Origin of the sequence: Microcoleus sp. D2_18a_D3 (genome assembly GCF_036702455.1) — a bacterium.
In the GTDB taxonomy this organism is placed as follows: Bacteria; Cyanobacteriota; Cyanobacteriia; order Cyanobacteriales; family Microcoleaceae; genus Microcoleus.
Genome location: NZ_JAUBTK010000038.1, coordinates 1 through 57671, shown reverse-complemented (window position 1 = coordinate 57671; position 57671 = coordinate 1). Strand labels below are relative to the sequence as shown.

The window sequence follows — 57671 nt, the reverse complement described above, 5'->3', positions numbered from 1 at the left end:
TATTGTTATAACGAAACAACAGCAACTTATACTGTTCGCAAAAACTGCTGCTATATACACTCATCATAGTTTGTGGAACCCACATTACAGGCAAAGCATCGATGCCGTTAATGTTATATTCTATGCTGAAATTTTGGAATTCATCAGTAGGGAAATAGCGGACATCTTCGATTGTCATAGTGACTGGTAGCTGACAGATAGCTGTTTCGTTGATGCTAGATTGTTCGACGGCGATATACTGAAGTGATTCTTTGGGATTTCGTTGCAGGACATCATTAAAAAATCGACCAGTAGTTAAAGTATTATCGATGTCTTCTAAAATACCTCTTTTGACGCTGATATGTCGCGGTTCTGTGCGACTTGGCAAAATTGTCTGCCTATCTATAAAGTTTTTTAATAATTGCTTGAGATGGTTTATTTTAACTTCAATATTATATTCATACAGCCCTCTTTTGAGACCTCTAAATATCGCCTTTTTCTTTTCTTCATCCGAACCTCGCAGTACAGAAATGACTGATTCAAACCTTTGTTTCGGATCGTAAGTTAGTTCAGAATCAGGGTTATAATCCGGTGCTAAAGGATTGCTGTGAGAAGCAAATACAAAATAGTACAGTAATGCTATTTTCAATACTTTGCGAATGAATGTTTCGCTAGTGTAACTATCCGCTAATTCTGCTTTGTGTTCATCGCTTTCAGGATTGAGCAAATTCAGGTTATAATCAAATACAGGTTCACCGCCGCGGGATTGAACTTCGTTACCAAATTTTAGTTTTAAACCGAAAATATATTTACGTTCGCTCAGAGGGGTGTCTGTGGTTTCTCCTAAATAACCTGCTACAATCGGAATGATGGGAAGCGCATCTAAAACTTCTGCTCTCGAAAACATATCTTGATAATTAACTGAGACACCGGCATAATTGACATTATAATATCCATCTTCTCTAGTGCCATCGCCAATGTATGCTTCGAGCAACCTAATCCGCCGGATCAAGTCTTCTAAGTAGATGATACCAACACTATCTGTGCTGTTAGTGCGGATGTGTTCTAGCAGGTACTCCAAGTAGGTAATTTTAGCTTCTTTTTTGAGCTTCCCTAGAGTTTCTTTGTCTACAAGTTTGAGCAATTTGTGGAAATCAGAATTTTTATCTTTAACCATCTCATCAAGACGATGATGCAGTTCTTGTTTATCACTTTCAGTGTCAGCATTTTCATTAATGTAATTCTCTAAACCCTCCTTCAGTTGTTGCTGAAAGATGTCTGAATCTCGCACAGCAATCGTCAATTTATGCAGCTTCAAAATTGCCAATGTCCCAACAGTATTGGGGCGGTGCAATGTTAGCTTCTTTTTTGCTAAGGTAGGAGAGGATTTGGCAAAATCGTATTTAAAACCTAAGTCGGTACCATTTCCCTGAAAACACTGTGATTCTAGTGGCTCAATTAAGCTACCTACGAAATTTTCAATAGCATCATTCCCTCCCACAACAGATGCTAAATGTTGTCGCAAATGTTCTCTAATTTGTCTAATTTGACTGCCAAATCGAGTTTCAACTTCCGCCGGAAAATTGACTGTAGCAGAATGTGCTTGACGTTCACAAGAACCCAAAGGCGGCAACACCTGCGAAGTGGCTATTTGAGCTGCTACCGCATCAATATCTATTAACAAACGACGGGAATCGCCCGAAACGCTAAACGGATTGTTTCCCTGCAAAACTTCTAAAATCTTGGCCAGCAAATCGCCATAGTCAACTGGAACTAAATCGCTGTTACCCAATGTTAAGCTGTTCACCCTGTTAACCCCTTCAAAAAGCTTGAATCCACTCTTTCACGTCGTACTCAGTCCAAACCCCATTTACCCAATAAGGATCGCCTTCCACCAATTGTCGCACCTGCGCCTCATCTTCAGCTTCGTAAATTGCAAAAACTTTTGTTAAATCTTTCGTTGGCCCGATCGTACTTAACACACCCGATTCTTTTTGTTTGGCAAGTCCGGCCAAATGAGCGTCTCGAAAGGGAGCGCGTTTTTCTAGAACGTCTTCGCAGTAACTTCCCCACATTACATATTTGGTCACGGTTTTGAGCCTTGGATGAATTTGTTTAAAAGTTATTGTACAATAAGAGTAGCAGGATTTAACAAAAGTTTTTAAGATAAAATTAGTGAACCGCAGAGGGCGCAGAGGTCGCTGAGGAAGAGAGGGGAAGAAGAGAGAGGTTTGTTAGAGAGAAGGAGGTTACTATGACTTTATTAGATATTCGGCTGCTGACTGTTCATGAATATGACCGGATGACGGAAATTGGTATTTTTGACGAAGATGAACGGGTGGAATTACTAGCAGGACAGATAGTAAATAGGGCAGCAAAGGGAACAGCTCACGGTGCGGCGATTGCGCGCACGAAGATATTACTGAATAACCGTTTAGGAGAGCGGGTTGTGGTGCGGCTGCAAGACCCGGTTCGGATGAATAATTACTCGCAACCTGAACCGGATATTTCTGTAGTTATACCAGATCCACTTTACTATGAAGACCACCATCCAATTCCTTCAGAAATTTATCTGATTATTGAAGTTGCGGATACTACGCTGAGAACGGATTGCGGGATTAAAGCGAAAATTTATGCTGAGTCGGGAATTACTGATTATTGGGTTTTGGATGTGAATAATCGGCAACTCCACGTTTTTCGAGAACCGAGTCAGAATGGTTATCAAAGTCGGGTGATTCTTGCGGATGGTGATAGTATTTCTCTTTTGCGGTTTCCTGATTGTTCTTTTTTTGTGCGGGAGATGTTGCGGCCGTTAACTTATTAACTTGTTCAACAAATTTAGGACTCGCTTGGCCGCAGAAACCAGGTTTCTCTGTTAATAGTTGGTTGATGGCGGTACATCTTGGAAGAAACCCGGTTTCTTAGTCTTTGCGTGTAAGAAGTCGAGAGAGGGCCGGCACTTTTAGCACCGCCCCTACAATTAGCTTCTTAGGCTGACGCCGAATTTTTCAACTAGGACATCGCGGACTTTTTGTTGGGCTGGTTCGACATCGGTTTCGCTCAAAGTTCGATCGCCCGCGCGGTAAACTAACCGAAAAGCCAAACTCCGCTGTCCCGCCGGCACGTTGTCGCCCCGATATTCGTCGAACAGTTCCACCGAATCCAGCAAACTACCCGCCGCCTTTTTCATCGCACTCTGCATATCTACAACCGGAACTTCAACCGGTGCGAAAAATGCAATGTCTCTGTCAGAAGCGGGGAAACTCGAATAACCAGCGAATTTGCGAGTTAAGTGGTTCGATCGCCCTAATTCACCCAACAGCACCGCTAAATCTAATTGAAACACGTAAACCTGCTCAGGCAAATCCTTTTCTTGCTGCAATTGCGGGTGCAACTGTCCGAAAACTCCTAAATGTTTCCCGTTTAACGATAACGCAGCGGTGCGGCCCGGATGCAAGCGTGTATTTGAGGAATCGCTTTGATATTCCACCGACAAACCCAACTCCTGAAACGCGCTTTCCAAGATACCTTTTGCCTCAAACCAACTCAAAGGTCGATCGCGCCCTCCCTGCTGCCATTTCCACACAGTCGGATCGCCGCCGATAATCCCCGCCACTGCATCGGCTTCCTTCATTGCATCCCCATCTTTCCAGAAAATGCGGCCGACTTCAAAACCGTTTAGCGCCCCATTTCCCTGTTCCAAATTGTACTGGAAAGCATCAATCAAACCCGACAGCATTTCTGTCCGCAAAGCCGAATACTCCACAAACAGCGGATTCGCCAGTACAACCTGATTGTCTCCCTCAGTTTTCACCAAAGAATAGTGCATCAACTCCGTCAACCCGGCCGCCCGAAAAGCCGATCGCACATTCCGAATTGCTGCGTATTCCGGCGACAGATAACCGGGTTCCGTTTTGCTGGGCAAAGTATCGCAGAAATTGTCATAACCGTGGAGTCTGGCAACTTCTTCAATTAAATCGATTTCCCTTTCTAAATCCCGGTAACGGTAAGGAGGCACAGTCACATTCCAAACCCGCTCTTTTTCCGTTGGAACAACTTCGCATCCCAAAGCTGTCAGAATATTTTTTACCTCTTCCGGTTCCAGATATTTAGAACCGCCCGTTTCTCCTCTTTTCAACTGCCCTAAAACCAGATTTACTCGGTCTAAACGCAATTCGAGCGATCGCGAAAAACTCAAATCCTCGCCCGAACTCGCCGTTTTCTGCACCGTCGCAGTGCCTCCAGCCAACTCCAAAATTAGGGATACAGCGCGGTTGCAGGCAGTGGTCAAAGCCGCCTGATTCACCCCCCGCTCGTAGCGGATAGATGCCTCGCTCCGCAAGCCTTGAGCGCGCGCAGAACGGCGAATCGTTGCCTGGTCAAAAATCGCGGCTTCCAAGACTAAATTTTGCGTTCCTGCGTGAACTTCCGTGTCTTCGCCACCCATTACCCCAGCCAAAGCTACAGGTTTGTCGCTAGCAGTAATTAACAGATTTTGAGCTTGCAAATTGCGGTTTTGTCCGTCCAAAGTTTTGAAGGACTCCCCTGTTTTGGCAAAGCGGACGCCGATGCTGATATCTTGAGTACCCGTGAAAGATTGCAGGCGATCGCGATCGAAAGCGTGCAGTGGCTGACCCCATTCCAATAAAATGTAATTAGTCACGTCAACCACATTATTGATCGGCCGCACTCCCGCCGCCTGCAACCGCTGCTGCAACCAAGCTGGAGAAGCAGCAATTTTCACACCTTCAATTGCCGTGCCGATGTAAATCGGGCATCCTTGCGGTTCCGATATTTCTACTGCCAAACCAGGACTTTCTTTGCCCTCAATCGCAACACCATTCGCTTCGGGAATTCTCAAACTTGCCCCAGTCAGCGCCGCCACTTCCCGCGCTACACCCACCATGCTCAAAGCGTCAGCACGGTTGGCAGTTGCTGTCAAGTCTAAAATCACATCGTCTAAACCCAAAAGTGGGCGAATATCGCTGCCCAATTCGGGATTTTCTAAGTCAAAAATGTGAATGCCGGCTGACTCTTTCGCCAGTCCCAATTCCGCCAGAGAGCAAATCATTCCTTCGGAAGGAACGCCCCGCAATTTAGCAGGTTTAATCTTTAAATCAATAGTCGGCAGAAAAGTTCCGACAACAGCGACAGGCACGTAAATGTCTGCCCTAGCGTTCGGTGCGCCGCAAACAATATTCAAAGCTTCTGAGGAGCCCACATCCACTTGACAAACTCTCAATTTGTCTGCATTCGGATGCTGTTCGCAGGCGATGATTTTGCCCAAAACTACACCGCTTGCCCAAGGGCGGCGGTCTTCGATTTCTTCAACTTCAAAGCCTGCCATTGTTAGGGTTTCGGCTAATTCTTCCGGGGAGATCGCCACATCCACCAATTCCTGCAGCCAGTTTAGAGAAATACGCATAATTTAGTCAGTAGTTAGTTGTCAGTGCTCTGTAGTTATTAGTCATTAGTCGGCGCCAATCGGCTACGATTTTTGAGTCCCAGAATTTATTGGGGAAAGCTTTTCATAGCATACTAATTTAAATTTGTCAATACTGTTAGGGTACACATCAGTAAAAACTAGGGACCTGCCCAAAGGTGGATGGCTACTAGGGATAAGTAGCATTCTCATTCCGATAATGAGGTATGCTAGAAACATCTAACAACGCAAAAAGCACCTAAGTTTAGAAAGACTTTACACAAAAAAGCACAACTTTAGCAAGTCTTTAAACTATCTTCAAGGATAATCAACGGAAAAAACTCACAGCAGCGAGATAATCAAAATAGGGAAAAGATATCGACCTAAAAGACTTAGGTGCAATTCCAATTCGCAATCGGACGCACGGCCAGCCGACAACTGATAGATTAGTATGTCTACCAGAAGCAGGAACAGGCAATTTGTGCAGTCGAGCGACGCTGACAAGATCAGAACCACATAGGCAAACTCAATCAATATGAGCTACTGCGTAAATCCGGGCTGTCCCCATCCTCAAAACCCTGCTGACTCTATTCTTCAGTGTCAGACTTGCGGTGCGCGGTTATTGCTGCGCGCTCGCTACCGAGTCATTGAACCGTTAGGACAAGGAGGTTTTGGAGCTACATTTCTGGCAAAAGACATCTCATTGCCCGGTCAACCGAGTTGCGTGGTCAAGCAACTGCGACCCAGTAGTTCGTCGCCGCGAGTTTTAGAAATGGCGCGGGAATTATTCAAGCGAGAGGCAAAAACCCTCGGCCAACTGGGCGACCACCCGCAAGTACCGAGGCTGCTAGACTATTTTGAAACGGAACAGCAATTTTACTTAGTTCAAGAGTATGTTAAAGGCTCGACTTTGAAACAAGAAGTCAAGCACTCAGGCCGTTTCAACGAATCGGATGTTAAAAATTTTCTATTAGAAATTCTGCCAGTAGTACAATATATCCACAGCCAAGGAGTAATTCACCGAGACATCAAACCGGCAAATATTATTCGCCGAGTTCAAGACGGGCACTTAGTTCTGATTGATTTCGGAGCGGTAAAAGACCAAGTTAGCCAAACAATATTATTAGACCCCGCCGACCAAAGCGCCAACACGAAATTTTCAGTCGGCACATTTAGTTTTGCTCCCCCGGAACAAATGGCGCTGCGGCCGATATTTGCCAGCGACATCTACGCGGTGGGGATGACTTGCTTGTACTTGCTGACAGGAAAATCACCCAAAGATTTAGATTTTGATGGAGTAACCGGCGAAATTGTTTGGCAGCCCCACGTTCAGGTGAGCCCAAATTTTGCGCGGATTCTAGAAAAAATGCTCAAGCCGATGGTTGGCCACCGCTTCCAATCAGCAGCAGATGTCCTCAGAGCTCTCTCTGGCGAATTTGAAGACCCAAGTCTTGTCGATGGCTTGGCAACTCAATTCAACGGCTCTTCTCGTGCAGTTGAAGAACCGACAATATTTAATGACGAGGGTTCTTCGTGGTCACGGCCTGAGAGCAAAATTAATCACGATTTACGATCGAACTACACCCGCACTGGTAGAACTTCCTTCGGCCAATCTGGGAACACAGGGATGCAACCCAGAGTTTCCCGGACTCTGGCTGAGTCCGGCAGAACTTTCGGAACGGTTGGACATTCTAGCGGCAATTTAGCAGCGTCAAAGGTATCGAAAGTTGCTCCTAAATGGGACACCAACAGCTTGCGAGCGGCATATTTTAAAGGCAAGCGCGATTTTGCTGACTGCGAACTGTCTGGCCTACAACTGCAAAAATTGCAGTTAGCGGGAAGTAATTTTTATCAGGCTAGGTTGGTGAAGGCAAATTTGCAAGGAGCGGATTTGTCGGGGGCTAATTTGGGTCACGCGCGGTTACTTCAGGCGAATTTGCGAGATGCGAATTTGACTGAGGCTTATTGCAGCACTGCTAATTTTGAGGGCGCGGATTTCCGAGGTGCTGACTTGACGGGGGCTTATTTGACTAAGGCGAATTTGCGGGGAGCAAATTTGTGCGGGGCGAATCTTACCAACGCTACAGTTTCTGAGGAACAACTGGCAATGGCAAAGACCAATTGGCTTACTGTTAAGCCGGATGGTAAGCGGAGTTTTGGATTTTAATAGAAGGAAGAAGGAAGAAGGAAGAAGGAAGAAGAAAAAATGCTCCCACTCTCCCACTCTCCCACTCTCCCTCTCTCCCCCTCTCCCACTCTCCCACTCCCCCAGTCAGGTGAGTCGTCAGGAGGAAGTTCGATCGCCCCAAAGCCGCCTAAATTAAAAACTAGGAATGGAGGATTCGATCGCACTCAACATGAAACTGCTCAACCGCCGCACTCGAACGCTTTTGTACACCGGCATCCTGGCGCTGGCCTACTTTGTTACCGGAAAACTCGCAGCGTCGATGCTGGGACTGGTGAAAGCAGAAGCCTCCCCCGTGTGGCCGCCCGCCGGTATTGCTCTAGCGGCACTGCTACTGCAAGGGCGACGGATGTGGCCGGGAATTGTCCTCGGTTCAGTGCTGTTAAACTCTACCGGCGGTGTACCGTCGGCTGTGATTGCCACATCTGCCTTTAGCGTCACCCTGCAAGCGCTGGCTGGAGAGGCTTTACTGACTTGGAGCGGATTTTCTACTAAACTCGATCGATTGCGAGATGTTCTGGCTTTAGTAGCGGGCGCTGTCATCGGGTCTACTTTCCTCGGCTCTATCCTCGGCAACTTGGGAACGTGCATTTTTGGTTGGGCTCAGTGGAGCAATTTCTCTGGCAACTGCTGGACTACGTGGCTCGGAGACGGCATGGGAATTTTGCTCGTGACGCCTGTGCTGCTGACTTTGAACCACGCCGTTAACAGTTTTAAATTTCCACTAAAACTGAGAGCTTTCACTATTCTCAATTACTTGTTTAGGAACAGGCAAGATGCCTGTTCCACAAGAGATGAATTTTCTTGTGAAACAGGCATCTTGCCTGTTCTTGATAATGGTGTAAGAGGTGAGAGACAATCTCGGATTATTTCAAGTTTAAAACCATTTTTTAAATGGCAAAATTCTCAATCACAAGTTACAAATTATCCCAGGAGATTTCCTGCACCTGAAAACCGCTATAATCTTCTATTTTTAATCATTAATTATTCAGAAATAGCGCTCTGGCTGACTCTCTTGCTGAGCGTGAGCTGGCTGTTTTTTTGCTCAAAAACACAAGCCGCGATCGCTCAGTATCCGCTGGAGTATCTGCCTTTTCCTCTGATCGTTTGGGCTGCCCTGCGGTTTCAACCGGCGGGAGCGATTTTTGCTTATTCGATCGTCTCTTACATCGCGATTTGGGGAGCAGTACAGGGAGGCGGCCCGTTTTTGGCCAAAAGCGATAATCTCAAACAGGCGGTTTTATTTTTACAAGCTTTTACCGGTACGATCGCCCTTGTGGCTCTGATGTTGGCCGCCGCCGTAGCAGAACGCCAGCAAGCGCTGGTGGAGGTGCGCCGCACGGCAGCCATGCTGCGCGATCGCGAAGCTAGTTTAGCCAACGCTCAGCGCATCGCTCACTTGGGAAATTGGGATTTAAATTGCGCCGCCCTCACAGCAACTGACAACTGCGAAGAATCCGCAGAACATCATATATCTAATATCGAATTGCGGTGGTCAAACGAACTTTACCGCCTCTTGGGTTTTGCTCCTGGAACTGTCAAACCGACACCAGAAGTTTTTTTGCAAGCTGTACATCCAGAAGACCGAGAATTGGTGGCGCGATCGCAGCGCCAAGCTATGTTGGAGCGCAAAGCCTATTGCATTAACTACCGAATTGTGCTGGCAGATGGCTCCGAACGCACTGTCTGCGAACAGTCGGCAATTGAGTCAGGGGCGATCGCCGCCACAGTCCAAGACGTTACCGAACGCCACCGCGCGGAAACCGCTTTGCGGGCGTCCTCCGATCGCGATCGCTTGCTCTCAGAAATCGCCCTGCGAATTCGCAACTCCCTCGACCTCGAAGAAATTCTCAACACTACTGTTGCCGAAGTCCGGCAATTTTTCAAGGCAGACCGCGCTTTCATCGGTATTGTGGAGGCGGACGGGGTAAATCTTCCTAGCCCGGTGTACGGTAAGGTTGTGGCCGAGTCTGTGGATGCCCAATGCCGTTCTCTTTTGGGGTGGGTACTCGCTGACGAGAATCATCTCGAAAGCCAGAAAACTTTTTATGCTAACAACCGCGTCCGATCTATCTCCGATTCTGCTAGCGTTCAACTCAGCGTTCCAATTGCCCAATTGTACAGCGACTATCAAATTCGCGCGACGTTAAATGTGCCGATCTTCCTGGGGGATGAATTGTTCGGGATCTTGGCCGTCAACCAGTGTTCGGGGCCCCGCCAGTGGCAGGAATTTGAAATTGATTTGTTGGAAAAACTCGCTACCCAAGTGGCGATCGCTCTACAGCAAGCCCAACTTTTGCAGCAGGTAAAAGCTCTCAATGCCAACTTGGAATCTCAAGTCGAGGAACGCACCCACCAACTACAGCAAAAAATGCACGAGTTGCAAGAAAGCAACCGCCTGAAAGACCTATTTTTGCACGCAGTTTCTCACAATCTCCGCACTCCAGTTATGGGAATGTTAATACTGCTGAAAAATTTGCTCAACAAATCGGCCTCTGATTCTCTACAAGATGTTCCGGTTTCTCGATCGATTTTGGAGCGGATCGTTCAGGGCAGCGAACACCAGTTGACTATGGTTAATTCCCTGCTCGACGCTCACGCTAGCGAGGTCAAAGGTATTGTTCTCAATACTGTACCGCTGCACTTACAGTCTTTAACTTCAGCAATTGTTGGCGATTTAGAACCGATGCTGGCCAAAAACCAAGCAACTTTGACTCAGGAAATACCGACGGATTTGCCGAGAGTCTATGGCGACAGCAAACACTTGCAGCGGGTGTTGGAAAATCTGTTGACTAATGCTATCAAACACAATCATCCGGGAGTCAATATCGCTTTTAAAGCCGAAGTAATAGAAGTTGAAAAAACGCTAAATTTTGAAGGAAACTCACAGGTTTTAACATCTCAAAATACTCAGCTCGCCCGCTGTATCGCTAACCGGATATCTTCTGGGGGCGATCGTCCTAGGATAGGCGAGACCACCCAGAAAAATCAGGAAACCCTGGCCAAATTTAACCTCGACTGCAGTGGCAAAATGCCTCGCTATCAGGGGCAAATTGCCAATATCGGCAGCAAATTGCCCGGAGTTACCGTAAAAATGGTTCGCTGTACTGTAACAGATAATGGAGTGGGAATCAGCGCCAAACAGCGGGAATCTCTGTTTGAACTTTACGTTCAAGACCCTAATAGCCGACAATTAACAGGGCTGGGTTTGGGATTGTACCTCTCCAAGCAAATTATCAAAGCTCACGGCGGGTCGATCGGCGTCGAAAGCACTCCCGGAGGTGGTTCGACTTTCTGGTTTTCGCTACCTGCTGTCAACTCGGACGATCGATCTTTGTCAATCTAAAATCTAAAATCTAAAATCTAAAATCTAAAATGGTATGAACTATTTGGGCAATGCAAAATCAGTTCAGGCATTAACGGTTTACGAGGTGTGGCGCGATCGCTTCCTCCGAGAGCGGCTGCGCCCTGCAGTCGGAATTGCAATCTTTTTTGCCTTCACAATAACGGTCTATTTTCTAGGCGAAAGATTCTTCGCTCGCCAGGAGTTTAAAAGTGTTTATTTGTACACGAGCGCTGCTGTAGAACTGGGTTTGTTGACCTGTTTTGTGTTGCAAAAAACCTCCTTCGGACAGCGCTATCCCGGTTTGCTATTTTTGGCTTTTTCGTGGTCGCTGACGGTGGTTGTACAGCTTGGGCTAGCTGTCGCACAAGCCGGGGAATTACCAATTTTTACCTGGAGTTTAGCGTTTCTGATCCAAGCTACGGTGATGCCCGTCCGCTGGCGTCTCCACCTGATTTCTCAACTCGGCGTTTTGTGTTGCCACGTCGGGATAAATTTGGTTTTAAATCTAAGTTTTGCTAAGTATACTCCTTTTAAGTTGACCGGGTTGTACTTATATTTGTTTTGGTTTTGTTTGATTTGCGACTTGTCTGTTTATTGGTACGAATGTCTGCAACGGAAAGAGTTTAGTACCAGGCGTGAGTTGGAATCTGCTTACCAGCAGTTGGAGGTGGCGGAAGCGAAGTACCGCAGCATTTTTGAGAATGCCGGCGAGGGAATTTTTCAAAGCACTCCCGACGGCCGCTACATTACTGCAAACCCAGCTTTAGCGCGGATTTACGGCTGCGATTCCCCGGAAGAAGTGACGGCAAAGTTTACGGATATTGAGCGGCAGTTGTACGTCGATCCGGCTCGCAGAAATGAGTTTTTGCGATCGATCGAGAAAAGCGGCACAGTATCGGATTTTGAATCTAAAATTTACCGTTCAGACGGCAGTATTGTCTGGATTTCTGAGAAGGCGCGGGCGGTACGGGACAGCAGCGGCGCTGTGCTTTATTATGAGGGTTTAATTGAGGATATCACGCAGCGCAAACAGGCACAAGAATCGCTGCGGCTGTTTATCCACGCTCTTTCTCACGACTTGCGAAACCCGGTAGCGGGAATGTTAATGGTGCTGAAAAATTGGCAGACGAAACCTGGGGATTCGATCGCAATTCCCCGTTCTGTTTTGGAGCGAATGATTCAAGGTAGCGAGCAGCAGTTGCGCTTGATAAATTCGCTGTTGGAAGTTCACGCCGGGGAATTGCGCGGTTTGGTTCTGCACTGCGAATCGGTTAACTTGAGGGCGATAGTTGAAGCTGCTGCAACCGATTTGGAGCCTTTAATGAATGAGGGTAAAGCTACTTTTAAAAATTTAGTGCCGGATGATTTGCCAGCCGTGAATGCTGACAAAACTCAGTTGTGGCGCGTGTTGTCGAATTTAATTGCTAATGCTTTGAAACACAATTTTCCGGGACTGAACTTAACAGTTTCGGCTCAAGTAATCAAGGCTGAAAAATTAACTATAAATCAAAGGAGAGCCAAACAAGACATCGACAAATTACCGATTACCAATCCACAATCCCCCATTACCAATCCCCAATCCCCAATCCCCAATCCCGGAAGTAGGATGATTTACTGTACCGTGGAAGATGACGGGGCGGGAATATTGCCGGAACAGTGCGAACATCTTTTTGACCTTTACGTTAGGGGTTATGAATCCCGACACTCCGTCGGTTTGGGTTTGGGTCTATATCTTTGTCGGCAAATTATTAATGCTCACGGCGGCCAAATAGGGGTAATTAGCACTCCCGGTGCTGGGGCAAGTTTTTGGTTTACTTTGCCGCTGGCTGAGAATTTTCGGTAATTTTTTGGTATTTTAAATTACATTTAATCTAGCAATCGTGTCATATATTAAGAACGTTCTTAATTGCGGAAACCCTTGCGAAATATGCTTCTGCCTTCTTCCTTCTTGCTGCGGCTATACTTGTGTTGTGCCGTCGCAGGTGCTTTTTGAGTGGTTCAAGCCAAATCAGTAGATCGGACTATTTCGAGCGGACTATTGATATTAACTTAAAACCGTGGTATATTTACCAAAATGTTTTCCAAGGAAAAATAAATTTCATATCTTCACATTTTCTTTAGAAACATCATTTAATCTAGAAAATCTCTAAAACTAGATAAAAAATATGCAATTTATGTTGGTCGAGCAAAGCTCAGAAAATACAGCTAAAGACGATGCAGCTAAATATAACGAGCGGTCGTTATCCACTTTAATTCGGACGCTCCGTCTTTCCCAAGGTTACTTTTCTTTCGTTTTAGTCAACTGCAACTCGCTGCCTTTGCGGCAGCAAATAGTCGATCGCCTGCAAGTAAATTGTCCCGTGAAACCGCGGCAACTGTTTTTGCCCAAATCGGCTACAACTCTCTACAGGACAATCGCAGCAGAAATAGACGGGGAACAGCCTCCAGCTTTAATGCTCCTCGGTTTGGAATCAGTAGAGACGATCGATAGATTGCTCGTTTCTACCAACCTATTATGCAGTGAATTCAGCAAAACATTTTCGTTTCCCCTCGTCTTTTGGGTGACTGATGATCTCCTGAGAAAAATCATTCGCACCGCCCCGGATTTATACAATCGGATGACGACAATTAGATTCATCAGTCCTTAGTAATCAGCCGATCGATTTTAGATTTTAGATTTTAGATTTTAGATTTTAGGTTCTTAACAGTCAACAGTCAACAGTCAACAGTCAACAGCCAACTGTCAACAGTCAACAGCCAACTGTCAACACTCATTAGTCAAGTGTTAAATTCCGCTTCCCAAATCAGGACTAATTCTCGCGCCGCCGCAGTTCCCTCCGCAGGAAAACTTGCCAAAAAGTCTTTATCAGCCCCCACGTCGTAAGGCCCTTCCTTAAACTCCAAAATCACAGTATCCGGTGTCAAAGCTACTAACGTGTGAATAGTGCCCTCTGGCAGTTCGACAGCGCGAGTCGGGCCGGCCGCGCTGACTCGCAACGATCGCAGGATTTGACCGTTTTCGTTCAAAATAACAATACCCACTTCTCCTTGAATCACTACGAAAAACTCAAAACCGTTAACTGCAGGCGGGCGCAGGTGTTGGTGAGGCCGGACATAAGTCCCCGGTTGCAGCACGTTGACAAACCGCTGCACTTTTTCAGACAAATCATGGAAATTGTAGTTTTGTCGCTGGCGGGGACTGCGGCGGGAGGAAGTGGCAACTTCGTCTAGCAATTCTTGCGTCAGCAATTTGATCGGAGGGGAGTGCACAACAGATATCCTGTATTTAATAGTTTGTGAACAAATGGGCTAGTCTGGGATCATCGTTATCAGCATCTCTTGACACATGGAAATCGCAACTCAGGTGCGTATCACTAAGGCAATGCGTTTGTCAAGTATCTTTAGAAAAAGTATTAGCCCGATCGCCCTTTTGACTATTCTAGTCTGCGCCAGTACCGTTTCTGCGACTGAACCGAGGGCGGCACTGTTGGTTCAGCAGCAATTCTCACAGCAGCAACTTAAAGAAGAAATTCGCGATCGAGTTCAAGAAGAAGTTGACATTGCTTTTGGGCGCACGGCGGTACTGCTGAACGGGCTGATATTTGCCCTAACTTTGTTTCCGACAGCAGCCGGAGTCGGGGTTTGGTTTCTGTTGAGTAAATTGTCCAAGCAGACAACAATTGCCCGCCAAGAAATTGAAAGTCTCCATTACGATACAATCTCTCAATTAAAACTATTAATTTCGGACGCTGAAAGTATCTTAGGCGAAATTCAACACCAAAGTCACGCGGCCGATGCAGAAACAGACTTGTTATTTCCCGACGCCCAAATTCAAGAATTTGCTCCGGTTAACTATGGCAATTACCAACAGCTATTGACGGCCAGCGACTATGCTAAACAGGGAGATGCTTGTTTCTTTGAAAACCGTTATCAAGATGCGATCGCGGCTTACGATCAGGCCCTGCAAATTCAGCCGGATTTAGCCGATACTTGGAATAACCGAGGAGTAGTGCTCACGAGAATGCAGCGGTATCCAGAGGCGATCGCGTCTTACGAACAAGCTACTACAATTCGTCCGAATTATCCCGATGCTTGGAACAATCGAGGCGTGGTATTGTTGGAGTTGCAGAAGTACCAGGAGGCGATCGACTGTTACGAACAAGCAATTCAAGCCAAACCCGATTATGCCGATGCTTGGAACAACCGAGGCGTTGCTTTTTCCAAAATGCAGGAGTACGAACAAGCAGTAATTTCTTACAATCAAGCCCTACAAGTTAAAAATGATTATACTGACGCTTGGAACAATCGAGGCGTGGCACTCTCCAAATTGCAAAAATACGAAGCTGCGATCGCTTCCTACGACAATGCTGCTAAAATTCGACCTGATTTTTACAGAATTTGGTACAACAAAGCCCGATGTTATGCCCTACAAGGTAAAATTGAATTAGCAATTGAAAATTTAAAGCGCGCCCTCAATCTCAACCCGAATGTGTGTAAAGAGTTGGCAAAAAGTGAAGCTGATTTAGAAAAAATTCGCGAACATGAGGCATTCAAGCAGTTGATTAATTGAGCGGAACTTAGTAGAGTGAGTGGGAAAATACCTACAGCCTATTCCACGTTTATGAAGTATAGGGACAAAGGTTTTCGCCTTTTCCCTACGGGGATAGAACGATAGGCGGGGGTACTTCATAAACGTGGAATCTGCTTTAAGTAGTCAAAAGCGAGTGAAACGAAGCTATTGGCTTTCGGTTCGGGCAGTTGTACATTCGGTTATACAGCAAGGTTTATTTGTGCCTACCTACTTATATCATTTCCCGTTACACCGGAATGATGTTGACGGTTGACGGTTGACGGTTGACGCCGTGAACAGTGAACCGTGAACAGTCAACCGTCAACAGTGAACTCGAATTTACTATTCCGATGCTAACGGATTTGATATTACTTCTGTTTGATTACTACCAAAGTAATGTCATCAAATACTTTTTGCTCCCCGATGTATCGCCGCACGTCGTCAATAACAGCTTGCTTGATTTCTGTGGCTGACTGTTCCCTGTTAAGGACAACAACTTCAATCAATTGCTCGATACCGTATTGATCTTTCTTCATATCAAAAGCTTCGGTAATTCCATCTGTGTAGAGTACGACAACATCCCCGGAATTTAACTGTATTTCAGTAGAAGCAATGAAATCGGCAATATCTGCTTCCAAGGCGATGGGAAAGCCTAACTCCATAGTATCAATTCGCTCTACTTCGCCGCGGTCACGCAAGACAATCACCTCTTCGTGCTGTCCGCTCAAACGCAGAGTGTTGTCCCGATATTCCAGCAAAGAAAGGCTCATATTTTTACCGGAATCCATGCGCTCTACGTTGTCAAAAAGCGTTTGGTTGACTGTCTGAAATAATTTAACTGGGTCGGTTTCATTGTGAACCAACAAAGTGCGAATTGCTGTTTGCGCCATAATCATTAACACGCCGCTTTCTAAACCGTGTCCTGTCACGTCGCCGATGCCAATTGTGGCTTTACCACCGTGATTTAGTACGTCGTAGTAGTCACCGCCAACTTCATCAGCCGGTTCCATGAATCCAGCAATTTCTAGCCCTTCAATTGACTCTAATTCCTGCTGTTTAGGCAAAATCATTTGTTGCAGGCGGCGGGTTACGTCTAGTTCGGCACTCATGCGAAGGTTTTCTACTTTTAGCCGTTCGTTCAAAAGCAATATTTCTCTATTAGCTTGGGCTAATTGTGCGGTGCGTTCTTCTACTTTTTGTTCTAGGGTTTGATAAAGTTGGGCATTTTCTAGAGAAATAGCAGCTTGGGCAGATAGGAGTTGTAAAACTTCTATTCGCGCTGGGGTGAATACTTTTTCTGCTAGGTTGTTTTCTAAGTAAACTACGCCCATGAAGCGACCTTGATTGATGATGGGCGTACAGAGTATGGATTTAGTTTTATGGGCAACAATATAGGGGTCTGCGGCAAACATTGCCTCGGTGGTAGCATTGTTTAAGACGGCAGGTTTTTTGGTTCTTTCTACATAGTTGATGACGCTCATGGGGAGGATTTCGGGGAGGGGCAGATGGGGGATTTGTGAGAGGGTGATGTGGTCGCCTTCGACTTGTCCGACGGCTTCTATGGTGAATGTGTTTGAGTGTTTGAGCAGCAAATACCCTGTTCGGGCTCCGGCATTTTCAATGGCGATTTTGATTAGTTTTGCCAGCAATTCACTGAGGACTATTTCACTGGAGAGGGCTTGGGCGGCTTTGAAGACGGAGGCTAGGTCAAATCCTTCGGAATTGCTGCTACTGGTGATGGTGGCTAAGGTGAGGCTGGTTTCTGCAGGTTTTTGAGCGTTGATTTTGGCGAAGAATTGCGGATATCGGGTTTCTAAGTCTTTGACTTTGGCTTTGGCTCCCCAGCGGATGTAGCAGTAGTATGCTTCTAGGAGGAAGAAGCGGGCCATGTTTTCTTGGCCGCGAGTTAGGTGAAATTCTCCGGTGAGTTCGTTGGCGAGGGCTTCTTCTTGGGTGTATTGTTGTTCTCTGGTCCCGGTGATGGCCGCATCGTAGAGGGTTATGGCTGCGGGGTAGTCTCCTAAAATTCTCGCTTTTTCGGCTTCTACTAACTCGTATTTGTGTTGGTAGTTGGCGGGGCAATTGTTGGCCCAATGTCTCATTGTTTGTTGATTGGTGGCTACTTGTTCGAGATATTCTCTCTGTTCGGTTTCGCTGACGTGGGGATATTGAGCGAGGAGGCTGAGGGAGTAGTAAAAGTTGAGTTGTGCTGTCACCAGCATCCCTCGAACAGGTGCTTTATATTTATCTGCTTGCCGAGCATTTTCAACGGCGGCTTCGCGTTCTTTAAATAAATATGAAAGTAAAGTTTTAAAAGTGTATATAAAAAATAAGTTATAATAATTATTCATTTGTAATGCCGCTTCAAGAGACTTTTTTTCATTATATTGATCGCCAGTTAAGTCAGTAGGTCGGTTTGACTGACCCAGTAAACTTAAGTAAAGTTGTCGATACATCTTAATAGCTTCAAAGGAATGAGATTGCTTGAGTTTGCCAATCAAAGATACATACTCTCTGGTTTTAACATCCAGCAAATCTAAGTCGTTACCCGCAAAGAATATATGAAGATTATTTATTAGAATTGCATAGCAGCCATACTCTAAATTTCCGGTTTCTAGCCCACTATTAACAGCCTCTTGCAAAGAGTCTATGGTTGCCCTAACATGGTCTTTCCAGTGTCGAATAGATGAGTTAAAGCAATATAAAACAATTGCTTTTATATTTTTGGCATTGAATTGCTCCAGCAATCTTAAAGATAACTGACCAAATCTATATCCTGAATCAATATCTCCAGAAGCAGTCAAAAAGATACCATAATGAACGTACACACCAGCAGCTAAAGGAGGATTGCCGTAAGTTAAGCAGAGATCCACCATTGCAAATAAAAGCCGCGACAGTAAAGCAGGATTCGTGATATAAGCAGCCGAAGTAACTGTTAAAAGAATCCGAATTGCGGCAAAGTGATAAGGATATGTCATTTCGGGAAGGTTGGCTAAATCCTCAATTTTTTTATTTTCTTCTGCCAGTTTTCTTGAAATTGCCTGAATCAAAATTCCGGGATCTTCCGACATTTCAGACAGCGATATCCCTAATTTTTCCAGAACCTCCAACCCTGTCTCTATTGCTTCTGAAAACCTGTATTGAGAAATATAAGACTGAATTTTAACTTCATAAACTTTCACCCGATCTAAAAGCGTTTTCGCTTCTTCCAGCACAACTTCTAAAAGCTGTTCCGCCCGTGCAAAATTAGCGTTTAAATATTCAGATTCTACGGTTTCCACATAAATAGGCAGTGTCAAGTCATAATCACTCTGCCAACAATCGGCAGCCAGCAGTCCCCAACTCAGATTAAAATAATTAACCGCCGCTTCAAAGGCTGCGGAGGATTTAGCTTTTTGACCTGCAATCAAGTTAAGTTCTGCTAACAGGTTTTTGTCTGACTGGGTGGCCAGTAGCGGTAATTCCTCTGTGGTTGTCTCTATGCCAAAATTCAATTGATTAACCAGGGCAAAAATATTGTTTTTGCGTTCTTCGGCTGTGGTATTTTGCAGCAGCAATTGACCGATTTGGAAGTGAGTTGATTTTTTCTCGGTTTCGGGAATCAGAGAATAGGCAGATTGCTGCACTCTGTCGTGCAAGAATTTGTAATCAACTTTCACATCTTGCAGCCGCACTGATTCAGATTCCGACTCGACAAATACCAACGGAATTTTGTAGGCTTCGGAGAGGGGCAAAATCAAACCCGCCTGAAGCGCTGGCCACAACTGCGCCCCCGTTACTAATTCTGATGCTTCGTTGACAATGGCTAACACATCTAAGTTGAAAGTGTTGCCAATGCAAGCGGCTAGTTTTAAGGCTTTCTGAGTAACCTCTGGTAGCTTTTGAATGTTTCTGGCAATCAGTTCGACCACGTTTAAATCGGTAATACCAATGGCTTGTATTGCCTTGATATCCCATTGCCATTTGTCGCTGCTGGCTTCATAATTCAGCAGGTTTTCCAAGGCGAGAGTTTTCAGGAGTTGGGTTAAAAAGAAAGGGTTGCCTTGGGTTTTGCTAAACAGGAGTTCGGAAAAGGATTGAATGCGTTTTGTGGCTGCGGATTCATTGAGAGTATCGGCAATCAGTTGGCTAACATGATTTAGCGCTAAAGGTTGGACGGTGATGTTGTTGAGATTTGCCCCCGAGGCGCGGATTTTTTCTAAGGTTTGAATTAAAGGGTGAGTGGGGTTGACTTCGTTATCGCGATATGCTCCAATGATTAACAAATATTGGCTATCGGAGTCACTCATCAGCAGTTGCATCAGTTTCAGGGAGGCTGCATCTGCCCACTGCAAGTCATCTAAAAAAATGACAACGGGGTGCTGTGGCTGGCAAAAGACTTTGAGGAATTGTTGAAAAACTCGATTGAAGCGGTTTTGTGATTCTGTTGGCCCTAATTGCGGTACTTCTGGCTGGGGGCCGATAATAAATTCTACTTCGGGGATGACATCAATAATGACTTGGGCATTGGGGATCAGGGCATCTAAGAGTTGATGTTTCCAACTGGCAATTTCGGCGGCATTTTCTGTGAGTAATTGGTTGATTAAGGCTTGAAAAGCTGTGATGATGGCTGAGTAGGGAATGTTGCGGTTAAATTGGTCGAATTTGCCGGAAATGAAATAACCCCGCTGGCGGACTATGGGTTTGTGAACTTCGTTGACGATGGCGGTTTTGCCAATGCCGGAATAGCCGGATACTAGGATCATTTCGGCGTTGGGGGCAGGCACGGGGGCACTGCCCCTACGGGCGATTTCTGCCGATTTTAGGGGCAAACCCCCCGTGGTTGCCCCATCCGCGTTGGGGGGAGGCACGGGGGCACTGCCCCTACGGGCGATTTCGGCAGATTGTAGGGGCAAACCCCCCGTGGTTGCCCCATCCGCGTTGGGGGCAGACACGGGGGCACTGCCCCTACTAATTCTTTCAAAGGCGGCTAGTATTTCTATTACTTCTTGTTCGCGGCCGTAAAGTTTTTGTGGTATCAGTAATTGGCTACCTTTGTCGCGGGTAGCAATCACAAAAGGCGCTATTGTTCCTGTAGCAAGCAACTGATTTAAACAAGTTTCTAAGTCAAATTTTAATCCCGCTGCACTCTGATATCTCTCTTCGGCGGTTTTGGCTAATAGTTTTATTACAATATCAGAAATAACTTGGGGAACTTCTCTAATTTCACAAAGTGGTAACGGCTGTTTAGCTAAGTGACCATGTATTAATTCCATCGGGTCTTCAGTGACAAAAGGTAACTGACCCGCGAGCATTTCGTATAAAGTCACTCCTAAAGAATAATAGTCGCTGCGGTAATCTACCGAGCGGTTCATTCGCCCGGTTTGTTCTGGGGAGAGATAGGCGAGAGTACCAGCCAGTTCCGAGGGATTGCTAACAGCTTGATTCTCTTGTTGCAGGCGGGAAGAGATGCTAAAGTCAGTGAGTTTAACTGCACCTGTGGCAGAGTTAATAATAATATTTCCCGGTTTAATATCTTTGTGAATAATCGAATGGCGGTGCAAGTAATCTAAGGCATCTATTAAGACAATGGCAATTCTCAGAACTTCTGTTACAGGTAGGGTTTGGTTAGTAAGTAATTGGTCGAGGGATGAGCCGCCCAAATCTTCTAAGATCAGGGCAAAGCTGTTACGATAGTTTTCTAGGCTATAGACTTTTGTGATACTAGAACAGTCTAGGGGTTGGGCAATTTTGTATTCATTTCTGAGGCGGGTGACTTCTTCCAGAGTCGGGTACTCGGATTTGAGAAGTTTGACGATAACGGGTTGCTGGTCTGCTTCGCGGTAGCCTCGATAAACCAAACTTTTTACGCCGCTGTGAAGTTCTTGTACAATGCGATATCCGTTAAGTCCGAGCATAGTCCGTGCGCTAGTTGGTATTGTACTTGTTAGTGATATTAACCTATCGGGAGTGAAAACCACTGTATCATCAAGAAAATCCGTAAAAATTCACATTTTGCACCACGATCGAAAAGCTGTAGGGGCTGGTTCGCAAACAATATATAACAACGATAACCAACAATCTAAATAAACCCGCCCAACCCCACCAATCGCCCACATCAACCAAAAATTTGCATCGAATATTACAAGGTGGATGATGATTGTTCGTTGGGTGGGGCGGGTTTTCGAGATTGTTGGTTTTTGGCGATTATGGTTGGTGAACCCGCCCCTACAGCATTTAGGATAATACAATTCCCAGTCAAAGGGAAATGATATTATGTCTCTTTCTCAAAAAAAGGGCGATCGCCAGCTTCCTAGACTCTGAAGTGTTGGGCTTTGCCGACTGTAAGCTAGGGCTCGGTCAGTAGTTGAGTTGTAGCGCGAGAGTTTAGAGAACGCCTCTGCTATAGAATAATAGCAAAATCAATTACCTCCCACAAAAGCGAGCTCGGAGAAAATTATGGCATTTCCGCAGGATTGGAAAAGCGCTGAAGCTGAAATATCTCGGTTCATTGCTCAGTCATGGTTAAACCCTGAGCTGTACAATAACTTGCTCACTCGACCCACCGCTACCCTCCGGGAGGCTGGATTAATTGAAGACTTCGTAGAAGTCGAAGTAAATCAGAGTCCCGATGCAGTTCCCATCCTTCGAGGTACTCAAGGGGAGACGGTGATTTATGTCCTACCCCTGCCTCCCAAACCCGATGATCTGACAGATGCAAAGATTAGTGATTGGCTGGATCAGCGGGCAGAGATAGCCCCTGGTTTGGCTCCTAAGTCTTGCTAAAGTCCCTTTAGCTTCTCCCAGGCGGAACCCGTAGCTTGCCAGTTTTTCGGCCCCGCTTGTCTAGTCGCAGCGGGGCCGCTTCAGGACATTTAGCTGTAGTAAATAGACGTTATTTTTCCCAACCTACTTCCGTTATTTTTGGGCTCGTATCTGAATTATATGGCTGCGGCGGGTTTATATAATTTGTTAATAATTATCCCATATCACCGCGAACCCGCCCCGGCTTTTATCTGACGCTAAAATCAATTCAAAAATTATATTAAACACCCTTCAGGATGCTCTACCAACCAAAGTTTAAAAATTGCTTCACCGTCGAAATCATCAAATCGGTGGGAGTATTCCTAATCTCCGAGTCAGATTCCTTCGTCCTCTCAGGCCACCTTTACGAACTATTAACCCCCTTAATTAACGGTAACAACACCGCAGACGAAATCGTCAATCAACTGCGAGGTCAAGCCTCACCGCCAGAAATTTACTATACCCTAGCCCTGCTAGAAAAACAAGGCTACCTGATCGAAAACGACACCTCCCTCCCCGATGAAACCGCTGCCTTCTACACCCTTTTAAACATCTCCCCCCAACAAGCCACATCGCGCCTACAATCCCTCAAAGTAGCCGTCATCTCCTACAGCCAAATTCCAGCCGAAGCTTGTGTCAGCGCCCTAGAAACCCTCGGCATTCAAACCTCGGCCACCGCAGATATCACTGTCATCCTAGCCGACGATTACCTGCAACCCGAACTGGGCGAATTCAACCAAAAAGCCCTTCAAACAGGCAACCCTTGGCTACTCGTCAAACCTACAAGTTCCACAATTGCGATCGGCCCGATTTTTCACCCCGAAACCACCGCCTGCTGGGAATGTCTCGCCCAACGCCTGAGAGCAAATCGCCCCACCCAAAGCTTCATCCAGCGTCAAAAAAACTACTCAAAACCCTTATTAACTCCCCCATCTTACCTACCTTCCACCTTACAAATAAGTTTAAATTTAGCCGCCACAGAACTAGCCAAATGGATTGTCTAAGGCGACAATAAAACCTTAGAAAATACCATAATTACCTTTGACACCAAAACCCTCAAAACCACCAATCACACCATAACTAAACGCCCGCAATGCCCCGAATGCGGTCAACTTCCGCCCCAAGAAATCCAGCCCTTTGTCCTCCAAAGCCAGAAAAAAACCTTTACTGCGGATGGCGGACATCGCGGCATTTCCCCAACCGAAACCCTGCAAAAATTTGACAGCCAAATCAGTCCCATAACCGGAGTTGTGCGCGGTTTACTCAAAGTTCCCCAAACAACCAATGCTTTAACACCGAACTACATAGCCGGCCATAATTTCGCTACGATGTTCGATGACTTGTACTTCCTCAAAGAAAACTTACGGGGCAGAAGTGCCGGCAAAGGCAAAACCGACGAACAAGCCAAAGCCAGCGCCTTGGGAGAAGCCATTGAGAGATATTCCGGCGTATTTCAAGGCGACGAAATCCGCAAAAAAGGCAGCTATCAAACAATGGGAGAAACCGCCATTCACCCCAATGATTGCATGGGTTTTAGTGCAGCGCAATATAACACTCGCCACGAATGGAATAAAACCTGTAAAAACTTCTTTCAAAGAGTCCCCGAACCCTTCGATACCAGCCGAGAAATTGACTGGACACCAATTTGGTCATTAACTAATCAACGAGTCAAATATCTACCCACAGCTTACTGTTATTACGGCTATCCCAAACCCGAAAAACCCGACTGTTGGGCAGACTCCAACGGTAGCGCCGCCGGCAATACCAAAGAAGAAGCAATTTTGCAAGGATTTATGGAATTAGTCGAGCGAGATAGCGTCGCCTTGTGGTGGTACAATCGAGTTAAAGTCCCCGCCGTTGATTTAGATAGCTTTAACGATTCCTACATTAAAGAACTCAGACACTATTATCAAAGTATAGACCGCACTCTGTGGGTTTTAGACCTCACCAACGATTTTAACATCCCCGTTTTTGCCGCCCTTTCTCACCGCATCGACAGAGAAATCGAAGACATCATTTTTGGTTTTGGCGCACATTTTGACCCCCAAATTGCCCTATCTCGCGCTTTAACAGAAGTCAATCAATCGTTACCATCAGTATTAACTTTCAACAGCGATGGTAGCACAAATTACGGCGTTTCCGACGGCCTCACCGTTGAGTGGTACAAAACCGCCACTCTAGAAAATAAATCTTATTTAACTCCCGATACTTCCCAACCTTTAAAATTACTATCTGACTATCCCCCCTTAGCCAGCGATGATTTAAAAGCCGACGTTGAAAAGTGCGTAAAAATAGCTGAAACATTAGGCTTAGAAACCTTTGTTTTAGATCAAACCCGGCCAGACATTGGCTTAAATGTCGTCAAAGTTATAGTACCAGGAATGCGGCACTTTTGGAAACGCTTAGCACCAGGGCGAATTTATGACATTCCCGTGAAATTAGGCTGGCTAGATGCACCCATCCCCGAACACCAAATCAACCCATTCCCGATATTCTTTTAAGATTAATTATGAGTGAAACTATCCCCCAAATCATCCTAACTTTTAAGCCAGAAATTTCTATAATTGAGGAGGCCGAAAAAGGCTTAATTTTAAAAGCCCCCTACATCGACTTTAACCTCAACAAACTCTCCCCCGGAATTGTCGCCGCGATTAAAGTTATTTCTACCGCAGGCGCAACCGAAACAGCCCTAACTCAACTGGTAGTTTCTACCGATGGCAGTTCCGCCCTCGCTAAATTCTACTACTACCTAGAACAATTTGTCATCCTGGGTTTAGTTTACCATACTTTAGAAATAGACGGCAGTGCGATCGCTACAGCCGTCCCCATAGCCACACCCTATAAATGGCAATTATCAGAGACAATTATTGATAATAACTATCAACTTTCGCGCTTTGCCTATTGCCACTCAGAAAAATCCCATTTAGTTGTCGAATCCCCCCTTTCCAAAGCCAAAATTATCCTCGAAGATTGGCGCAGTGCAGCTTTAATCAACGAACTATCGCAACCTAAAGCCATCTCCGATTTAACCAAAATTCCGGGGATTTCTGAAGCCACGGCCCGATTATTTATCAGTTTTTTGTTAACTACGGAAGTGCTATCATCTGTTAACAACAATAGCAGCTTAGAAGAAAGTGAAACTCTAACTCAATGGGAATTTCACGATTTATTATTTCACTCCCGCAGTCGCGGCGGCAGACATTCCAATCTGATTGGCAAAACCTTTCGATTTTTAGGAGAAATCGAACCCACACCCGTACTCAAAGCCAAACCATCTAACGAGATTATCAATCTGTATAAACCCGACATCGACAGTTTGAAACAAACAGATACACCTTTTACAGCAATTTTAGAATCAAGAAAGACAGTTCGGCAACAGGGAGAAAAGCCGATTACTGTCGAACAATTAGGAGAATTTCTCTATCGTTCCGCGAGATTGCGCGAGATTGTCCCCAGAGATAACATGGATTGCAGCAATAGACCTTATCCAACCGGAGGCGCTTGCTACGATTTAGAGATTTATACTGCTATCAATTCCTGTGAAAACATTGAGGCTGGCTTGTATTATTATGCACCCCAAGAACACCAACTTTGCAAAATTTCTGGGAAAACAAAGCAGGTGGAAGCTTTACTAAAAAGTGCAGGGTTGTCAGTACAGATAGAGGTAGAACCACAGATTTTAATTCTGCTATCCTCTCGGTTTTCGAGAGTAACTTGGGGCTATGAATCAATGGCCTATAGCCTAATATTAAAGCACGTTGGGATTTTGTATCAAACGATGTATTTAGTGGCAACAGCAATGAATCTCGCGCCGTCGGGGGTGGGCGGGGGAAATTCCGAGTTATTTGCAGCAGCGGCGGGGTGCGATTATTTTGCCGAATCCTCAGTGGGAGAGTTTATCTTGGGGAGTCGGTGATTAGTTTCCATTGGTGTCAACTTAAGCTGTCAGTCCGCCCAGTTCTTTCGTCCGCCCGTCAGTCCGCCAGGGAATGAATTCCCTGTCTAATAGCGAAAGTCCTCTCAAAGAGGACTGAAGAACTCATTAGACATCTCCTAAAAAGATTTTGGAAGCTTTGCGCTATCTGAACAAAAACCTCATTTTGGAAGATGCTTATTAGTCCTCTTTTAGAGGACTTCAGCTTTGAGGCAGGGGTTTCAACCCCTGCCGGAATGTCGGTTTGACGATTAGGGTTCGATTGTCAACTGTCAACTGTCAACTGTTTGGTGTTTTGTGGGCAATTGTCAACTGTTTACTACCCCAAATCATAACATGATGGCAACCATTCAGGCCGACTCAAGTTAAAGTTTTCCTCTAACATTAATTCTGCACTATTCAACGCTCCTTGCACCCATCCTTGCATATTTGAATAGGCTTCGCCACAGACATAAACATTAGCACCATGAATCGGATGCCGCATCTGTTTCATCACTTCCCAGGGCTGACAGCGGGGGTTCCAAGAGTGCCACCCACCCCCGTAGGGATCTTTTTGCCAGTCGATATAAAGGGCGGTATAAGGTTCTGGAATATCTGCTAAATTGTGTAGGGCTTTGAGTTGTTGCTGGGCCGTCCGTACCATATCCTGAGAAGGAACTAAGGGGTCTGTCGCAATACAACCATCACTTTTCAGAAAAGCTCTCAATTCCCGTATTTCGCCTAGTTCTCCGCGAAAGGCGGGACGTTTTTCTGGCTCATCTAGATTATAGGCCATCGTTCGCCAGAAACCCGCAGCAATATTATCAGAAAAAACACTTAATAATAGGGAGTTGTGATTGTTTGGATCGCCCCCTTGGGCGCTTTCTGTACCGAAGTAGTAACACTTTTGCATCGGCAAATCTGTAGCTGAAGTACCACCATGAATATCTAGTGCGTGCCACCAAGGATGATGATAACCGAGGAAAAGTTTGTAAGCGGGATCGCCGCTAACGGTTTGCATATTATCCTGAAAAGTTGAATTGCTAAATAGGAAATTCTGCTGATTTTCTACTGCCAACAGTTCTAGCGATCGCTTCGGCATTGCTAAAATCAGATGTTTCGCGAACACGGGCGGGAGGGAATGGCCAGCCCGATCGACAAAATTTAACCTAATCAGCCCTTCAGTGGTGCGATCGAAGGTTTTTAAGCGATGATTTAGGCATACTTCCCCACCCTCTCTCTCAAATTCTGTCGCGAGGGTTTTCGGTAATGTTTGGTAGCCATCAGCCATCATGTACCAAGTATCGCTGTAGGGAAGAGACATACTTGTTGCGATCGCACTAGCCGCATTCCAAGTACCCAAATCCGAATAGAAAAAGCCCGTATCCAAACAGAGATTGTAAGCCTCGTTGCTAATTTCCTTCAGCAACACTTCCCAAATACTCAAATCATACAAGTGTTGACCGTCAATTTTCAGCGTTTCGCGATCGCGCTTCCACTCCGGTGAGGCAAAATAGGCCGCAGTCAATTTTGGATCGGGAATCGCCCGCCCAACAGCCAAATCGAACAATTCCTCATAATTTTTACCTTCTTCATCCGGCCGTAAATTATAAGGTACTTTATCCGGTTGGTTAAATTCACTCATCAACAAATGGCGATCGCGAACATAGGCCCGTACTCCCGGACTGCTAAAGTCAACAACCGTTGTCTTCAGGTTCAGCAACTTAATCAATTCCCAGACAATAGCCTGAGATTCCGTCACATACATCCCACCCAACTCAGCCTGAACATGAGGCATCCCCGGCATTGTCATTGATAGTAACCGACCACCAATGCGATCGCTCAATTCATAGAGACGAATCTTAGAAGATTTGTGATGAGATGCTAACCGCCAAGCAGCGTAGGCCCCAGAAACTCCACCACCCACAACTGCAACATCAATCATTTGATGTGGCTTAACTGCACTATTACTCATAAGTTCTTAGTAAAATTACACCTAAAAAATTACTGATCTATCAATCAGCGTCAGGACAATCCAAGAACCTATTAGCGTCTACTTAGCGTCAAATTACATAAATAGAAAAAACCCTCGTAATATAATCAGTCATTGGCAAATAGTGATTCACCTCAATTTGATATTGATTTTACGGCATTGCATAATTTTGGGAGGACTCTTGTAGGGGGGACTCTTATAGCCACGCAGAAAAATAAGGGTTTTCAGCTTTGATAAAATTCAAAATCATCCCGCAAATATGCAACGCCTCACTTTCAACTACAAATATTTCTGCAACAACAAACCCATTTTGTCCTTAGTTGCGGCCGGCACTTGATCCAGCCGAGTCAGAATTGCATATTTCAAAGCAGAATGTGCATCAGAAACGGGGGGATTTTCTGTTAACCTCCGTACTGTTTCTTGAATGACTTTTTGAGCATTCTCTGCATTGCGGTGCAAATTGGCTATTACCATTTCTACTGTTACGCTGTCGTGTTCGGTATGCCAGCAGTCGTAGTCTGTGACTAAGGCTAAAGTTGCGTAGGCAATTTCTGCTTCTCTGGCTAATTTTGCTTCGGGCAAATTTGTCATCCCAATGACTGTGGCATCCCAACTGCGGTAAAGGTTTGATTCTGCTTTTGTGGAAAATGCGGGGCCTTCCATGCAGACGTAAGTGCCGCCCCGGTGCAGGTTAACGTCGGGGAGGTTCAAGGATTCGATCGCACTTGCTAACACTTTAGCCAATTCGCCGCAAACCGGATCGCCGAAAGTGATGTGACCGACTATTCCTTCTCCAAAAAAGGTAGAAACTCGATTTTTTGTACGATCGATAAACTGATCCGGCACTACCATATCTAAAGGTTTCGCCTCTGTTTTCAGGGAACCAACCGCCGACGCTGAGATTAAATACTCAACCCCCAAACTCTTCATGGCATAAATATTTGCGCGATACGGCACTTCGGAGGGCAAAAAAGTGTGGTTGCGGCCGTGTCTAGCCAGAAATGCTACGGGCGTACCGTCCAATGTTCCCACAATTGCGGCATCCGATGGCGCTCCAAAAGGTGTATCAATTTTCACCTCTTCAATATCCTTGAGGGCCTCCATTTTATACAAACCGCTGCCGCCGATAATTCCGATTTTTGCTTGTGCCATTTTTACCCTCTGCTTGAGTTTTACCACAGTGATTCTATCGGGCCATCGTTAAGTTGGTGTAAAGATAATTGAAGATTTGGTGACAACAGTCACCCCACATACACTATTTTGTCACTAAATATATGTGATTATAATCACAAAGTACCTTCACAAAATCTTTAAAAATAAAGGTACATAGTTCTGTTACTTATTTTTAGCGTGTTAAGACCATGACAGTCAGCTCTGCTAACCTCCCCAAAATCTCGATCGAGGCGATCGTCGAGCGCATTTTTGCTTTTCGCCAGATTACCCCCCTTGACAGACGGCTGCTGAAATCAGCCATGCTAGCCCAGAAAGGTCTTAACGAAAAAGACCAGTGTCACATCAACCGAGTGTGTCAGGGCATCCAAAACGGCTTGATTTTAGTTGTAGAATAACTTTGCAGCACTATCTCTTGTTAGCTCAAGAAGCTGTGTTAAAATTTGTGCTTGAGTCTGTATCGGCGGGAACTGAGTTCGCGCGGTGTTTTACTATTTTTAAGCGCGCCATCGACCTCACAAATAATATTATTTACATCTTATCGATCAAAATTCAACAGCCAAAAGCCTGTATAAGTCATGCCACTATCATCGGGCTGGACTAACAAAAAATGTAATCCTTTACTTAATTGCTTGCGCTGTTGGTAAATTTGGGCGGCGGCTTTCACCTCGCTATCTTCAAAAGTAGCCACAACCCACCTATCTACTAACCCAGCTTCCAATATCAATCCGTCTGGTTCTCCAGCAATATAATTCAAAGCGAAAGGTTTGGCATCCTGAAGCCATCTAGCCAACCGCATAGACTGGCGTCCGCCGTCAATCACCACTCCCGGTACGGGTACTGTTGAGGCCAAGCCCAAATTCAGCGGTAACAGCAATTTTGGCATTTCCAAAATTGGCAGGGGACGCCCTTGGAAAGCATCTTCAATGTCGCCGGCGGGTAGGGAAGCAAAACGCCAGCCATCGCCCCAGAGGTTTTCGGGTAAGGGTACGGGCGGCGGCGAGTCGAGGGCGATCGCACTGTAAGTTTCACCTGTATAATTAGGCATACTCGAATATTCTTTGGCGCGTTGTTGCAGCAGCAATTTCAGAGCCGCAGTGCGCCGAGTCGCTTCTACCTTGACCCCCAAAACTTTGCCCGCAGCTTCGATTAAACCCAGAGACTGAGGCCTAAATACTTGAATTAAGTCCGGCAAATTCTGAGTTTGAGCTTGCTGCTGCAACTGCGAGGCTAGCCAATTAGAATTTGCGACCCCCTGGCTGCAAACAGCGCTAAATTGAAAACTGCCTTCCGAGTCGCAAATTAAGAGTTCCCACAGTGGTTTGCCAGTTTCGTCTTGGAGAGGGCGGCGGTAAAAATCGGCTTGCCAAATACGCATAAATAATTAAAATTTAAAATATACAACTCGATCATTTTAATATAGCTTGGGGGCACTGCGATACAATAGCGAACTCTGAAAAAAAACTTCGAGCGATATATTCTCAGCTCATATTTGAGTTTTGTGTCAATATACCAATCCTAAATCATTTGTGAATTTCTTACTCCCTCCCCTTACCAAGGGGAGGGTTGGGGTGGGGTAAAAAATTTACGACTGATGCCAGGATTGCTATATCTAACACCAGTCAAAAAAACGGCAACTGTAGGCCCGCGAGCCAAACCGTGATAGTAATCACTCATGTCCTCATCAAAATCTAAAATCTAAAATCTAAAATGCTATAAAGGCTCGCTTAGCCATCGTCCTTTAGCAATTAGCCATTCCCAAATTTATTTAAGATGGTGAACCAAATACATATCCAAGTCGCCTTTATTTTTAGCATAAATTTTTCCTCGGTATTCGCATTCAAAAAAATCTCTAACTAATTCAAACGTTTCCTGAGAGATATTGATATTTCCAGGTACGCCGGAAGATTCCATCCGAGATGCAGTATTAACTGTATCTCCCCATACATCATAGGAAAACTTTTTATTGCCAATTACCCCAGCAAGTATTGGGCCTGAATGAATGCCAATGCGGATATCCCAATAAGGAATATTTTGTTGAGCTTTCTGTATTTTTCTCAAATCCATGAACTGTCGAATTTCTATGGCAGCAAGTACAGCGTCAAAGGCGTGTGTTGCGCGAGGCGTAGGAATTCCCGCCGCACACATATAGCTGTCGCCAATAGTCTTCAGTTTTTCCATAGAGTATTTATCCATCACGCGATCGAAATAAGAAAAACAATAATCTAGTTCGTCAACTAACTCTCGCGGCGTCATTTTTTCAGATAACTGAGTAAAGCCTTTAAAGTCAGTAAATAAAACCGATACGCAATCATAATAAAGTGGTTCCACTTTGCCGTTATTTTTGAGTTCCTCGGCAATCTCAACCGGGAGCACATTCAACAGTAGCTGGTCAGATTTGTGCTTTTCGGCATCGAGCTCGGAATACAGGCTATTAATCTCTTTAAAGCGTTCAGCATTGCGGATGGCTGAGGATAGTTGCAAAGCCAAAAGATAGCCAATCCGCAAGTCTTCTTGAGTGTACGCCCGCGGCTTGGTTGTGGCAAAATTAATGGTTCCTAAAACCTTACCTTCGCTTTCCAAGGGAAGGATAATTTGTGAAGCGTAGGGGGATAAAATAGCAGTAGCACCCGCTTCTTGAATTAATTGAGGTTGACGTGTTGTGAAAGCCTTGTGAATAGGGCCGCCCTCTGGGAGGGCTGCAATATCTACAGGGATATGCCGGCCAAATAAGGTCATGCAAGTGTTAGTGCTGTGCAGGCAAACGCTACAGTGTTCAAAGTCTAGCAACCATTTGGCTTGCTTACCTACTACCCGCAAAATCTGGCCCAGATCGAGGGTGCGGTTAATAGCAGTGGCAATTTCGTTGACGGCGGAAATGCGGATGGAAAGCGCTTGAGCTTCTGCTAACAAACGGCGGGCTGTCAACAGAAGCTCTTCTCGATCTTGATCTTCTAGCCGATCGCCCATAATAGGGGTATACAATATAGATTACAAAGCATCTATTTCGAGGGCTATTGAATCGGTATATCGGTTGACAAAGCTAAACAAGTCTGCTGTTGCAATAATCTCAAAGATTTCTGAATCATCAAGTCCTAAATCCCGCAGGTTTTGGTAATCAGTTTCTGTCATTTCCAGGGGTTTTGTAGCAGCCAGCAAGCCAAAGGTAATTACGGCTTTATCACGTTTTGGCAAAGGGCAGTTGGCAAAGTCAGAAACTAGGGTTCGCAGTAGTTCTTCGCTCATCCCCAAGGCTGACAATCCGTGCAGGTGAACTTGGAGAGCGTACTCGCTATTATTTGATTGGGAAATAGCGACGCCGACCATTTCTTTAAGCGTGCGGGGTAAGTCTCCTTGCAGGATTGTTCCCCGGAATTTTTTCCAATTTGCTTCTAATATGTCAGGGTTGATTGCCATTGACTTGAACAGGTTGGGGACGATGCCAAACCCCAAGTCTGTCAATATTTCTTCGTACACTGCTTTGGCTTTAGGATCGGTAAGTTGCTCGTATTCTATAAGTGGAAAGTGTGTCATTGTTGTGTTGAATTTTACGGCAGTTAATTGGGGTGGGAATTTACGTGTTTGTTATGTAATGCCACTCAAAGGGGGACCTTACGACCTATCTTGGCTTTAGTCGGATTGATAATAAAATGCACCGCTGTCAGCAAACCGCGAATCAAGAAAATGAGCTAGCAACAAATCTGATTCTTAAGGCTGGATTAAACCTGTAATTATAGCAGTAACAGGAGCCCATAAAATTCTGTTGCGATCGGGTTCTACGGCTAATTTTAGATTCTCCCAATGGTTGTTGTCAAGTATCGGCAATTCATCAGGCGCGACGGCGTGAAATCTTACCACAACTCTTGAATTAGAGATTGCTGTTCCGTCCGCTAATTTTTAGGCAAAAAAACACTGTTCGATCGATCGCTCCGGCTCCACAAATGCCCTAAATCTTATGATCCGGCGCGCGTACAGGGGAAGAAACAAAACGCTGTGCGATCGAGTTTATTGAATTAATCAGAGGCTCGATCGACAACCCATGCCCCAGCAAAGCTACGCTAACGCCTGCGACTGGAGTTATTATAGATAAACTGTAAACTTCTATCATTGTCGCTGCATTTGCTATGAACCCTGCCCTGACTCAATTTGGCGCTCAGATGTCCCACCTCACGGGAGTTCGGGCAATTATGAAAGATATTATTGAAACACTCAGAGCCGGCAGCGGGCAGGAGTTTATCAATTTGAGCGCCGGAAATCCGGTGATTTTGCCGGAAGTCGAGCAGTTGTGGCGCGACTGCACTGCGGAACTTTTGGCTAGCCCAGAATACGGCGAGGTGGTTTGTCGCTACGGTTCCAGTCAAGGTTATCAGCCGTTTATCAATGCGGTTTTGGCGGATTTCAACCAGCGTTACGGATTGAATTTGACCGATCGCAATATCTTAATTACTCCCGGAAGTCAATCGATTTACTTCTACGCAGCCAACGCTTTCGGCGGCTACACTACCAGCAAACAGCTTAAAAATATTGTTTTACCGCTGAGCCCAGACTACACGGGTTACGGCGGCGTTAGCTTGATTCCCGAAGCGGTAGTCGCCTGCAAACCCACCCTCGATATTGATGCAGCCGCCCACAGGTTCAAATATCGCCCGGATTTCAGCCAACTGTCGATCGACCAAACCACCGGTTGCGTCATTTTTTCCCGTCCCTGCAACCCCACCGGCAACGTTCTCACCGACGACGAAGTTAAGAAAATTGCCGATTTAGCGGCCGCTTTCGACGCGCCGGTGTTCGTGGATTCCGCCTACGGCCCTCCCTTCCCGGCTTTGAACTTTACCGAAATGACGCCAATTTTTGGCGGCAATATCGTGCACTGTATGAGTTTGTCGAAAGCCGGATTACCGGGTGAAAGAATCGGAATTGCGATCGGCGATGAAAAACTCATTCAAGTATTAGAATGTTTTCAGACCAATATGTGCATTCATTCGCCGAGATACGGACAGGCGATCGCCACTCGTGCCATTACGTCCGGCGCTCTTGCCGATATTTCCATCAACGTAATTCGGCCGTACTATCAAAGCAAATTTGCGATCGTAGAAACCACCCTCGAACAAGCAATGCCGAAGGATTTGCCGTGGTTTTTGCACCGGGGCGAAGGAGCAATTTTCGCATGGTTGTGGCTGAAAGATTTGCCAATGACTGATTGGGAACTGTATCAAGAATTGAAGAAAGTTGGCGTAATTGTCGTGCCGGGAAGTTCTTTCTTCCCTGGTTTGCGGGAAGATTGGCAGCACAAACATGAGTGTTTACGCATTAGTTTGACTGCAACAAATGATGAGATTGAAACTGCCATGAAACGCTTGGCTCAAATGGTAGAAAAGCTTTATCAGTCAGTTGACAGTTGACAGTTGACAGTTGACTGTTAACATTCCCAATACTTCGGGTACGCGGTTCCTGAGCGACTCGTGCTGATCGTAGCCGGAGTAATAAGATGTTCTGCATTTAAATGGTCTGTAAAAAAACAATCAAACTCTTGTGGGTTGGGCGTCCCGCCCGCCTCTAACAGGCAATTTAAATGCGCGACAGCTTATCGATTTCTTACTCGGATAGATTCGGATTATAAGTTATAGAAAACATTCCAAAGTCCCCATTTTTCAATTAAACTACTCGATAAACAAAACTCAGAGTTGCCCAAACATTCACATCCAAAGCCCAATCATCCGTCGAGATTCCCACTTTCTGCACCCCCGGAATGCTAGCCGCGTGCAAATCTTCGAGCACCGCCCGCGCCACATTTAAAGGATTCAACAACACTCGAATTGGCAGGGCATCCCTCGTTTGCTGCATTTCGGCTTCTATTGCAGCCAGAGTTCGATCAAAGGTAGTCTCACTAAATATAATCATAATTTCCGCAAGTCCGATCGGTCCAGATACCGCCCACCCGCTCCCCCCAGCCCCCGGCACGGTCAAATTCTCCCCAGGAGCGATCGCCCGCGACATTCCCCCCACAGCGTCTTTGCCCTCAGCGCCGAGCACAGACAGCCGTCCCGCGCTGTCCGAGCAAAACACCGCAAAGTAAACCGGGCGATCGCTGTCGTTATACAATCTGTACCGAACTCGGCTGCCTTCTGTTAAACTTAGTATATGAGCGCTGGCGGATTTCTCACTTTCCCCGCTCAGCGGTTCCAGCCGATAATCACCGCCGGCCCGCACCGGCTCTCGCTGCGCCACAGCCCGCGCTTGCGGTGCGGTAGTTGCCAGAATCGCCCGCACCTTCAGGCGCGAAGACCCCTCATTGACTGTCAGCCGCAGCAACTTCCCAGCCTGCAGCGCTTTCAAGTGCGGAGTCAAGCGCTGCACCGCCACCTTGACTGCTTCTCCCCCGTCGCCCTGAGTATCGGGAATCAGCATTTGAGCCACAGAAAACAAACCGTAACGGCTTTGTATCACACCAGGCTCGTGAGGCGAGACTGTTTCGGCTAAAGTCGTTTCCGGGACTCTGCCGAACCGACAGTCAGCCAATTGCTCACTCCCCACCGCCGAAACTTGCGGCACAGTCGCAAAGGCGCTGGTAGCGTCCACCCGCTCGATGCGTTCCAAACCCGAGTCCAAAGCTACTGTCAAACCGATGTTTCGCGGCAATACCCGAATTTCTTCCCTCACCAGTTCGCCGACTCTTAATTGGCCGTTTGTTCGATCGAACCCATCTAAAACTTGGGCTTTAGCAGAAAGGCCCGTGTGTCCCCGCAGCAAAAGCCTCGCGCCCTCCGAAGAATCCACAGCAAACACAGAACCCCCGGAGCACTCCAAAACCGAGGGCGACAACCCGCCCAGCCACAACTGCACAGTTTTGCCCCCCTCTTCCACCGCCGTCACAGCGCCGTCAGATGCAGGGGAATTCAAGATTAAATTTGAAAAATTCACCGCCGGCGCGGTTGTTAAATTGTGATTGAGAATTTGCGGTTGCTGGGATAACCCCGCGATTTGCTCGACTGTACCCGCCGCGCGGCCGAAACTGACGCTGAAACTGCTAGCGGGAGTTGCCCACCACAAAGTTTGGGTGAGGGCGTAGGTAAACAAACCTGCGGTAAATCCGTTCCACTCTTGTTCGGCGGCGAGTGCGGAATTCGCGCCCGCGGCCAGTACGGTGGCCGCAGGACGGAGATTGGGGCGGGAGCGGAGGTCTTGGGCAAACGTTAATTCTGCGAGACCAGGCTCGCCGATCGTGGGGCGGGGGCGGGAGCGAATGCGAAAGTTGCCGTTTTTGGGGAAACCCGGATAGGTGTAGCTGGTGTCGAGGATGGCGATCGCATTTTCTGTCGCGAGCGATCGCACCAACAGCAACACCGTTTCCTCTAAAATATCGTTCACCGCCCGGTTTGCTAACAACGGCAAAACATCATCCGCCGGCACCAAACTGTTTTGCATTTTTCCAGGAGACTCGGCCAAACTGACTCGGCTACCGCAGCCGCTAAAGTGAAAAACTACCACGTCACCGGGTTTTGCTTGTTCGCCCAAGTGAGTTACAAAAGCCGTCTCGATATTTTCCCTGGTAGCTTGAGCGTCAGTCAAAGTCAAAATGTCCGAGGGCACAAACCCAAACCGATATATCAGCAGTTCCCGCTGCATTTCCACATCCGTGACGCAGCCGTGCAGGGGCGAGTCTGGATATTTGTCAACGCCAACCAACAAAGCCAATTTCCTGGCTGTCGGCTGGGCTAAGGCTTGGAGGTAGCGATCGCCCAACGGCAGCCACAAAGCCTCGCTGATGCCGATGGCGGCCAGCACCCGGCCAGCTTGCTGCAAAAATTCCCGCCGCTTGAGTCCCATTTTTAAATAGCTTTGAATTTTAAGCGTTGAATTTTAAGTTAAATTCCCCTCACTAATTTTAGGGGAATTAATTTGATTGTGACTGTTTAGAATTAAGGGAGTTTTTAAGTTTTAACTTTTGAGCTTTAAGTTTAAAATTTCCCATTTAAAACTCAAAACTCAAAATTCAAAACTCTGCAGAATGTCGCCCACACCCAAGTTCAAGATTTAAATCTCGTAATTGAAAATATTCATGGCCTTGGCTAATTCTGCGGCGACTTCCGGCCGGGAAAACTGCGGCGGCGGCAACTTTCCAGCGCGCAGCATTTCCCGAACTTTGGTTCCAGACAAATGCACCCGTTGTTCGGGAGTGCTGGGACTTGTTTTAGTTGTAGCCATTTGTTCCGTCAGCGTGCAATAGAAAGCGTGCTCGAATTTCATCGGCACAATTCCCAATTCTCCCGGCTCAAATTCATCAAAAATATGTTGGGCATCGTAAGTGCCGTAATAATCGCCAACTCCAGCATGATCGCGCCCCACGATAAAGTGAGTGCAGCCGTAGTTTTTGCGGATTAAAGCATGAAAAATTGCTTCTCGCGGCCCGGCGTAGCGCATTGCCGCCGGATTAATTGCCAAAATTACGCGATCTTTTGGATAGTATTTTTCTAGCAGAATTTCGTAGCAGCGCATCCGCACGTCAGCGGCGATGTCGTCATCCTTAGTCGTCCCGACTAGCGGGTGCAGAAACAAGCCGTCTACTGTTTCTAAGGCGCATTTTTGGATGTATTCGTGTGCGCGGTGAATGGGGTTTCGGGTTTGGAAACCAACTATGGTTTTCCATCCTTTTTCTGTGAACAGCATTCTCGATTTCGCCGGGTCAATTTGGTATTGGGGAAACCGGGGGTCTAGTCCGCGTTCCAGCAGCCAAATGTCGCCTGCGAGGTTAACGGGGCCTGATTTGTCTACTACCTGGACGCCCGGGTGTTTGAGGTCGTCGGTGCGGTAGACGTTGAGGGCTTCTTCTTCTTTACTGTAGTGATATTTTTCTGCAAGTTCCAAGAGCCCGACAAATTTGCCCGCCGGCGAGTCGAGGCGCACTAAAGTTCCTGCTTTCAGGGGGGCGGCGACTTCTTCTGTTACCGAGAGGGTGATGGGAACCGACCAAGGGAGGCCGTTGGAGAGGCGCATTTGTTTAACGACCGATCGATAATCAGCTTCGTTCATGAACCCTTTGAGGGGACTCAGGGCGCCGATGGCGATCATTTGCAGGTCGGAGATCGATCGATCCGAAAGCTGGACTCGCGGCAAGACTTCTGCTTTGTCGAAAAATTCTTGTCTTTGGTCTAGTGTGGCAATGCGGTTGACCAGGGTGCCGCCGTGAGGGGCAATGCGGTCTGAATGCTGGCTCATGTCGATTTGAAGTTGTGGGTTTTAGCTGCCAGAGTACATCTTACCAAAGTATTGTTACAATTAATTAATTTTATTCAGTAAGTCGGCACACATGGTTTTTAATGTTGGTATTAACCATAATTTATTCCGCCAATCATGAAACTTTATAATTTATTAGTCAAATCTATCGATTTCTGGCAAAAGCATTCAGGATTGAGCAATCTCAAAACTCATACTATTTATTCTAAAATCCTAGACTCTGAGTCTTTAGTGATCGATTTAGGCGCCAATGTAGGTCAATTTAGCGAAGCGATAACTCGCGAATTCAATTGTAGGTGTTACGCCATAGAAGCAGTTCCTTCTGTGTATTCTCAACTCCCCGATAATGGCTTAGTTAAAAATTTTAATTATGCTATATCAGACCGAAATGAGCCATTAAAAATATATACTTCAGACAATCGAGAATGTAACAGTATTAGTCAGGAAGCTGCTAGTGTCTACGGCCTTCTGGGAGAGATATCAGTGGATGGTATCACTTTAGAAACTTTTCTGAACAACCAGAGCATCGAGTTAGTTGATTTGTTGAAGATAGATATTGAAGGTGCTGAAGAAGCCGTCTTTAACTCAACTAGCGATGCCACGCTCTGCAATGTTAAGCAGATAACTATAGAGTTTCACGATTTTATGCCAGGTTCTATTAGCACTGAGGAAGTTAACAAAATTACCAACAGGTTAAAAAGATTGGGTTTTATCTGCATCCCCTTTTCATACCTGTTCCCTGACATGGATACCTGTGACTTCTTATTTATTAATACGAATCGATGTAGAATTCCCTATAAAGACTGGCTGGGTTTTCAAATGATTAAGTTGCTTCTAACAATAGAAAAAACTAAGTCATCTCTACTCAGTTCCGCTGGAAAGCCCGAACAAAGTGTTGCCAATTAGCGCGCTGAATACATCGACGGGAAAGTCGAGCGGAATCCCATTCAAATCTATCACTTTTATTTCTCTACAATCAGCTCTGGCAGGGCAATCAAGCAATTTAGTGCCGGGTTCCCTGGATTGATTCCTTCGCAGACTCAGGATGGGAGTAATTCTCCAATCCCAAATCCCAAATCCCAAATCTAAAATCGGCTGACCATTTTTTCATGAATCATCTTCATCTGTGACAATTCTTCCAGCAGTCCCTGCGGTAGAGGAATTTTCACGGCTTCCAGCATACTTTGAATCCGATGCCTCCAATCGTGACGGGCTAAACTCTCAACATAGTTGCGTTTGTATATAGAATTAAGCCTCACCTCGTCCTGTAAAAGTTCATTAATGAATTCAACACTTTTTTGCGGGTCATCGGGCAACTCAATAGTAGCATCTTCCCAATTCATCAACTCATCCATTAGAGGTGTAGTTGGACGCTTCCCAACTACCGCACCGCCAGTCGCAGTACCATAAAACCAACGCAGTGTAATAAACGAGTAAGGAAACCGGCGCATACCAGGATAGAGAGTGTCAAATGCCAAGGTGAGTTTGCTATGTCTGAGAATGTGAAATAGCAGCAGAGTATCTGGCTCGTCTTTACGCATTTCGTAAGGCAATTTCGGAAATTCCTCTCCCGTTCTGGGCGTAGATTTAAAGTAAATTTGTTCGGAACCAGGTTGATTGAATTTATTTAAAAACACAGTGTCATACTGTGAAGGTATCCGCCCGAAGCTTGTTAAATCAATTGAACGCTTGAGTTGACACGAACCCTGATCTAGAACATCAGCAGCAAAAGGGATCAGCGATACTGGTATACCAAAACGTTTTTTCAGCTCATCTATAATTTCTGGAAGTGCCACGAATAAATGATCTAAATGATAGACATTTTTTGAATAAATTTCCGGTGCCCAAGAATCGAAAATATAAGCGATGACAACATCAAAACGCTCCCTCCACTTAGGTATACTGGAGAGTAGTTCCAGATCGGCTCCTGATATACCAATCATCAGTAAAACATTGGGTTTGTCCGACAATTGAGGTAAAAGTGGTAAATTATATAAACCTGTAGTAGACTTAACAACTTTACGGACTATTCGATTAGCTAGCGGATAAAGTGTGGATGACCACTGGATTACATCGCGGGCCGATGGTACCAAAAGTTGTGCGTTGCAGGTTCGTACAACAATATTTTCTAATTCATAAACTGGGTCCCAGGATACATTTGAGACTAAAGCCCGTGAAGAAAGTACAAAAATATTCATAGCTAGTTCCTTATTTGAGTAGATTATCCGAGCTATTGTACTAATCAATAAAATAGTAGAGTAGATAGGTTCACGTTTGCACTGCAAAATCTCCTGGATTAGTTCCCCAATTTACCCAGCTAATCGCTTCTTTAGCAGATCGCACTTTTGGCGGCACTCGCAAGGCATGAAGGTGTCCCGTACTGGGGCAAGTCATTTTTAACAAATAAATTGGCTCTATGTCAATATGATTCTCAATTTTCAACAAAGTATATTCTTGCCAAATATCCAATTCAGTTGCTTGCAATTCTTGACAAATTCTCGGATAGCCGATCGCCTGAATCAAAACTCGCCGCACTTCGGCATTCTGTTCTGTTAACAGCCATGAAGCTTGCCAAGACTGCGACGGAACTTGACCAATTATTTCCGGCAGTCGGACGCCGCGATAAGAGTATACACTGAACTTGTCAGCAAATTCAACCGCTGGTTGACCTTCTGCGTGGAGCAAATATTCGCTATCAAAATGAAGTTGGATCGGGCGATCGCACACAAAGCACATTTTCTCAAACGGGTAAATCCAGCCGCAGTTTTCCACTAAAGATTTAAAGGCTGAGTATAAAGGGCGATCGTACTCCAAATTTAACACACCAATACAAAAATCCACCCAACTTCCGTGACAGGCTGACAGTTCGGAAACTATGCTGTTATTATGATAAGCCTGATCTATCAGGAATTTCTGAAATCTCCCCCCCAACTTCCTTGCTAATTTGACGTAAACTTCGTCTTTAACATGAAGGTGCAGTTGATTCATCAGTTGAGCGTACAGCGGATTATAGAGTTGGCTGTAAATCTTATTTTCTAATTCCCTGCCGAGTTGACTTCTTAATATATCGTACAATTCATTATGAATTTTGTTTCGGATTTCGCTGGCCATTCCCAGACCCGAATCGCGTATCCTTAGCGCTTCAACTGCTTGCAAAGCTATGTAAGGGCTGTCACAGAAAATAATTTCCGGTTCACGACAGCGGATGATGTTGTAGGCGGTGTTGATGGCCGCTGTCGCTTGCGGGCGATCGATCGGTTTTATCGAAAGTCCAATTTGTCGCCACTTCTGGCGATAAATCGGAATTAGCGCTGTTTGTTCTGGAGTCATTGCGATTATTGGTACAGATATATTAAATGAATTCCGGTTGTATTGGAATGATTAAACCGCAGAGGGCGCAGAGAATACAGAGAAACGGAAGAGACAGATGAATCATTCCGATGCCAACGGATTTGATATTATTTGATTTCCGCTCAATTTTTTTCGCTCTCGCCTCTGGTAAAAAAATATCATTAAGTTTGTAATAACACGTAATTTTCCCTACCCACCTCTTTTATTAGAGGCGTCAAATTATTGGTATAAATTAAGGATTCTTTGCAAAACACCTAAAATCATAGGAACATTATCGAGACAATAAACATCAACATCAATAATTAAATTATTTCCTTCTAATTTAAGAAACCGCCAGACAACGCCAGTAGTTACGCAGCCATATACTGCGGGTATGGAATTGTGTTGGCGTTCGTTAAATAGCTGAGCCGCTACCATTTGTGCTGCACACTGGGGCAGACAAGATTCTATTTCTCCGCTTTTCGTTTCTCTCAATGCAAAAATAGGCACTTTAATTTCAAAATCCAACGGCACGGAAGACAATAGAAAGTCGCATTCCCCATTCAATCCCAGCTCAGAATCTACATCAAATGACCAACCCGAAAAAAGAGAAAATTGTCTGTTGTTTCTTTCTCTCAAATCTAACATGATTGGTGAAATAATCCGTTCGGAACGTTCTTTGGCAGTTGTAACAGCAGTATTAGAACTAATTTCGATGGTTCTCCAAAGCCATTCGGAGGGTTCTACAGGAACAACCTTGGCACTCAAAATAGGACTGAGTGATAGATCCAATCCAAACAGCTCATTTAATTGTTGGAAAGTAAAGGATTTGTAAGGCATATTTCTCTAATACCTAGGTGAAAATAAAGATTACTTCGAGATAGAAAGCGAGTTGAGAAATCCTAAATAGGATTGTAGAAAAACTTCCACCAAAGAAACCTGGTTTCTGCGAAAAATCTTGGTTTGGTAGCGAAGTCTCTAGGAAGAAACCCGGTTTCTCACCGCGTAAGTCCTAATATAGCAACCCTTGCAGAATTGGTAAACCTCTCTTTTCTGCCTTCTTCCCTCTTCTTTCTATCGCCCGATCGCTCAATCCTTCTACCGTCTTTTTTCTGCCCTCTTTGTTGTTTCTTCTTTCTTCTATCCGTTACATTCGTTACAAAATCCGTTGCCGAACTTCCCTCTAAACATTTAACCACTCAAGGAGTACCCTGGGCGCCGGCAACAAAATCATTAACAAAAGCCCGATCGCCAGCAACCCCAAAAAATCCCGCCGATTATCCAATTCACTGACATCATTCAACGCCGGTTCGTCGTTTAGCGGCGTGAAAAACAAAATAATCGCCCACAGCAGCAAACCCTGTTCCAAAAAAGAAAGCAGCAGCATACAAAGTCTAGCAACTTGCCCGATCGCCATACTCGCTCGCTGGCCGAACATCGCGTGTACAATGTGCCCGCCGTCGAGTTGTCCCACCGGCATCAAATTAAACGCCGTCACGATCAAACCCAAATAACCCGCCACCGCTACCGGATGCAAATCGATCGCAGTTTCCGCATTGAAAGCACCACCCAAGGTTAACTTGCTCAAGAGACTCATCAGCAGCGAAAAATTGGGTTTGAAAGAGTCAAAATTTAACATTCCCGACTTGTCTGACAGCGGTACAATTGTCGAATGATCCAAACCCCAAATTAATAATGGCACTGCCGCAACTAAACCCGCCAGGGGCCCGGCAATACTAACATCAAATAAAGCTCGGCGGTTGGGAATTGGACTCCGTATTTGAATGAAGGCGCCAAAAGTTCCCAAGAAAAAAGGAATCGGAATAAAATAAGGCAAAGTCGTGCGAATTTGGTAAAATCGGGCAGCTAAATAGTGGCCGGATTCGTGAATTCCCAAAAATGTAATTAAAGCCAGCGAGTAAGCCAAACCCTGCAACAACATTGATGGGTTGGACTGCAAAGCTTGTTCAGTAACTCCGGCAAGTCGCGCCCCGACAAGCGTAGTCGTAAACACCGTGATTAGCAGCAAAGCTAATGCGAAAAATGGCCGGGTTACAGATTCGGTTTTGACAGGAGTTTCCCCTGATTGGTGGCTGGGATTGGGAACTATAGCAAAAAAAGGTTGACCGCTCAAGCTGTTTTGAAATACTACTAAAAAGCGATCGCCAAAAAGCCTCTCCACATTCTCCCGAATCGCCTGATAAGCCGCCTCCGGGTTCGTCCGCAACTGTCCGCGACAAATTACAGCTTGCGGCCGAAATTCCAAATCTCGCAAAAAGTAAATTGACCAAGGAAAACAATCGCGCAAACTCGCTTCTTCTTCTTGATTGATCGGGCGCACGGGCGGTTTTGGCTTTACAGGTTCAGTCGCAGAGTCTGCTACCTGCTCTGCCGTTTCGGCAGTAATTTTCTTGCGCCCCAACTGTACCAAAAACCAATACAAAAAAGGGCAAACCAGAAAAGGTATAATTACCAACTCCGGCGGTACAGTTTTGCTGGTGCCGTAAACTAACATCCAACCACTCCAAATCAGCGCGGGCGCCATCATTACCAGCCACAGCAGCCATATCGGAGTCCTGGTGATGCGGCTGGTGCCGTTTTGCAACAAGAAGTACGATATCAGCCCCAATACGAACAACCATAGTAAAAAGAACATAATATTTATCCCATTCCCTTCTGAAATACTTCCTTGAAACAACAGAGTTCAGTCTCCAAACAACCCAGGCCCGTGCTCGACAATATCCTGGCTTTCCCCCCTAACCGGGATACCCTGGGTGCAACAGCCTATTTCATTGTAGAAAACCAAACTAACATCCTGGTGGATTGTCCCGCTTGGGATGAGATTAACCAAACATTTTTGCGGGAACACGGCGGCGTGCGACTGCTGTTTCTCACCCACCGTGGCGCTATCGCCCAGGCGCGGGAGATTCAGGAAGCCACGGGGTGCGAGATCCTGATTCAAGAGCAGGAAGCTTATTTACTGCCGGGTTTGAAGGTGACGGTTTTTGAGCGAGAATTTGTGGTGAGCGATCGAATCAAAGCATTTTGGACTCCTGGCCATTCTCCTGGTTCCTCTTGCCTTTATCATAGTGGCAGCGGTGGGGTGCTGTTTTCGGGTAGGCACTTGCTCCCCAACCGAGAAGCCGCCCCAGTACCGCTGTTGACGGCAAAAACTTTTCACTGGCCTAGGCAAATTAACAGCGTCAAGTCAATTATCGATCAATTTTCGCCGGAAACTTTACAGTATATTTGTCCCGGTGCAAATACTGGTTTTTTGCGGGGAAAAGGATCGATCGATCGAGCTTTTGAGAAATTAGCCAATCTGGATTTAGCTGTTTGTTTGCAGTCAAAACCTGAACCCTAAATGTATGCTACAACATCAAAAAACGATCTGACGCGCTAATTATAGCGGTAAGGTGCGCCCTTACGCACCCTACATTATTCTTCAGTCTCTTAGAAAGGAAGTTCTTTGGTGAAGTAGCGGTTTCAACCGCCGATTCTTACCGTGGAAAAAACTGTGGAAAAAACCGAAAAACAAAAAATGCTCGCCGGCGAATTGTATTTAGCTGCCGATGAGCAATTAATTTTAGATCGCCAGCGAGCCCGCCGCCTCGCCAGAACCTACAATTCTACCCGCGAAGACGAACCAGACAAACGGTTAGAAATTCTCGCAGAATGGTTCGGTGCAGTTGGCCCAAAAGTTGAAATCGAGCCACCTTTCTACTGCGACTACGGCAGTAATATTTATGCGGGAAACGGATTGTATATGAATTTTGGCTGCGTGATTCTCGACTGCAATCGAGTTAACATTGGCGAGAATTTGCTGTGTGGCCCCAACGTACAAATTTACACCGCTCTTCACCCCACAGACCCGGAAATGAGGCTTTCTGGCCTAGAACTCGCCGCTGAAATTAATATTGGCAATAATGTTTGGATTGGCGGCGGCAGTATTATTTGTCCAGGAGTCACTATTGGCGACAATAGCACGATCGGCGCAGGCAGTGTTGTTGTCAAAGATATTCCCGCAAACGTCGTGGCGGCGGGGAATCCTTGCCGAATCATCCGGCATCTACCTTGATGTGGTACGATCGACACAATCGTGCGATCGGCTCCTTGGAGCTTAACTCAACAATTTTAGGTATTAGAACAGCCAGTTTGAGATTTTCCACGTAAAATCCCCGAAAAAAACCGTGCAATAAATCTAAAATCTAAAATCTAAAATCGCTTAATATCAAATCCGTTAGCATCGGAATAGTAAATTCGAGTTGACGGTTGACGGTTGACAGTGAACAGTCAACAGTCAACAGTGAACAGTCAACAGTCAACATCATTCCGGTGTTACCGGAAATGATATAATTTCTCGTTCCCGGTTTCCACACTACCAAGCTTTTCTTATGACGACTGCAACAGTTTATCCCAACGCTCCTGATCTCGGCATCGACGACTACATAGCAGTCGGTGTAGCTACCTGCTTCATCAAAGAAGAAGGCGAAGTTTTTGAAGTGCAAGTAATCGAAGCTATTCCCTCAGCAGCTTTAGAAGCAATTGTGAAGGGAATTCCCACATCTTATTTAATGGTTTGCGGGACGACTTTGGGAGCAGTGCTCGACGGCGAAACACCCAAAATGTTGCCAGAATTCCCGACATCAGCTCAGTTTAGCGAAGAATTTGCCTTTCGGGCGATCGCCGCTGCCCGCACTTACAAAATCCGCCCCCAAGCTCAACTTCACATTCCCTTGGGAACAGTTCGCAACGACTTTACTTATTCCTTAGAACGCAAAAGGGTGCTCAACTCCGAGCGCATCATTCGCACTGAAGACAATGTGAAACAGCACGAACACACCCACAAGGTTCTTTAAACAAATCCCGCAACTGGGGCAATTTAGCAGTGCCTCAGCCAGCGGATGCACGGAAAATAGTTTTGATTGTTGAGATGTAAATTAAAGATTTAACAAGTTTTTCCTTCATTAATAATGAACGAAAAACTTTTAATATTTCGTTATTAAGCAATACTGCGGACAGTTTTTGATTACCAACCGTAGAATAACGGTTTCAATGCGATTGCGTACTCGAAATACCAACCGAAACTCAAGGGTTTCAGACTAGGAACTAAAAACAGTCTGGACTATTGATTAAGACAAACACCAAACATCTCAACCTAAAATGTCTACTGCTCACCTCACCTAAATAACATAAATTATTAACGACTGTAAAAAAGAATTAAGTAGTTGATGAAATTTTTTAATTTGTCAAAAATGTGGTATGATATGATTCCTGTTTAACAAAGTGATATCAAGTCGGGTAGCATCGGAATTAATATTACCCACCGCCAGGACACGGCAGTGCCGTGTCCCTACAATTAATCTGGGTAGGGAAACGGCACTGCCGTGTCCTTTATATCATTTCGGTGCAACCGGAAACGATAGGAGCCGCTCGGCGGGAAAAAATTAAAAAATCCCCGCAATTATTGAATGCTAGTAGTTTAAGACGACTGGCAGGCGGGCGAGTAGATAGTAGGTGAGCTAAGGATTTCAATCTCACAAATTGGTCAAACCATGCGAAGCTTTGCGAGAGTAAAGTGGTGGAAATTAACTCAACTATTGCCAGCGGGATTAAAGGGCGAATACCATCTTGGGTACCAAACTGCGCTCTTAATTTTGGGGGGAACAATTCTGGCAGCTAGCATTACGGGTTGTATCAGCTATCAAAGCGTTCGCCGCTTGATTATCACCAATTTAGAGCGAAATGCTTTGTTAGAAGTTAGGGAGCGCGCCAACAAGATCGATCGCTGGCTCGGCACTAGAAAGGCTGAGATCGAAATCCTCGCCCACACTCCTCCCGTTCGTTCGATGAATTGGTCAGTGGCACAGCCTTATTTAAAATCGGAAGTAAATCGACTGCAAGAATTCCAGCACTTGGCATTAATTGATCCCGACGGTTCTTATTTCACCACAAAAGTGGGCAGATCCTTGATTAATGTTAGCGACCGCCAACACTTCAAAAAGGCAATGGCTGGGGAAGTCTATGTTTCAGATCCTACCATTTCTCGCACGCTCAAAAAACCAAGAAGGATTGTTCCCATTTCGGCTCCAGTGTGGTCAAGTTCGGTAAATTCTCTTGATAAAACAACCGAAAAGCCGATCGGAGTAATGAACGGCGTCATTAGCATGGCTCGAATTGCCGAAGTAGTAGGAAAGCTGGAATATGGGGCAGGAACTTACGCTTTTGTTCTCAATTCTCAAGGAGTGCCGATTGTCCATCCCGACGCTCAATTAATCGGAAATATCCACAAGCCGGCTCCGAGTCTTTTAGAGTCCGCAGATGCTAATTTGGCGAATGTAGCGCGGGAGATGGTTTATCAAAAAACGGGCATTGTGCTGACTCAAATCAACGACGCCAGAGTTTATGTTGCCTATCTTCCTTTAGAACAAGCTGAATGGTCGATCGCCCTCGTAATTCCCCGCGACAATCTCGAAAAAGAACTCCTTCCTTTCAAGATACTAGCAGTAGCCGCCGGCGTACTTGCCGCCGCAGCTATTTTCGCAACAATGGTGGCGCTCAAGCTGTTTGTCCTAAATGGCATTCGCAGTCGCACAGAAGCCCTTCTCCACCGCTTGACCGGCCGCATTCGCGCTGGCTTGGGCCTCGATCGCATCCTCCAAACTACAGTAGACGAACTCGGTACTTTACTGAAGCTCGATCGAGCAATTTTCGCATGGTACGACCCCCGACAAGATACTTTAGAATTTGGCTGGGAATATTGCCGGGGAGGTTTGCCGGGGCGCTTGGGAATCTTTGGTGTTCCAGGAGGGCCCTCTGGAGATTTAGCTGCACGGCTTCACCGCTGCGAAACCATACTGCTACATAAAACCGCCGCCCCTGATGCCACAGAGTCTGAGGAACACGCCCATATCGAACTCACAAATCGTCACTACGCAGCAGTACCCGTACTAACTCAGAATCATCGGCTTGGATATCTGTTCGCCTGTGCAAAGCGCCGGTTTGCGACTCCCGACGAGGTGGAAGTTTTGGAAGCAATTGCAGACTCGCTGGCGATCGCAATTTCCCAATCCCAACTCCACAGGCAAATTCAAGAAGAAATCCAACTTTTGGAAGAAGTATTAGCCCAACTCAGAATCACCGAAGAGCTTTTAGTACAAAGCGAAAAAATGACAATAATCGGTCAACTAACCGCCGAAGTTGCCCAGGAAATTAATAACCCAATTAACTTTATTTACGGCCGCCTGATTCACGTTAACGATTATCTCAAAGATTTGCTCAATATAATTCGCCTCTATCGCGAACACTATCCCGAACCTGTGCCGCGAATTGCCAAAGAAATAGAGGCCTGCGACCTAGATTTTATCAGCGAAGAGTTGCCGCAAATCCTCAATTTTTTGAAAATAGGAGCCGATGGCATTCGCCAGATAGTCCTGGCTTTGCGAAAATTTTCACTTGCTGACGAAGCCAACAAAGAAACCGCCAACGTTAATGAGAGCATCGACAATATTTTGCTGTTGCTGGCTCACAGACTGGAGCAAAAAATATTAGTAGTCAAGGAGTACCACAACCTGCCGCCAATTTTTTGTTATCCCGGTCAACTGAGCCAGGTATTCGCAAGTCTGATCATCCATGCTATAGATGCAGTTAAAAATATTGAAAATTCCGCTCAAATTATTAAGATAAAGACCGATATTGTCGAGGAATATAAAGGCAGATTTATTGTTGTAGCGATCGCCCACAATGGCTCAATAATTCCGCCGGAAATTCAACACCGAATATTTGAGGAGTTGGGCCCTACTAAATCCTTTAAAAATTTAACAGGGTTGGAGTTGTCGGTTTGCTATAAAATTATTGTAGAATTGCACGGCGGCCGCCTGACAGTTGAATCTCCGGTTCAACCTCAAATTAAATCTCAAACTGGGGGCGGTGCTGAGTTTATGGTAAAATTGCCGATCGTTTGATATCTATCGCATTTTGCCGCCAGGGAAACCCGTCGCAAATCTAGCTAGCAAGCTGCGCGAAAAGCTTAATTTCGGTTTGTACTGACGACTTTAGCCATAAAACAGAGGGCTGAAGTCCTCACTACAAACCTAACGCTCATTTGTTTTGTTAACCCAAATTGCTATGAAGGTACACTAAAATATAGGGTAAAAGTAGAGGAAATCCAATATGGCGAACAAACTTCAGGTACAAATCCAGGAAACGGTTGAGGAACTAGAGCATCGACTCGAACGGAGTGCGATCGCCGTAAATAAAGAAAAATTACTGGTATTATACTGGCTGGCCACCAAAAAAATCCAAAAAAGAGCAGAATTAGCCACGATGTTGAAACGAGACGAATCAACAATATATCGTTGGTTAAGAGCTTACAAACAAGGTGGAATTAATGAATTACTTAGCATAAAAAAAGCTCCCGGAAAGACTCCACATATTCCACCCTCCGTGAGAGAAAAATTAATCAAAAAACTGCAAGAACCCCAGGGAGAAACAAGTTATGGCAAATTACAGCTCTGGCTAGAAAAAGAATGCGGAATTAAAGTGAGTTATAAAGTGGTACATGACCTAGTACATTATAAATTGAAAGCTGACCTGAAAGTCCCAAGACCCCAAAGTAACAAAGCGAACGAAGAGGTGCAGGCAAGCTTCAAAAAAAAACTATGTGAGCTCATCAAAGTAATGATTAAATATTTCGGAAACTCCAAGCCTGTAAGGATATGGTGTCAGGACGAGAGTAGATTTGGATTGATTACGTGAGCAGGGCAGAATGATTACATTAAAGGGGGTAAAACCCATTGGCAAAAAGCAATGGAAACGAGGAAACTTTTATATTTATGGAGTCGTAGAGCCAGCAACAGGCGAACAATATTATCAAGAATTTTCTCAGCTAAATTACAACTGTTTTCAAGAGTTTTTAAATGGATTTGGTCAAAAATACTCAGAGACTTTCAATCTAATTATCATGGATAATGGTAGCTTCCATAAAGCTCTATTATTAGACTGGGCTGACCATGTAATGCCAATATATTTACCTGCCTATAGTCCTGAATTAAATCCGATTGAAAGATTGTGGGAGCCTACAAAAAAAGACCTCAAGTGGGAAAATTATTCGAGTTTAGATAAACTCAAAGAACAGGTAAATACAATTATCAAATCTCTCACGAATGAAGAAGTTTTATCCCTCTGTGGTTGGGACTATATCCTTGAAGCTATATTAAGTGCAACTTCATAGTAAATTGGTATAACCCAAATTGCTATGATAGGATTAGGGAAATAATAAAGGTGCAACCACAGCAAACAACCAACCTCCCATTACCAAGACTTCCGCAACAATTAATAAAATATTTCTGTTAATTTTCACATTAAGCATTTTCACATTAAGCATTTTCACATTAAGCATTTTCACATTAAGAGCGATCGACCAAAGAGCGAATTTTCTTCCACCAAGCAGCCGGCGAATCCTCCGGGCGATACGCGGCATCAAACATCGACAAAATTAGGGGCAAACCCCCCACCTTCGCACTCATCAACAAGTGCATTGCCAGACAAAACACCAATACCACCCAACCAGAAGCGTGTAAATAATACCAAACCCGCGTCAATTCCCCAGCCGGCAGCCATTCTTCCTTAACCATACTGCCAGAAGCGATCGCCCAAGTCAGTGCCAGCAACATCAACGTATTCACAATCCGGTGCAAACTGTACCACCAAATCGGTTTTCCCAACTGCGTTAGTTTCCCAAAAGAATCCGGCTGCACCAAGCGTTTTTGACCTGCGTGGAAACTGTACAATGCAAAAGCCGGCATTATTCCTAACAGCAACATCTTGCCAAAAGTGCCGTGAATCCCGATAATATCTGCAATCTGAGGCACGGGGACTTTGCCAAACCGCCCATCGTAGGTGTTGTAAACCAGAAAGGCGCTCAAAATTGCTAAAAGGGCGATCGCAGCGTTAACCCCGTGCAGTAACCTGAGCAGCAGTGGCTGGTACAATCTAGATGGCATCGTTAATTCTGCTAGTTGATAAATAATCTTTTACATAATACAGCTAAGCGCAAATTTTTTCAACCCTCGCCAATTGTGAAATAAATCTGAAAGAAAAATGAAAATATTATGATAAAAACGCAATAATATCAAAATTAAGTGTAAACTAAAACAGTCAAGAGGAACACTTTATTTATAACACCTAACACTTTACAAAAATGGATACAGCCACTACCATCTTACTTTCCTTGGGACTAGCAGCAGATGCTTTTGCTGTCGCTGTTTCAAGCGGTTTAGCAATCAAACACATGAAGGTCAATAAAGCTTTAAAAATTGCCTTATTTTTCGGAGGTTTTCAAGCTTTAATGCCCGTAATAGGATGGCTCATCGGTCTTAGTTTTAGTTTTTTGATAACACCGATCGACCATTGGATAGCTTTTGGGCTGTTGAGTTTCATTGGCGGGAGAATGATTTACGAATCGCTGCAAGGCGAAGAATGCGAGAAAAAGTTCAATCCCTTAGATACGGGGACTTTGATAACGCTTTCGGTGGCGACGAGTATCGATGCCCTCGCAGTTGGCATCGGATTTGCTGTTCTGAAAGATTCTATTGCTCTTGCGGTGACTGCGATCGGATTTATTACTTTCTTTTTAGCCTTTGCAGGCGTGTTTATCGGGCACAAGTGCGGCAACTTGTTTGCAAATAAAATTGAGATACTGGGTGGAGCAATTTTGATTTTCATTGGCAGCAGAATCTTGTTTATGCACTTGACAGAAGTGCCATTAGTCATTAGTCATTAGTCATTAGTCAGCAGTCATTAGTCAGTAGTCATTGGTAATGGAATGGGTAATTGGGAAAAAGGTAATTGGCAAAAAGATAATTGGGAATTTTCCCAAATGACAACTGACAACTGCTTTCCTGACAACTGACAACTGACAACTGACAACTGACCCAAAAATGCTATAACAGCAATACTGTGTTAAAGGATAAAAATTTCGTGCTGAAACTTTACGGCGGAGCCCGCAGCAGGGCCTCAATTGTCAAGTGGTATCTAGAAGAAATAGCGGTTCCCTACGAATTTGTCACCCTGGATATGCAAGCAGGGGCGCACTTGCAGCCAGAGTATCTCGAAATTAACCCGATCGGCAAAGTACCGGCAATTGTTGACGGAGATTTTAAACTTTGGGAATCCGGCGCAATTCTGCTGTATTTAGCTCAAAAACATGGTAAAATGCCCGCGACTTTGGAGCAGCAAGCTCAAATCGTGCAGTGGGTCACGTTTGCTAACGCCACCCTGGGGCCGGGAATATTTACAGAAGCAACTCGCGATCGGGAAACTCCCAAGTTGTTAAAACCGTTAAATGAAATCTTCGAGAAACAGCCGTTTTTAATGGGCGATGAATTCGGTGTCGCCGACGCAGCAGTCGGATCCATTTTAGCCTACATTCCCATGATGCTAAAACTAGACCTCAGTGCTTATCCGGCCGTTGTAGATTATATCAAGCGGATCACAGAAAGACCGGCTTTCAAAAGTGCGATCGGCGGTAGCTGAAGGAAGGCACTACACGGATTTTGACACGGATACACGGATGAATTATTGAGGGTGAGTCAGGAGTCAGGAGTCAGGAGTCAGGAGTCAGGAGTCAGGAGTCAGGAGTCAGAGGGCCGAGGAATAAAACTTAACATCTAAAAGCAGGGGCAATTCTGGAATTGCCCCTGCTTTTATTAAAATCAAACTTATCTAAATCCGACAGCCGCCTGCCAAACAAAAGCCAGCAGCAAGAAAAATACGGGAATGACCGGCAAAACATTAACCAAAGGCTCAAAAATCGAATAAGCTTCGGGCAGTTTTGCTAAGAGTAATGCAGCTTCCATGAATCAACCTACCTATCCAACACAATTTTCATAATTGTCGCATATCTTTACCCAAGGCAATCACGATCGATCGACTCTCGGTGCAAGCCAGTAGGCAAACTCTTCAGTAAATCGATCGGCCAAAATCGCCTCCCGCATCCTCCCCGTAAAGCGAATCAACTCCGTCACATTGTGAAGCGCCAGCAAAGTATACCCCAGCACTTCGTTAGCCCGCGCCAAATGGGCCAAATAAGCCCGACTGAATTTTTGGCAGGTATAACAAGGACAAGACTCATCCAGCGGAGCAAAATCCTCCCGGAACCGAGCATTTTTCAAACTCCAGCGTTCCCCACCCACAAAAGCCGTCCCGTGGCGGGCCAGCCGAGTCGGAATCACGCAGTCAAACATATCTACGCCACTCGCCACCGCCAGCGCCATTTCCCGATAAGTCCCAATCCCCATCAAATAACGCGGTTTATTTGCCGGCAACAGAGGCGCAGTCACCTTCACAATCTCTGCGATCAAATCCCCCGATTCCCCCACACTAACGCCGCCGATGGCGTAGCCTGGTAAATCCAAATCTACCAACTGGTTCGCCGCGCGCGATCGCAAATCGGGGAAAACACCCCCCTGGACGATTCCAAACAAAGCTTGATCCGGGCGCGAGTGAGCTTGAATGCAGCGTTGCAGCCAGCGGTAAGTGCGATTTGTGGCAGCCTCCACCTCTTCCCGCGTAGCGGGGTAAGGGGGACACTCGTCAAAGGCCATAATCACATCAGCGCCCAACTCATTCTGAATTTCGATCGATCGTTCCGGCGTCAAATTAATCATGCGGCCATCGCGGGGAGAGCGAAAAGTCACCCCATCATCAGTAATCTTCCGCATTTGGCTCAAGCTAAACACCTGAAAGCCGCCCGAATCCGTCAGCATCGGGCCCGGCCAAGCCATAAATTTGTGCAATCCGCCCGCGCCTGCGACAATCGCTTCCCCCGGCTGCAAATGCAAGTGATAAGTATTTGCCAAAACCATTTGAGAACCCGCCGCCTCAAGATGTGCCGGGGTCAAAGTTTTGACATTCGCTAGCGTCCCCACTGGCATAAATTTAGGCGTTTCCACCACACCGTGGGGAGTGGCAAAAACCCCTGCACGCGCTTGGGTATGGCTGCAATTAGCCTGACATTTAAAAGAAAATTTCGCCCTGTCCTGAGTCATTAGTCCCCGATGCTCGTTAACCGCTACTCGGCCGTCTGTGTTATCTAATCTATTGTTGTTGACATCGCGACAAAAAACTCATGACCCCGCCCAAAAACGGATACAAGTTTCCGACAAGCGTCGTGGAGGGCCAAAAATTTTAGACCTTAGTTCTAACTCCCAGATTCAATGCTGCAAGTAAATCTAAAATCTAAAATCTAAAATCTAAAATCGACTGACTGACGATTAAAACGGGGAATCATCGTCGTCCAATTGTAGATCCCAGTTGCCTGAGAGTACCTGATCGACAACCGCATCCAAAGCCGCAGCATTTAAATTCCGGGCGAATTGCTCTTGCAAAGGATTGGAGAGGGGAATTAACCGCAACTGCCGTCCATCTTGAATCAGGTCAAAATAAGCACCATCTTCAGGGGACTGTTTCAGTTCCAGGTAATCAAAACTATACACGTTCAAATAAAGCGCATGGTTGGCAATCAGGGTAGAACGGTGGGGGTTGGCGAAGACTTCGAGCACATAACCTTCCCCTTCGCTATAAATCTGGCCATCTTGTATGTGAAGGTAGCGGACACGTCCTAAATCAAACAGCAATCTTTTGATATCGCGTTTGTTGACGACGATCCCTGTATCGATGATGCAAGGAGCAACTACCCTGTTATTCAATTGATCGTGACTCATGGAGTAAAAGCCTCTGTTGTAGTATTTTCCCGTCTTGAAAATCAGGGAGTTAGCTAGAATTTTTGGGAATGGAAACGCGGATCTTGAGTTTAGTCATTTTAGATAGGGAGCTTTGGGATCGCTGCCGACAGAGGTTTTCCGGGGAAAAGAGCGGGCGACAGGAGGAATGCTCGATCCAAAAAACTAGGGTGTTACAGTCCAATTCTGGCACACACTAATCGATTGACAACTGCATACCTGATGAAAAACTTTCTATCTTATGGTGGATGATAAATTGGTTCGCTCTACGATCGACTTTTTCCGGAATCAAGGCGCTGCCATAGCAGCCGCAGTCGCTTTTTATACTTGTTTGCCGGTACCGGTGTCTTGGACTTTGGAGTTTCGGGGCATTGCCCGCTTGGCACCGGCGATCGGGCTTTTGATTGGGGGGATGCTGGGACTGGGGGATGTTGGGTTGCAGTTGTTGGGAATGCCTGCTCTGACTCGATCGGCCTTGGTGGTAGTTTTGGGCATCGCGGTGACTGGCGGGCTGCACCTAGACGGGGCAATGGACGCGGCGGACGGGCTGGCTGTACCCGACCCGGTACGCCGGCTGGAAGTCATGCGGGACAGCGTTACAGGGGCATTTGGGGCGATGGCTGCGATCGCGATCGTGCTGCTGAAAACTGCCGCTCTCTCGGACTTGAATAACTATCGGTGGCTGGCTTTGATGGGCGTCGCGGGTTGGGGAAGGTGGGCCCAACTGGTGGCGATCGCCCGCTATCCATATCTGCGGGCCGAGGGTAAGGGAGCTTTTCACAAGGAATCGATTTATTCTCCTTTTGATTTTATCCCAGGAGTGCTGTTGCTGCTGAGTTTGAGCGTGGTGCAAGTTGTATTGGAGGGCGATCGGTGGCTGTTGGCGGTGGGGATGGCTTTGGGGGGAAGTGCGATCGGAATTTTTGCCGGAGCCTGGTTTAACCACCGTTTGGGCGGCCACACGGGCGATACTTACGGTGCTGTAGTCGAGTGGACGGAGGCTTTGTTGCTGTGTCTTTTGGCAGCATTGGAAGGTTAAATTGTTTCTGAGTTAACGGCATCATTCTGCATCATCCAAACGAAAAAGCTGAGGATTTGCTCGACTGGGGGCAGAGGATAGACGGATAAGTCGATCGTCACAGTTTGGTTTTCGAGTTTGATAAATTGCCATTGAATGCCATTACTCACGCTCCCATAGATGATGGGGATGTTTTTTTCTTTGGCTTGATTGAAGCGTTGAGCGGCCACCATTTCCGCAATACACTGACCCAATCCGCTTTTGAGGTCGGTCTTTTTAGCTTCGACAATTACAACGGCGGGGGCTTCAATTTCTAGGACTTCGGACGATCGCGTCAGTAGAAAATCAAACACTCCATTCAGTCCGACAGCTTCGTCGATGGTGAAGTCTTCGCCGGAAAAAAGGCTAATTTGGCGATCGAGAATCCGCCTCACTTCCAGCAGTACGGGATAGATGATTCCTTCCGATCGCGCTTTTTCACTTCCCGATGTAGCGACGATGGGGAGGCTATCATTGAGAGTACCGCTGAGAATGTCTGAGGGTGCGATCGGGTTTAGCGGCGGTATAAAGCGAGCTCCTTCTTGGACTGTGAGATCGAAGGCTTGTTTCGCTTTGGCGATCGTAGTAAATTGACTGTATGGCATAATTTTTTATAGTTGACCATTATAGGTTTTGTTTCGCTATTAATTACTGTAAATGATATTAATCGCAGCTACAATTCTCCTCGAACGGTACGGTGTTGCAAGGGAAATAAGTCATCGAGTTGAGTGACGGATTATTGGTCGGGTTGTCCAGTTTTTCGAGTACATTGCGAATCGAAACTCTACCCAACAAAAACTGGCCTTGCTGATTTACAGTATGAAGGGCTAAATATGCAAGTCATAGAAACCACTATCTACAAAATTTAATTAGGGCTTGCTGAAAAAGCCTCAAACCCTTACATCAAAAGACTTTGGCTCCTGACGGCGCTGAGCGTGTGTAAGATT

Annotated in this window: 46 protein-coding genes and 1 pseudogene (1 of these 47 running past the window's edge); 23 read left to right on the top strand and 24 right to left on the bottom strand. The window is 45.8% G+C overall.

Features of this window, described 5'->3' with window-relative positions:
- Positions 1-1786 carry the 5' portion of a hypothetical protein gene (locus QUB06_RS18280; RefSeq protein ID WP_333436478.1) on the bottom strand. The gene continues 1247 nt to the left of window position 1, outside the view, so the window shows 1786 of its 3033 coding nt (coding positions 1-1786); it begins with the start codon at positions 1784-1786; the stop codon falls past the left edge of the window.
- 13 nt (positions 1787-1799) lie between these two features.
- The gene (locus QUB06_RS18275; RefSeq protein WP_333436477.1) at positions 1800-2069 is read right to left on the bottom strand and encodes a YciI family protein; all 270 of its coding nucleotides are present in this window, start codon (positions 2067-2069) and stop codon (positions 1800-1802) included.
- Positions 2070-2233: 164 nt separating this feature from the next.
- Between QUB06_RS18275 and QUB06_RS18270 the strand changes: the two genes are divergently transcribed.
- Positions 2234-2803 (top strand): Uma2 family endonuclease, encoded by a 570-nt coding sequence (locus tag QUB06_RS18270; protein WP_333436476.1) that lies wholly within the window; start codon positions 2234-2236, stop codon positions 2801-2803.
- A gap of 156 nt (positions 2804-2959) precedes the next feature.
- On the opposite strand, the gene pheT is transcribed toward QUB06_RS18270, so the two are convergent.
- Positions 2960-5404: a phenylalanine--tRNA ligase subunit beta gene (gene pheT, locus QUB06_RS18265; RefSeq protein ID WP_333436475.1), complete on the bottom strand. Its 2445-nt coding sequence runs from the start codon at positions 5402-5404 to the stop codon at positions 2960-2962.
- Positions 5405-5936: 532 nt separating this feature from the next.
- Here pheT and QUB06_RS18260 point away from each other — a divergent pair.
- From QUB06_RS18260 to QUB06_RS18240, 5 genes are all read left to right on the top strand, one after another.
- The gene (locus QUB06_RS18260; protein ID WP_333436474.1) at positions 5937-7568 is read left to right on the top strand and encodes a serine/threonine-protein kinase; all 1632 of its coding nucleotides are present in this window, start codon (positions 5937-5939) and stop codon (positions 7566-7568) included.
- Complete coding sequence (locus tag QUB06_RS18255; protein WP_333436473.1) at positions 7543-7725, top strand: hypothetical protein; 183 nt, start codon at positions 7543-7545, stop codon at positions 7723-7725. Before QUB06_RS18260 ends, QUB06_RS18255 begins: the two co-directional genes overlap by 26 nt.
- A 33-nt stretch (positions 7726-7758) precedes the next feature.
- Positions 7759-10932, top strand: a complete 3174-nt coding sequence (locus QUB06_RS18250) for a sensor histidine kinase (RefSeq protein ID WP_445251396.1) — start codon at positions 7759-7761, stop codon at positions 10930-10932.
- Between the two features lie 34 nt (positions 10933-10966).
- On the top strand, positions 10967-12775 hold the full coding sequence (locus QUB06_RS18245) for a PAS domain-containing sensor histidine kinase (RefSeq protein ID WP_333436471.1): 1809 nt from the start codon (positions 10967-10969) through the stop codon (positions 12773-12775).
- Between the two features lie 322 nt (positions 12776-13097).
- Positions 13098-13580 carry a hypothetical protein gene (locus tag QUB06_RS18240; protein WP_333436470.1) on the top strand — a complete coding sequence of 161 codons (483 nt, stop codon included), beginning with the start codon at positions 13098-13100 and terminating at the stop codon, positions 13578-13580.
- A gap of 130 nt (positions 13581-13710) precedes the next feature.
- Here the strand turns inward: QUB06_RS18240 and QUB06_RS18235 are convergent, their stop codons facing one another.
- Entirely contained in the window at positions 13711-14202 is a 492-nt protein-coding gene (locus QUB06_RS18235) for a WbuC family cupin fold metalloprotein (protein WP_333436469.1), read from the bottom strand.
- 76 nt (positions 14203-14278) lie between these two features.
- On the opposite strand from QUB06_RS18235, the gene QUB06_RS18230 reads away from it, so the two are divergent.
- Positions 14279-15502, top strand: a complete 1224-nt coding sequence (locus QUB06_RS18230; protein ID WP_333436468.1) for a tetratricopeptide repeat protein — start codon at positions 14279-14281, stop codon at positions 15500-15502.
- Positions 15503-15870: 368 nt separating this feature from the next.
- Here QUB06_RS18230 and QUB06_RS18225 read toward each other — a convergent pair whose 3' ends face one another.
- Positions 15871-21399 carry an AAA family ATPase gene (locus QUB06_RS18225; protein WP_333436467.1) on the bottom strand — a complete coding sequence of 1843 codons (5529 nt, stop codon included), beginning with the start codon at positions 21397-21399 and terminating at the stop codon, positions 15871-15873.
- Between the two features lie 541 nt (positions 21400-21940).
- Here QUB06_RS18225 and QUB06_RS18220 point away from each other — a divergent pair.
- The 4 genes and pseudogenes from QUB06_RS18220 (at position 21941) to QUB06_RS18205 (ending at position 26201) form a co-directional block, all read left to right on the top strand.
- The gene (locus QUB06_RS18220) at positions 21941-22267 is read left to right on the top strand and encodes a hypothetical protein (protein ID WP_333436466.1); all 327 of its coding nucleotides are present in this window, start codon (positions 21941-21943) and stop codon (positions 22265-22267) included.
- A 275-nt stretch (positions 22268-22542) separates the two neighbouring features.
- Positions 22543-23478, top strand: a pseudogene (locus QUB06_RS18215) (TOMM precursor leader peptide-binding protein); the annotation flags it as partial.
- A gap of 57 nt (positions 23479-23535) precedes the next feature.
- On the top strand, positions 23536-24786 hold the full coding sequence (locus QUB06_RS18210) for a YcaO-like family protein (protein ID WP_333436485.1): 1251 nt from the start codon (positions 23536-23538) through the stop codon (positions 24784-24786).
- An 8-nt stretch (positions 24787-24794) separates the two neighbouring features.
- On the top strand, positions 24795-26201 hold the full coding sequence (locus QUB06_RS18205) for a SagB family peptide dehydrogenase (protein ID WP_333436465.1): 1407 nt from the start codon (positions 24795-24797) through the stop codon (positions 26199-26201).
- Between the two features lie 337 nt (positions 26202-26538).
- On the opposite strand, the gene QUB06_RS18200 is transcribed toward QUB06_RS18205, so the two are convergent.
- Positions 26539-28173, bottom strand: a complete 1635-nt coding sequence (locus QUB06_RS18200) for an FAD-dependent oxidoreductase (protein ID WP_333436464.1) — start codon at positions 28171-28173, stop codon at positions 26539-26541.
- A gap of 297 nt (positions 28174-28470) precedes the next feature.
- Positions 28471-29343 (bottom strand): S-methyl-5'-thioadenosine phosphorylase, encoded by an 873-nt coding sequence (locus QUB06_RS18195; protein ID WP_333436463.1) that lies wholly within the window; start codon positions 29341-29343, stop codon positions 28471-28473.
- A 209-nt stretch (positions 29344-29552) separates the two neighbouring features.
- Between QUB06_RS18195 and QUB06_RS18190 the strand changes: the two genes are divergently transcribed.
- Positions 29553-29759, top strand: coding sequence for a hypothetical protein (locus tag QUB06_RS18190; RefSeq protein ID WP_015177188.1), 207 nt, complete (start codon positions 29553-29555; stop codon positions 29757-29759).
- A gap of 140 nt (positions 29760-29899) precedes the next feature.
- Here the strand turns inward: QUB06_RS18190 and QUB06_RS18185 are convergent, their stop codons facing one another.
- The 5 genes from QUB06_RS18185 to QUB06_RS18165 form a co-directional block, all read right to left on the bottom strand.
- Positions 29900-30739, bottom strand: coding sequence for a Tab2/Atab2 family RNA-binding protein (locus QUB06_RS18185; protein WP_333436462.1), 840 nt, complete (start codon positions 30737-30739; stop codon positions 29900-29902).
- 386 nt (positions 30740-31125) lie between these two features.
- On the bottom strand, positions 31126-32331 hold the full coding sequence (locus QUB06_RS18180; protein WP_333436461.1) for an adenylate/guanylate cyclase domain-containing protein: 1206 nt from the start codon (positions 32329-32331) through the stop codon (positions 31126-31128).
- A 21-nt stretch (positions 32332-32352) separates the two neighbouring features.
- Entirely contained in the window at positions 32353-32895 is a 543-nt protein-coding gene (locus QUB06_RS18175; RefSeq protein ID WP_333064782.1) for a peroxidase-related enzyme, read from the bottom strand.
- 174 nt (positions 32896-33069) lie between these two features.
- The gene (locus QUB06_RS18170) at positions 33070-33219 is read right to left on the bottom strand and encodes a hypothetical protein (protein ID WP_333436460.1); all 150 of its coding nucleotides are present in this window, start codon (positions 33217-33219) and stop codon (positions 33070-33072) included.
- 88 nt (positions 33220-33307) lie between these two features.
- Positions 33308-33469: a hypothetical protein gene (locus tag QUB06_RS18165; protein WP_333436459.1), complete on the bottom strand. Its 162-nt coding sequence runs from the start codon at positions 33467-33469 to the stop codon at positions 33308-33310.
- A gap of 16 nt (positions 33470-33485) precedes the next feature.
- On the opposite strand from QUB06_RS18165, the gene QUB06_RS18160 reads away from it, so the two are divergent.
- Complete coding sequence (locus tag QUB06_RS18160; RefSeq protein ID WP_333436458.1) at positions 33486-34763, top strand: valine--pyruvate transaminase; 1278 nt, start codon at positions 33486-33488, stop codon at positions 34761-34763.
- Between the two features lie 253 nt (positions 34764-35016).
- Here QUB06_RS18160 and QUB06_RS18155 read toward each other — a convergent pair whose 3' ends face one another.
- Together QUB06_RS18155 and sat are read right to left on the bottom strand one after the other, a co-directional pair.
- Positions 35017-37188, bottom strand: coding sequence for a caspase family protein (locus QUB06_RS18155; protein WP_333436457.1), 2172 nt, complete (start codon positions 37186-37188; stop codon positions 35017-35019).
- A gap of 207 nt (positions 37189-37395) precedes the next feature.
- Positions 37396-38577: a sulfate adenylyltransferase gene (gene sat, locus QUB06_RS18150; RefSeq protein WP_333436456.1), complete on the bottom strand. Its 1182-nt coding sequence runs from the start codon at positions 38575-38577 to the stop codon at positions 37396-37398.
- Positions 38578-38712: 135 nt separating this feature from the next.
- Here sat and QUB06_RS18145 point away from each other — a divergent pair, with 135 nt between their 5' ends.
- Positions 38713-39501: an FkbM family methyltransferase gene (locus tag QUB06_RS18145; protein WP_333436455.1), complete on the top strand. Its 789-nt coding sequence runs from the start codon at positions 38713-38715 to the stop codon at positions 39499-39501.
- Between the two features lie 179 nt (positions 39502-39680).
- On the opposite strand, the gene QUB06_RS18140 is transcribed toward QUB06_RS18145, so the two are convergent.
- The 5 genes from QUB06_RS18140 to QUB06_RS18120 all read right to left on the bottom strand — a co-directional run bounded on the left by QUB06_RS18140 (position 39681) and on the right by QUB06_RS18120 (position 44581).
- Entirely contained in the window at positions 39681-40793 is a 1113-nt protein-coding gene (locus QUB06_RS18140) for a glycosyltransferase (RefSeq protein ID WP_333436454.1), read from the bottom strand.
- 70 nt (positions 40794-40863) lie between these two features.
- Complete coding sequence (locus tag QUB06_RS18135) at positions 40864-41925, bottom strand: DUF6745 domain-containing protein (RefSeq protein ID WP_333436453.1); 1062 nt, start codon at positions 41923-41925, stop codon at positions 40864-40866.
- A 240-nt stretch (positions 41926-42165) separates the two neighbouring features.
- Positions 42166-42765 carry a hypothetical protein gene (locus tag QUB06_RS18130; RefSeq protein ID WP_333436452.1) on the bottom strand — a complete coding sequence of 200 codons (600 nt, stop codon included), beginning with the start codon at positions 42763-42765 and terminating at the stop codon, positions 42166-42168.
- A gap of 158 nt (positions 42766-42923) precedes the next feature.
- Entirely contained in the window at positions 42924-43124 is a 201-nt protein-coding gene (locus QUB06_RS18125; protein ID WP_333436451.1) for a hypothetical protein, read from the bottom strand.
- Entirely contained in the window at positions 43109-44581 is a 1473-nt protein-coding gene (locus QUB06_RS18120; protein WP_333436450.1) for a site-2 protease family protein, read from the bottom strand. Before QUB06_RS18120 ends, QUB06_RS18125 begins: the two co-directional genes overlap by 16 nt.
- Positions 44582-44614: 33 nt before the next feature.
- Between QUB06_RS18120 and QUB06_RS18115 the strand changes: the two genes are divergently transcribed.
- The 6 genes from QUB06_RS18115 to QUB06_RS18090 all read left to right on the top strand — a co-directional run bounded on the left by QUB06_RS18115 (position 44615) and on the right by QUB06_RS18090 (position 51157).
- Complete coding sequence (locus QUB06_RS18115; protein WP_333436449.1) at positions 44615-45289, top strand: MBL fold metallo-hydrolase; 675 nt, start codon at positions 44615-44617, stop codon at positions 45287-45289.
- 153 nt (positions 45290-45442) lie between these two features.
- Positions 45443-46003, top strand: a complete 561-nt coding sequence (locus QUB06_RS18110) for a sugar O-acetyltransferase (RefSeq protein WP_333436448.1) — start codon at positions 45443-45445, stop codon at positions 46001-46003.
- 316 nt (positions 46004-46319) lie between these two features.
- On the top strand, positions 46320-46784 hold the full coding sequence (locus tag QUB06_RS18105) for a hypothetical protein (protein WP_333436447.1): 465 nt from the start codon (positions 46320-46322) through the stop codon (positions 46782-46784).
- A gap of 696 nt (positions 46785-47480) precedes the next feature.
- Entirely contained in the window at positions 47481-49889 is a 2409-nt protein-coding gene (locus QUB06_RS18100; protein WP_333436446.1) for a cache domain-containing protein, read from the top strand.
- Between the two features lie 208 nt (positions 49890-50097).
- Positions 50098-50682: a helix-turn-helix domain-containing protein gene (locus QUB06_RS18095; RefSeq protein ID WP_333436445.1), complete on the top strand. Its 585-nt coding sequence runs from the start codon at positions 50098-50100 to the stop codon at positions 50680-50682.
- Between the two features lie 10 nt (positions 50683-50692).
- Positions 50693-51157, top strand: a complete 465-nt coding sequence (locus tag QUB06_RS18090) for a transposase (RefSeq protein WP_333436444.1) — start codon at positions 50693-50695, stop codon at positions 51155-51157.
- Positions 51158-51332: 175 nt separating this feature from the next.
- Here QUB06_RS18090 and QUB06_RS18085 read toward each other — a convergent pair whose 3' ends face one another.
- Complete coding sequence (locus tag QUB06_RS18085; RefSeq protein ID WP_333436443.1) at positions 51333-51929, bottom strand: cytochrome b/b6 domain-containing protein; 597 nt, start codon at positions 51927-51929, stop codon at positions 51333-51335.
- Between the two features lie 197 nt (positions 51930-52126).
- Here QUB06_RS18085 and QUB06_RS18080 point away from each other — a divergent pair, with 197 nt between their 5' ends.
- Positions 52127-52708 (top strand): manganese efflux pump MntP family protein, encoded by a 582-nt coding sequence (locus QUB06_RS18080; RefSeq protein ID WP_333436442.1) that lies wholly within the window; start codon positions 52127-52129, stop codon positions 52706-52708.
- Between the two features lie 197 nt (positions 52709-52905).
- On the top strand, positions 52906-53460 hold the full coding sequence (locus QUB06_RS18075; RefSeq protein WP_333436484.1) for a glutathione S-transferase family protein: 555 nt from the start codon (positions 52906-52908) through the stop codon (positions 53458-53460).
- 185 nt (positions 53461-53645) lie between these two features.
- On the opposite strand, the gene QUB06_RS18070 is transcribed toward QUB06_RS18075, so the two are convergent.
- The 3 genes from QUB06_RS18070 to QUB06_RS18060 all read right to left on the bottom strand — a co-directional run bounded on the left by QUB06_RS18070 (position 53646) and on the right by QUB06_RS18060 (position 55649).
- A complete protein-coding gene (locus QUB06_RS18070; protein ID WP_006634808.1) occupies positions 53646-53783 on the bottom strand; it encodes a photosystem II reaction center protein K in 138 nt (45 codons plus the stop codon).
- Between the two features lie 60 nt (positions 53784-53843).
- Entirely contained in the window at positions 53844-54974 is a 1131-nt protein-coding gene (gene tgt, locus QUB06_RS18065; protein WP_333095096.1) for a tRNA guanosine(34) transglycosylase Tgt, read from the bottom strand.
- A gap of 225 nt (positions 54975-55199) precedes the next feature.
- The gene (locus QUB06_RS18060; protein ID WP_333085519.1) at positions 55200-55649 is read right to left on the bottom strand and encodes a hypothetical protein; all 450 of its coding nucleotides are present in this window, start codon (positions 55647-55649) and stop codon (positions 55200-55202) included.
- A gap of 259 nt (positions 55650-55908) precedes the next feature.
- Between QUB06_RS18060 and cobS the strand changes: the two genes are divergently transcribed.
- Positions 55909-56706, top strand: coding sequence for an adenosylcobinamide-GDP ribazoletransferase (gene cobS / locus QUB06_RS18055; protein WP_333436441.1), 798 nt, complete (start codon positions 55909-55911; stop codon positions 56704-56706).
- On the opposite strand, the gene QUB06_RS18050 is transcribed toward cobS, so the two are convergent.
- Positions 56703-57329, bottom strand: a complete 627-nt coding sequence (locus tag QUB06_RS18050; RefSeq protein ID WP_333436440.1) for a hypothetical protein — start codon at positions 57327-57329, stop codon at positions 56703-56705. The genes cobS and QUB06_RS18050 overlap by 4 nt on opposite strands.
- Positions 57330-57671 lie beyond the last annotated feature (342 nt).

Coding starts and splice junctions, on each gene's coding strand:
- QUB06_RS18120 (WP_333436450.1), bottom strand. CDS start 44,581: ATGTTCTTTTTACTATGGTTGTTCGTATTGGGGCTGATATCGTACTTC.
- QUB06_RS18270 (WP_333436476.1), top strand. CDS start 2,234: ATGACTTTATTAGATATTCGGCTGCTGACTGTTCATGAATATGACCGG.
- QUB06_RS18130 (WP_333436452.1), bottom strand. CDS start 42,765: ATGCCTTACAAATCCTTTACTTTCCAACAATTAAATGAGCTGTTTGGA.
- QUB06_RS18095 (WP_333436445.1), top strand. CDS start 50,098: ATGGCGAACAAACTTCAGGTACAAATCCAGGAAACGGTTGAGGAACTA.
- QUB06_RS18135 (WP_333436453.1), bottom strand. CDS start 41,925: ATGACTCCAGAACAAACAGCGCTAATTCCGATTTATCGCCAGAAGTGG.
- QUB06_RS18155 (WP_333436457.1), bottom strand. CDS start 37,188: ATGGGACTCAAGCGGCGGGAATTTTTGCAGCAAGCTGGCCGGGTGCTG.
- QUB06_RS18090 (WP_333436444.1), top strand. CDS start 50,693: ATGATTACATTAAAGGGGGTAAAACCCATTGGCAAAAAGCAATGGAAA.
- QUB06_RS18080 (WP_333436442.1), top strand. CDS start 52,127: ATGGATACAGCCACTACCATCTTACTTTCCTTGGGACTAGCAGCAGAT.
- QUB06_RS18195 (WP_333436463.1), bottom strand. CDS start 29,343: ATGGCACAAGCAAAAATCGGAATTATCGGCGGCAGCGGTTTGTATAAA.
- QUB06_RS18140 (WP_333436454.1), bottom strand. CDS start 40,793: ATGAATATTTTTGTACTTTCTTCACGGGCTTTAGTCTCAAATGTATCC.
- QUB06_RS18245 (WP_333436471.1), top strand. CDS start 10,967: ATGAACTATTTGGGCAATGCAAAATCAGTTCAGGCATTAACGGTTTAC.
- QUB06_RS18250 (WP_445251396.1), top strand. CDS start 7,759: ATGAAACTGCTCAACCGCCGCACTCGAACGCTTTTGTACACCGGCATC.
- QUB06_RS18050 (WP_333436440.1), bottom strand. CDS start 57,329: ATGCCATACAGTCAATTTACTACGATCGCCAAAGCGAAACAAGCCTTC.
- QUB06_RS18165 (WP_333436459.1), bottom strand. CDS start 33,469: ATGATAGAAGTTTACAGTTTATCTATAATAACTCCAGTCGCAGGCGTT.
- QUB06_RS18230 (WP_333436468.1), top strand. CDS start 14,279: ATGGAAATCGCAACTCAGGTGCGTATCACTAAGGCAATGCGTTTGTCA.
- QUB06_RS18105 (WP_333436447.1), top strand. CDS start 46,320: ATGACGACTGCAACAGTTTATCCCAACGCTCCTGATCTCGGCATCGAC.
- QUB06_RS18260 (WP_333436474.1), top strand. CDS start 5,937: ATGAGCTACTGCGTAAATCCGGGCTGTCCCCATCCTCAAAACCCTGCT.
- QUB06_RS18145 (WP_333436455.1), top strand. CDS start 38,713: ATGAAACTTTATAATTTATTAGTCAAATCTATCGATTTCTGGCAAAAG.
- QUB06_RS18060 (WP_333085519.1), bottom strand. CDS start 55,649: ATGAGTCACGATCAATTGAATAACAGGGTAGTTGCTCCTTGCATCATC.
- QUB06_RS18085 (WP_333436443.1), bottom strand. CDS start 51,929: ATGCCATCTAGATTGTACCAGCCACTGCTGCTCAGGTTACTGCACGGG.
- QUB06_RS18070 (WP_006634808.1), bottom strand. CDS start 53,783: ATGGAAGCTGCATTACTCTTAGCAAAACTGCCCGAAGCTTATTCGATT.
- QUB06_RS18240 (WP_333436470.1), top strand. CDS start 13,098: ATGCAATTTATGTTGGTCGAGCAAAGCTCAGAAAATACAGCTAAAGAC.
- QUB06_RS18100 (WP_333436446.1), top strand. CDS start 47,481: ATGCGAAGCTTTGCGAGAGTAAAGTGGTGGAAATTAACTCAACTATTG.
- QUB06_RS18255 (WP_333436473.1), top strand. CDS start 7,543: ATGGTAAGCGGAGTTTTGGATTTTAATAGAAGGAAGAAGGAAGAAGGA.
- cobS (WP_333436441.1), top strand. CDS start 55,909: ATGGTGGATGATAAATTGGTTCGCTCTACGATCGACTTTTTCCGGAAT.
- QUB06_RS18180 (WP_333436461.1), bottom strand. CDS start 32,331: ATGGGCGATCGGCTAGAAGATCAAGATCGAGAAGAGCTTCTGTTGACA.
- QUB06_RS18160 (WP_333436458.1), top strand. CDS start 33,486: ATGAACCCTGCCCTGACTCAATTTGGCGCTCAGATGTCCCACCTCACG.
- QUB06_RS18200 (WP_333436464.1), bottom strand. CDS start 28,173: ATGAGTAATAGTGCAGTTAAGCCACATCAAATGATTGATGTTGCAGTT.
- QUB06_RS18190 (WP_015177188.1), top strand. CDS start 29,553: ATGACAGTCAGCTCTGCTAACCTCCCCAAAATCTCGATCGAGGCGATC.
- QUB06_RS18205 (WP_333436465.1), top strand. CDS start 24,795: ATGAGTGAAACTATCCCCCAAATCATCCTAACTTTTAAGCCAGAAATT.
- QUB06_RS18220 (WP_333436466.1), top strand. CDS start 21,941: ATGGCATTTCCGCAGGATTGGAAAAGCGCTGAAGCTGAAATATCTCGG.
- pheT (WP_333436475.1), bottom strand. CDS start 5,404: ATGCGTATTTCTCTAAACTGGCTGCAGGAATTGGTGGATGTGGCGATC.
- tgt (WP_333095096.1), bottom strand. CDS start 54,974: ATGACTCAGGACAGGGCGAAATTTTCTTTTAAATGTCAGGCTAATTGC.
- QUB06_RS18175 (WP_333064782.1), bottom strand. CDS start 32,895: ATGACACACTTTCCACTTATAGAATACGAGCAACTTACCGATCCTAAA.
- QUB06_RS18185 (WP_333436462.1), bottom strand. CDS start 30,739: ATGCGTATTTGGCAAGCCGATTTTTACCGCCGCCCTCTCCAAGACGAA.
- QUB06_RS18225 (WP_333436467.1), bottom strand. CDS start 21,399: ATGCTCGGACTTAACGGATATCGCATTGTACAAGAACTTCACAGCGGC.
- sat (WP_333436456.1), bottom strand. CDS start 38,577: ATGAGCCAGCATTCAGACCGCATTGCCCCTCACGGCGGCACCCTGGTC.